Below are 57,671 nucleotides of genomic sequence, written 5' to 3' on the forward strand. Positions count from 1 at the left end.
ATTTCACCATAGCGGTGCTATGCTAAAATCTCCAAACAGTCTGATTTTCTTGCGATTGCAACACTTCCCGTAAACACGGAACAGGCTTCACCCCTGACATTGTCAGGGCGGAGAAATCCTATTACATAATCCGGGTTAAAGGATGTTGTCCCAACGATTTTGAACTTAGCACCCAATTTTAAAGCCGCTACACAAGCCCCAAGCCAAAGCTTGATTGAACCGGAAAGGGCTTCAGACAATAATATTGTTTTTATGACTTTGAAACGGTTTATTTCGGGGATTCAAAGTACCAAAGGCAATTCTGAATTTCCCACTATTAACTTCATGTGGAGAAAAATAGTTTCTATTTTTGACTGCTGTTGGGCTGAAGTTTTTTCATTCATAAATCTTATCTTTGCCTTTCGATAGAAAAATATGGCCATATCTAATCAGACAACAGAAAGGGTAAGAGAGCAGGTAGACATTGAGGAAGTGGTCAATGATTATGTCTCCTTGAAAAGAAAAGGGCAAAACCTGTGGGCATGTTGTCCATTTCATCAGGAGCGGACCCCTTCTTTTTCCGTCTCTCCAGCCAAGCAGATCTACAAATGCTTTGGTTGTGGAAAGGCCGGTGATCCCATTCAGTTCATCATGGACATTGAAGGCTTAGGCTTCACGGAGGCAATCAGGCACCTGGCTAAGAAATACGGCATAGAGGTAGAAGAAGACACTAGTGTTGACCCTGCCGATGTACAGGAATACAATGAAAAGGAAAGCCTGTACATTGCCTTGAACTATGCGAAAGATTTTTTCCATGAAAACCTTCAATCAGGCGAAGGACAATCCATAGGGCTGAGCTATTTAAAGGAGCGAGGCTTTGATGCCAGCACCATTGAAAAGTTTGAGCTTGGCTATTCTCTTGACGGTTGGGACCACCTACTCAACAAAGCGAAGGGAGCCGGTTTTGAGGAGTCAAATCTTCTTAAGGCTGGGCTTATTCTAGAGCGAGAGAATAATCCAGGGAATTATTATGACAGGTTTAGGGGTAGGGTGATGTTTCCGATTCATAACCTGAGCGGAAAAGCCATTGCTTTTGGTGCTCGGATAATGACCCAAGACAAGAAACAGCCCAAATACATCAACTCTCCTGAAACGGTCATTTATCATAAAAGTGATGTTTTATATGGCATCTATCAGGCAAAGCAAGCCATTCGACAAAAGGACAATTGCTATTTGGTAGAAGGCTATACCGACGTAATTTCCATGCATTTGGCTGGAGTGGAAAATGTAGTTGCCTCCTCAGGTACTTCCCTCACCGAAAGTCAAATCAAATTAATCAAAAGGTTTACGGATCAGGTCACAGTCCTTTATGATGGGGATGACGCTGGTATAAATGCTTCTTTGCGGGGTATTGACATGTTGCTCGAGGGAGGGCTAAATGTAAAAGCGGTGGTTTTTCCTCCGAATGAAGATCCGGATAGTTTTGCCAGAAAGTCCGGCAAGGAAGGTTTTAAGAAGTTTCTTGAAAAAGAGGAAAAGGATTTTATCCATTTTAAAATTGATCTCTTTGCCAAAGGGGCGGCAGATGATCCCATCAAAAGAGCCGAAGCCATTCGGCAAGTGGTATTAAGTATCTCCAAGGTTCCTGACCCTATTATCAGGTCTGTATACGCCAAAGAATCTGCCAGGCTACTGGCCATGGAGGAAGATATTTTACTCACAGAACTTAACAGGCAATTACTTAAAAACCAGCAAAAGAATAAGCCATCAAAATTCCAAAAGGAGCCCAATGAAACGCCCATAGAGCAGTTGCTTCCAGGCGCTCCCACAGAAGAGACCACCAAAGCCCAACCGCTTACCATTAAGGAAGAGAGGGAACTCATTCGGATTTTGATCAATTATGGCTTTGAGATGGTTTCCGAGGAAATGCATGTATGTGAATACCTCCTTGAAGAAATCAAAGACCTAAATTTCGGCACTCCAATTTATCAGGAGTTGCTTATACATTATAAGAATGCTTTGAGGCAGGGCACTATACCGAAATTCGATTATTTCTTAAAAATTCAAAACAGCAAGTTAAAAAAAGAGGTCATTGACATGATCGCTCCAACCCGGGAAGTTTCGAAAAACTGGGAAACAAAACATCAGATATTTTCCAAAAGGGAAGCCGATGACCTTCCTGAAACCACCTATAAGATATCCTTAAAGCTAAAAAGCGCCTATTTGAAACGCATGCGAAATGAACTTGAAGAAAAAATCAAAGTGGCCAAAGAGGATGAAATTGAGGAATTATTGAACATGCATATGGAACTTACTCAACTAAAATCTCAGATTGACCGAGAGTTGGGCAATGTTATCCCTTCCAGAAATTAAACTAAAATTTGGTAATAAGGGTTAGTAGAATAAATAATCGTAATTTTGTGATTACATATATTAGACTTTAAAAATTAAAATGAAAGATACTGTTTATCTGGATCCAATTGAAGACGCGATAGCGGCAATAAAAAACGGGGAGGTCGTAATCGTCGTTGATGATGATGACCGAGAAAACGAGGGTGATTTTATTTGTGCCGCAGAAAAAGTAACACCAGAAATTATCAATTTCATGGCTACACATGGCCGTGGGTTAATTTGTGCTCCTCTCGTAGAGGACAGGTGCGAAGAGCTAGGCCTTGAATTAATGGTCGGAACAAATACAGCTGCTTTTGAAACTCCATTTACCGTTTCTGTTGACCTTGTTGGCCACGGCTGTACCACAGGCATCTCTGCAAGTGATCGCTCTAAGACCATTAAAGCTTTAATTGATCCAGACATCAATCCGGATGAATTGGGTAAACCTGGTCATATATTCCCATTAAAAGCCAAAAGAGGTGGGGTTTTACGAAGATCAGGCCATACTGAGGCGGCAATTGATTTGGCACGTTTAGCCGGTCTTCAGCCTGCAGGTGTATTGGTAGAGATCATGAATGAAGATGGTACCATGGCTCGCCTACCTGATTTGGTGCACGTGGCTAAGAAGTTTGACTTAAAACTGGTTTCTATTAAAGATTTGATTGCCTATAGGCTTAAAAATGATAGTCTGATTAAAAGGGAAATTGGTGTAGAAATGCCTACCAAATTTGGTAATTTTAAGTTGATCGCCTACAAACAAACCAATACAGACGAAACGCATATGGCCTTGATCAAAGGTGAGTGGAAAGAAGGAGATACCGTTTTGGTAAGGGTTCATTCTTCCTGTATCACCGGGGATATTTTTGGCTCATGCAGATGCGATTGCGGTCCCCAATTACATGGAGCCATGAATATGGTGGAAGAAAATGGCAAAGGTATCGTTCTCTATATGAATCAGGAAGGCAGAGGCATAGGTTTAATCAACAAACTAAAAGCCTATAAACTTCAGGAAGAGGGTATGGATACAGTTCAGGCAAATCTTGCATTGGGTTTCCCTATGGACAAAAGAGATTATGGAGTGGGTGCTCAAATCTTGAGAGATTTAGGAGTTTGTAAAATTCGTCTTATCACAAACAACCCAACCAAAAGAGTGGGTTTGTCAGGCTATGGACTTGAAATTGTGGACACTGTTCCATTGGAAATTCACTCCAACCCTCACAATGAAAAATACCTCAAAACCAAAAGAGATAAAATGGGGCATCAAATAATGAAAAGTTAACCATTTGATACATTATTTAACTGTGTGTTCAACACAAAGCACTCTTTTTTCGTATTGAAGGTAGAATCAAAATTGAATCTGTCATGAAAAAATCCGTTAATATCCTAGTGCTTTTACTTCTACTTTCTAGTGTTGCATTGGCTCAGGAGTTTCCTTCTCAGGTTTGGCATCAAGGAAAAGTATTTCTAAGCTCTGGGCAGATGTATGAGGGAAAGGTAAAGTATGATTTGGATGCCAATATTGTATTGGTCCAAGGCAATACTGTAGAGACTTTTAGTTCCGCTTCTATCAAATATTTTGAAATATTCGATGAAGTGTATGGAGGAATCCGAACCTTCTATAGTCTCCCCTATGCATTGAATTCAGACTACAAAACCCCCATTTTCTTCGAACTACTTACTGAGGGCGAAGACATAACGCTTTTGTGCCGTGAATTTATAGCTACAGATAATCGAGGATACAATAGTTATGGCATGCGAAGTATGTACATGAACCCTATGTGGGGCATGCCTATGGCAGGGAGAGGTTTTAGTCGATTGGATTTCAACTTCTATTTTCTTCAAGACCAAAAAATATTCAAATACAATCAAAAGAAAAGTGTCTTACTCAAAGAGTTTATGGACGACAAATCTTCTGAAATGAAATTGTATATGAGAAAAAACAAACTTTCTCATGACAAAAGAGGAGATCTTTTGAGGATCACAGCCTATTACAATCAATTAAAAAGTAACTCTTAATGTCAAAACCATTAATCTTAGTTTCCAATGATGATGGAATAACCTCCAAAGGAATCCGCGTTCTGGTTGAAGTAATGAAGGAGTTAGGGGAAGTTATCGTAGTAGCCCCCGACAGCCCTCAATCAGGCATGGGACATGCCATCACCATTGGTAATACTTTAAGGCTATCAGAAGAAACGATTTTCCCTGAGGTTGTTGCCTATAAATCCAGTGGTACACCTGTAGATTGTGTAAAACTTGCAAAGCACTATGTTTTGAAAGACAAACAGCCTGATTTGGTGGTCAGTGGAATCAATCATGGAAGCAATACCTCCATTAGTGTGCTTTATTCCGGCACCATGTCTGCTGCCATAGAGGGAGCCATTGAAGGTATTCCTTCCATCGGTTTTAGTTTGTGCGATTACAGTTCTAATGCAGATTTCTCACATGTTAAGGAATATGTAGCACAGATTGCCCGCCAAGTCTTAGAAAATGGAATTCCTAAAGGGGTAGCTTTGAATGTAAACTTTCCACCCAAAAGGAATGAAGCCCTAAAAGGCATTAAAATTTGTCGACAAGCAAGGGCCAAATGGCAGGAGGACTTTGAGGAAAGATACGATCCCAATGGCAGGAAATACTTTTGGATGGCAGGGAATTTCGTCAATTTTGACAAAGGAGAAGACAATGATGAGTGGGCCATCGCCAACAATTATGTCTCCGTGGTCCCTTGTCAATTTGATATGACGGCCCACCATGCCATTTCTCAAATCAACAATGACTGGAATTGGGAAGACTTAAAAGCGAATCTTTAGCGACTGTTGCTAGTAAAAGCAATTGCCACAAGCCAAAGCAAATGAATATAAAAGGGGGCCGGTTTAAAAACCGGCCCCCTTTTATATTGCCCCCTATCCCCGAGAAGAATTTTATTACCCAATGAAGCCATCCATTTCCTAAGCAGAATGCTTAGTCTCCTCCTACAGTTTAATACCTGCAATTATTTATTAAAGACTTCACCAATTGAACCTAGAAAATTAACCTGACTTCCTTTGTTACTCTCACAGATAAAGTCGATCATACTTTGGCTTTTAAATTTTGAAAAATCCCCAATGATGTATAAAGCCATATTGTATTGTGTAAATTTCTGGAGAATATCACCAGCTAATTTTGTCTTTAAATCAAAGAAAGCAGGAGTTATATTTTCCTCATGGACAATCATTTTATCGTACCCTTGGTAATACAAGTTCCCCAATAAATCCAAAGCATCTTCTGTGTTGTGAATTATAATTTCTTCTGAGATGATTTCAGCGACTTGAATGCCATCCAAATTGTGTTTTTTTATTTCCATTGTTGTGGGATCAGCCCTCGTTTATTTTAGCTTGTGCTCTAATAAGCTGCTTTATTTCTGCAGTCGGGACATCTTGGTCAAACTTTATCTGAATGGTTTTCTTACCCGTCTTGTATCCTTTCTCTTCAAGTACTTTACGAATTTCTTCTGGTAATGAATCTATGCCAAAACTTACGTGTTTTTTGGCTAAGGAAAAGCCGGCAAGAATTCCGTGGTACTTGTATATAGGCACACTCCAACTGATGCCACTTTCAGTTCTGGGCACTGTAGTTTCTATTAGCTTTTTGAGCTTTATCATTACCTCTTGAGATGCTAAAGGTGAACTATCGATAAACTCATCTACTGTTTTTGGTTTTGGATTTTCCATATTTATTGTTTCTCCAACTTTCTATTTGCTGGTCTAAAATACCAAGATACTACTGTAAGCACCATCAATAAGGCAGGGCCAAAAAATGTTATCAACTCATCTCCAACCGATAAATGAGAAATTATGGCACCAATCATCACAAATAAAAAGCCTGCATAGGCCCATTCTTTCAACAAAGGAAATTTAGGAATTAAAATGGCTATTACGCCTAAAATTTTCCATGTACCTAGCATAGGCAGTAAATAGATTGGGTAACCTAATGCATTAATGCTCTGAACTTCTTCTTCCATTTTTATCAATTGTACAATTCCGGTTGAAAGCATTCCTAAGGCAAGCCAAATGGTAGCTATCCAATAAAAGACTTTGTTTCTTTTTTTCATTACAACTTATTTTAAATGGGTAATAATTTGCTCAAGCTTGTTATGCGCCATATTTATACCATAAGCAAATGGCAATTTTAACTGCTCTGAACGATGTTTTTCTGATTTGTAAATGACTTGAATGGTCAGTTTACTCGTTTCGTTTGTGATTTCCTCAAAGTTTAGAAACTCAAGCTGTACACCAATGGGCATGTTTTCCATTTCGAAAGTGCGTACGATTTCTTGATTCGGTACAACTTTGTGAATGGTTCCATGGGCCTTAAACATTACATTTCCACCATGAGACGTTTCGAACCGATAACTTCCGTGGTTAACATTTTCAAACTTAATCACTTGGGTGCCCATCCATTGTTCAATAAACTCAGCTTCAGTGTATGCTATATAAAGCAGCTCAACTGGAAGGTTAAATTCTCTTGTAATGGTAAGTTCTTGCTTGCCTTTAGGGGCATCAACCTGGGTTTTATGTTCCATAGCGTATTAGGTAATTTATTGGTGTTTTTTCATTACAGCCTCAAGTTTATTAAATCGAACGTCCCACATCTTTCTGAATGGTTCGATAAAATCTGCTATCTCCTTCATCCCTTCAGAATTGAGCTGGTAGTAAATTTCCCTTCCTTTTTGCTCTTGTTGCAATATTTCACATTCCGTAAGAATTTGAATGTGTTTTGAAATGGTTTGTCTTGAGTAATCAAAATTCTCCGCAATGGCAGTTGGAGTCATGGCACTCGCTGCGACCAAAGTGATGATAGCTCTTCTTGTTGGATCGGCTATGGCCTGAAATACGTCTCTTCTTAATTTCATTACGCAATTATTTGACTGCAAATATATACGCAGTTATTTGATTGCGCAAATGATTTGAATAATTAATTCAGATAAAGCCAAGATGGTTGATGCATCTTTTTAGGTTCTATTCTTATTTTTTCCTTTTATAATGAAGCTATATTAATCCTGTATCAAATGTCTTTACACTTAAAAATTCCAATAGTTGTTCAGGTCTTCTTTCTTTAAATAACCCGGTGCCATTCCGACTAAAACGGGCACAATTGAAATAATGAGTTCATCGATTAGGTCGTTTTTCAAAAACTGGCTGAAGAAATGTAAAAACAGGTACGAACACGCAAGTCCTGAAAACTCAAAATCCCCCTAAAGGAAGATTTAACTTATCTGCTTTTTCTGTGTCTATTTCCTATAATGTAGAAAGTTTTCAACTTTCATGAATAAATCCTGAGTTCAATTCAGGTAGTTATAGTCAAATAGCTTATCCTTGGATAGCGTAGGCCCTTCCCCTTTTGGTTTTAATTGGTATTTTTAGTTTTAATATCTACCTGCCCGTATTCATATACTTTCTCATGAATTTGAGGTGGTGCAGAACTTATTATTTGATTGTTTTTTATTTCAGCTCCTCTGGGAATGGCCGGATCATCACTGTGTATTTCTTGCAACCAGGGAAACCGTTCGCTCCAAGGGGCTTGATTGATGGGAACTGCTTTTAAGCGAGGCCACAAAGACAATTCACGATCAACAAGGTGATGTTTAAACCAATCATCATACCCCCTAGCATCATATACAATGGATGCAAGGGGGCAATTTTTAATCGTATTGTTACTAATTTGGTTATAACGGCCACCCCCAATTAATATCCCAGAAGGACTGTCTTCAATGAGATTATTAACCACACTTAATCCGGAGGCCAAATCATCTAAATAAATGGCCCAGTTGTGATGATGACTTGCTTGTCTCAGCTCACTGATGGTGTTTTCCCGAATCACGGTCCCTCCCATGGTCCAGTCTCTACCGCAATAAATGGCGCCGGCATCCGAAGTATTTAAACAAACTTTTCTGATTTCATTTTCAGCAATCAAATGATCATTTCCGGAAAAAAGAATCGCATTATGGGGCGCAAAACTAATGTGGTTGCCTCTCACAATATGTCCTACCCCAGTCAATTTAACTGCAGGAGCATAGGTTTTGACATGCCTTGAAAAATAACTAATGGAACAGTCTTCCACAAAATGGGATGCCTTTGTCAAAGTATTTTTATCTCCACCTGAAAGCAAAATACCGGCGTCTCCTAAATATTTAAGCGTACTATTGCTAACCCCACAATTAAATCCCTCAGTTATGGCTACAGCAGACCTGCCTAATCCATACATCTCAGCCTGTTCGATCACTACCGATTTAGAATTGGAAATACTTACAGCCAGATTATTATGATACTTAAAATCTATATTTTCAATTTTTATTTGATTGCAATCCTGGATCTCCAAAAGGGTAAAATCTTGATAGGCAATTTGAATGGACTCGACTTCCTCATCTGAAAAAGAATGAATAAAACGAATGGTTCCTGTCTTGGGATTGTAATAATATTCATTTTCCGTATCCACATATTCCGGTTGATTGATCGCGTAAAAGAGTCCACCCGAAGGAGCTCCCATTCCATAATTGTGGGGAGCTGCAAGTTCAATTTCACCGGACTGGGGATTGATGGAATCCACCCGAATAATTTCGTCAGCCCATTTAAAAGTCCAGTACCCATTTAGAAACAAGGGCAATTCCTTGTTGTAATTTTGTGTTAATTGAGCAGATAAGAATTTCGGAGGTTCTTGCTTGGTTTCCTTATTTTCCGGCTTCTTACCGTCCCTAATGATTGAATCAGCTTGTATAAACCCTTCATTTGGGTAACGAGATATAGACAAAGGTACTCCGGCAATATAGATTTCCGGCCAACCGGCATAGCCCTTGAATGAATCCGGCCAAGGGGGCATGATTAACCTTGGGTCAGTATACTCATACAATCCGCTGTCTTTATCCAGGCAGGTTAAGTTTTCTATTGGCAGGTCCATACTTGAAGTGATGGTTACACCATTCGGCGAACCTGCTTTGATCACCAGATTATCCACACCCGAGAGATGTAAGGGTTGCTCTATGACGTACTTTCCATCGGGAATCACCAAAACCGAATCCTTATTTTTAATGGCCAAATCAATCCTACTTTGCAAACTTTGTTGCTGATTACATGAAAAAAGGGAGCATCCGAGAATGATAATTAGGGTTAGCTGAAAGCATTGAGTTCTCTTGGTTGGCATCATTTTATAAAGGATTTTACCATTGTTTACTTGATTGTGGTAGAAAAGGCCACATCTGCAACCTGTTTGTGTGTTCTTCAAGAATCAAAATAAATGGGTAAGCCATTTCCCCAATGTAAACTTATTTCTTTAAAATTTATATTTGTATGATCAGATTGCTTCATGTTATCTTTCTTGGGCCTTAGCTATCGGATTTCAATTAGGAGAGCATAGCCATTTTTAGGGGGGCTTTATTCCTTCACTTTTCTTTCAAAGAACACCCATAATATTCAATAATCAGGTCTACCGGTAAGATCAAAATTTTGGAATATTTACACTGACTACCTATAAACATACTATCTCATGTGGTCTATTTTAATTATTCATGCAGCATTTTTTATACTTCTTTCCACTTCCACAAGGACAAGGATCGTTTCGACCTATTTTGGGTTCACTCCTAACCGGCATTATTTGAGGTTCAAATAGTTCATCATAATTAATATAATCAAGAATGTTTTCATCTTCATTATAACCTGCCCAAGTAGAAGTTACTTCAGCGTAGCGTTGTACAATGGGAAGTATTTCCAACTTACAGTCGTGTTGAATTGGATTGATTAAATCCTTAGATACATTCTCCCAACTACCACATATGCCAATTGACACTATTCCCTGTTCAAACAATTTTTCTACTTCAGGCAATAGTTCAACACCCTCAATATCAATAATATTACATATAAGAAGCCCAACTACATCGCTAGAAATTACATTGTCCTCCGGTTTGCTATTCAAGAAAAATTGTATGATTTCAGCAAACCATTGTAAGGCTTCCTCGCGTTTTTCAGGGTGATGTAAAGCCAATTGTTGTACAATATCACAAATATTAGACCGGGCATAATCATCAATACCCGGTTGAAACATGAATTGTTTGCATGCCTCAAGGTTGGTGGCAGCAATCTTATAAATAGGTTCCCAAATATCGGTCGTAAGAAAATCCCCAATATAAAGTTCAAGGTATTCACTGGACTGACTCAGTGCATTAAAAATAGCTTCTAAACTTTCTTCGGATTTCAGTTCGCCTAAGAGAAAAAATGAATGGATTACAAAATTCATCTTTTCCTCTTCCCATCCTTGGTCACTGACAAGTTTATTAAAATGTGCAAAACGATTGATACTATCTTGCAATATCAATTCAAGATCTGCTATTAATGTTTCTCTGGGCAATGCCAGAATTTTGTTTATTTTATCTTCGCCAATGAAAATTCCATTAGTATAAAGCCACTCTATTTCTTGGTGAGAAAAGCATGGCGGATTTCTATTTTCACTTACAGGCTGCGACTTTTTATTAACAAATATTTTATTTTTCCGTTCTTCCTGATAGCGCTCACTACCTGCTTTTATTTGGGCATAATAAAGCTCTTTCAATGCCATTTCTGTTTCATTGGAATCAGGATCTAAGGCTTCCATAATCTCATAGCGGATTTCTGCTTGCTCAACATCCCCAATGGCACATAAATACAAGACTGCACATTTATGGAATGAAATGACCTCATTTAAATGGAAAACATCACGATGTGGATAGAGTGCTTTAATTTCTAATTTGGGGCCCAAAATTTCCAACATTTTTTGGTATTCTTTTTTGGAATAATATTCGTTAGCCAAATTCAACTTTCCAAAAAGATAGTCAGGGTGTTCTTCTACAATCGACCTGTTGACTTCAAACATTTTTTCCGTCTCTCCTAGCTGAAGGTACAACACCGATAAATAATTTTTCAACTGGGGGTTATCAGGGTATTTTGCAATAGCCTCCTTAAATTTTTGAATACTTGATCGTTTACCTTCCAATGCCAATTTATGAAATAGGCCTATTTTCTTAGATAACTCAGGAGTAATATGATTCTGTTTATTTAAAAAGTTTGGGTCTGTAGTTATGGTATATCCAGTTTCTGATAGTTCCAAATTTTTATTTTTTTTCATACAGGAAGATTTGCTTAGGTTCAATAGTGAAATGTCTTTCCTCTTTACTCCGTAAAGTGATCCGAGAAAATTCAAATCCGAAAGATTGGGACACTTGACTTTCTATATAGGACCAATTACAAAATTAAATTACATTTATCCAACTCATTATTATCATTTGAATTGCTATTTTTTGGTAAGCAAAACCTTAATAGAGATGTTATTTCCGACCATTTGGAATTGGCAACTGAAAGTGAATTTGAGATGCTTTAAAAACCCGTTTTTTCTTACCAGTTGCATTAGGGTAACCCAAATGGTATGTTTTATAAATTTAAACCCCATTTCCAAATTTGTTACCGTCTGGGTTCTAATAGGTTTGAAATTGCGGGCTTAATCGTAAAATTCGGTTTTTTTTAATCAGGCTATATTTGATTAGCCCTCAACCAAGCTTTTGGTGTCGTCCCTTCGATTTTTTTAAAGAAGGAATTGAATACTGTTTTAGAATTAAAGCCACTTTCATAGGCTAGTGCTAGAAGGGTAAGATGGCTATTAGCAGGGTTTAGGGCATTCTCTTTAAAGTTCTCTACACGAAAACTATTGATGTATTCATTGAAGTTCTGCCCCATTCGTTCATTCAGCAACCAAGAAAGCTTGTTTCCGCTAATATTCACCTTTTCGGCCAGCTCTCGTAAAGATATAGATGGATTTTTAAACCATTTCTCTTCCTTCATCCCTTTGTCAAAAACTTTTAAAACTAGGTCGATTTCGGTAACCGACATTAGGGCTTTGGGAGCGGCAATGCGTTTTTGTTTTTCGGAATCAGTTGGTAATAAATCTAAACCGAAAACAGCTTGTACCATATCCTGAAATCGCTGATACTGGTGTAAAGGTTTAAGCAAGGGAATATTCATGAAGTTTATAATTTGACCTCTGCGCATTTTGATGTTTTCTTCCAAAAAGTCCAATGCCATTTCATGTTCCCCCAAATGGACCATCAAAAACAAGGGCCAGGCAAAAAGCGCCTCCCCAATTTCCTTTTTTATCATGAACTTCGCCCTACTGATATCTACATCGATTTTATCCTCTGGATTGACCAATTTGTACAATACCCGGCATTCTTCCGCCCTCTCTGCCAAAGGGGTTTTATCTAAAAAGACAGTTAATTTTTCGTAATCTCCTGTTAGAATTAAGCACAGTTGTTTTAGTCCAATGGGATGTGTAAAATTGGGGTTGATGCTTAATGATATTTCTATACATTCTAAAGCTTTCGTATAGTCCTCATTTAAAAAATATATATTTGCTTTAGTATAGTAGTGATTCGGAGATAAAGGGTTTATTTTTAAAATATTATCAGTATGGCGGAGTGCTTTTTCGAAATACCCTATCGCTGTATACAATTCACATAAACCCTCTTCTGCTTCTGTATAGGATGGATTCAGTACTAATGCTTGTTGAAAAACCTTTTGCCCGTTGATGAAATCCCAATGCCCCCAAAAAAGTAGTGTTGCTTTGCCAAAATAACCTCTGTAGGATTGTTTGTCCAGATTAAAACCTTTGCTAAGGTTAGCTTCTGATAACCGTAATAATTCTTTATTATTTGTCCATGATCCATACATGGCGTAACTGTACGCCAAGCCAAAGTAAGGTAAAGCAAATAAGGGGTCTATGGTTACACATTGTTCATAGATAGCTATTGAATTTACCATTCCTTGTCCATCCCACATTAAATGCTGATGACGACCTTTAAGATAAAGGTCATAGGCCTCCATATTTTTAGTTGGTGCTTCAATTAAATGTTCCTGAATGTTGAGGTGACCAAAATTTTCCCGGATCCGGTCAGCAATTTGTAAGCTTATTTCATCTTGTACTGCGAATATGTCCTCCAAATCTCGATCGAAATTTTTTGACCAGAAGTGAGTGCCATTATCTGTACTGATCAACTGCGCTGTAATACGGACCCTGTTTTTGGCTTTCCGAACGCTCCCCTCCAAAACCGTACTCACCCCTAACTGATCCCCAATAGTTCTTACATCCATATTTTTATTCTTAAATGCAAAAGAGGATGTGCGGGCGATGACTTTCAAGCCCTTTACGGTGGTCAAGGCGTTGATTATTTCTTCTGTAATGCCATCGCTAAAGTATTCGTTCGCCGGGTCGGTACTCATATTCACAAAAGGGAGAACCGCAATAGACTTATTGGATGATGACAGGGTCAGATGGTCGCTCATTTTCTACTATACTTTATGAGGGTTACTATGCACTGACATTAAATTTTTATAATATTTCTTTTAATTGGCTACACCAACAGGGTACCTATTTTTGAAGAAGACAATATAAGGGCTATTAAAGCTTGTTAAATTAACTCGACACTTAATGTTGAACGAATCCTGCCAAGACAGGAAGCCGGCAGTTTTTGCCATTTCATCCAACTTTTAATTTATGCGTTAGTTTTCAACCTTTTAAGCTATGAAAAAAAATGCAATCTTTCATCGAAAAAGCCCGTAAAAATGTACCTAATCATACTCTACGGCTAAAAAGCGCTTTAAATCGATGAGCAAATGAAGCAATGGTAATACCAGTTTCCCCGGCTGGGTGTAGAATCCTTTACACCCTTTTATTCCTAACTTACTTTGAAGTCGAAATCTTTTATATGCCATTTGCAATGGCTTCTGAAGACCCCCTTTATGTAAACAAATGGACAAAATTTTGAATACTATACTGAAATTTGAGCCCCTATCCTAATCAACAATACACTCGGGCAGCATTCATTTGCAATTCATTCAAGGATAGACTATTTTTAGTTATGGGAGAGGCTTATCAAATAAGAGATCAGGAAATCGAGCATGACAAAATTGTCAGGCCAAAAAATGATTATTGTAGCGAGATTCCACCCCGATAAACCGGGGCAAGTTCTGACCTTTGGAAAACAAATATAAACAGATGAAATTATGCTAGATTAGAAGGTTTGATAACCGTGGATCATTGGTAATTCCGTCCATTTCCAATTACAAATTGGAAAGGATAGAAGGGTGTTTTGCAAACCTACACCCAGCTCACGAAGGCATAAACTACACCTAGGGGGGGGTAAAAACTTTCAAATTTACCTGTTCAGCCGCATAACACTTATATGATTTGTAAGTCGTTAATCGTTATGGTACCCAAGCGTTTCGTTCTTGTCTCTAAGAAGACTATACAATTCAAAATAATTTCTGCTTTCAAATGCCCATTTTGTTATTAGGTTCATGATTTCCTCCATATCCTGTATATATGCCATTCGACTATCGGCCCCTCGAATTCCTTTTTCATTAAGCTTCTTTCCGCGAGTTAAGAAGATTTTCTTTTCTTCTCGAATGACCTCTCTAGCAGATTTATATTTATCTCCTACTGGTAAGAACTTCTTTAAAAGTTTTTCAACTCCCTTGTAATAAACATTGTATTTTTCTTCTGGGTCATCTGGTATATGGCCTAATGCAAATTCTTTTAGCTCGTCTTTTGATTTAATAGCACCGAGTTCATCTAGAACTAGTTGTTCACCAGTTTTGGTATTAGCTTCTGAGAGTATTTCTTCAATCTCTCTTCGCCTTTTCTCCTTTTCTAGATTCTTCTGTTTTTCAAGCTTTTTATTCTGTTCCTTACCGTTATTTTCCTTGCTCATAATTAAACTAATTCTAAATTATTTTTGATTTCTAACACAATTTCACTCACTGTTTCTTTATCAAAAGGTATAGCATTAATCTTTTGTACAGATTTGTCTAGGCCTGGATCATATTTGTTGTATCTAGGCCAATATGCAGGATTATCATGGCAATAGAAATTGTAAATCAAACAAGGATGTACATCCCATTCTTTAGCATATTTCTGGACAACATAATGATTTGATATAGATGGGATGATAAATTTATAACGTTCATTAGAAAGAAAGTACCTTCTTGCAAAATCATCCGCTTCCTCTTCATTATCAAGCCATAAATCAGCTTCCCCAGTGAGATGAAAAGATCTAGATTTAATATCCTCTAAATGATAAAGGGCGTGAAACAATTCATGCAACAGAGCAAACCATATAGTTCCATAACGTTTGTTTAAATCTGTAATAATTATGCAAGGCTTATTATTGATAATAAAAGTCGCTCCTCTAACTTGTGTTTTAGGAATATGTCTTTGAAAGATTACAGTGACTCCCGCATGATAGAGTGCTTTACAAACGGTAAAAAAGCCTTCTTTTTCATTTCTTGTAAAAGGCTTTATTCGAGAGACTAAGTGTTTTAGGCGATCACGGTCAAACTCATTAGGGTTATTTATAGCTTCAAACTGTGCATAGGCAGTGCGTATCCAAAAGGCTCTCAGTTTGTCACTGGATGATACTTTTGTTTTACTAAAAGCAACTCTAGTTAGTATTTCATCTTTATATTCAAAGATATTTTTAAGCCCAAAAAAAGAAACAATACGTTCCTCAATATCGGCTAGATTCTTTATATCTTGTATAAATCCAAGCTTTTTAAGACTTGCTAAGTCGAAATTTTCAAAAATGAACTTCGCTTTTCTAGCCCTGTTTAATTCTTTAGTTTTCTCAGCCGTATTTTGGTTTAAGAAAAACTGAATTGTTTTTTCAACATCCAGATCAAGAAATTCACCAATCTTAAGTAGCTTAATAGTGTCAACCTGTTTCGCTTCATTGTCCAAAATTGGCTCAACTGATTTTTTGTCCATTTCCAGAGCAGCGTATGCTTGAGACTTGGTTATATTCAGTTCAATAATTCTTTGCTCGAATAGCTCTCTTAAGGAAGGCGAGTCTTCACTACTGAATATATCTGCTAATATCTTATCAATATCGCTATTCATGAGGTAATTTTTCCCTTGTTTATTAGTTTTAATCCGCAATAACATAACAAATATAGGAAAATTTTCCCATGTTTAAATAATTAATAGGAAATATTGTTAGAAAGCCCTCAATGACATACACAAGAGGGTTTCTAATATTTGAAAAAGACAATATAGGGACTAGTAACGCTTATTCAAATAGCTAGATACCTACTGTTGTATTCGGTTTTTCTTTGCCTTGTAAAAACAGACTCATCTTCTCCCGCTCCTGCGGGTCAATCTAAAGAAAAACGGAGTTGGACAAATTTTACCGTTCAAATAATTATCTATCAGGGTTTTATTTTATCCTTCCAATTACGTTTTTCAATCTGTCGAACGTTGTCTACTTGCTTGAAAGACGTCAAATATTCAGTTAATCTCAAAAGTTCATTGTCGTCTTGGTCTCCCTTAAATTCCGAGATGTAAATTGCATTTCCGTAATTCTCTTGAGATTTATAGGGAGAGTCGTCAATGATTAATATTCTTTCCAAATTAAAACCAAGTTTCTTTACTTTTTTCAGTCGCTTAACGAAAAAATGATGGTCAATTGAGTCAATGTTCAAATTTCCGTCTGAGTCAAATGATGAAGGTCTTTTAAAAGTGGCTTTTGAACGAGCCCAACAAAAGATAGCTTTTTCATCAACTTCTAGTTTCTTAGTCATTTCGTCAACATAATTGTCTGTTGATGAAGACCAAATTGCTAAGTGAAAATTTCTTTCAATGTAGTTCATGAACTCGTAAAAGTGGGGTCGTTTGTAAACGAAATAGTCACCAAGTTCAAAGTCGTGTTCAATGTCTAACCGATTCTTTGTCGCATAAACCAAGGTTTCGTCAATGTCAAGAATTACTAATATTTCAGATTTTTCTTCGATCATTTTACATTAAGCAGTAGAGTAGAGCCTGATAGCCTACTTTATTAATACCTATAAAGATAAGAATCAGACTATCCGCACCCCCTTCATCAAACCGTACCCAGAAAATAAGGGGCAGGCAGTGAACTTTTCGCTCATACAGCATACCGATCGACTTCATTAGTGTGCTTTTCAGATAAATCTACCTAGAATTTGTATAATCCATCTATAACCACGCCACACCTTATAATTCCGGTAGACCATTGCACCTAACATTCCTTTTAATCCATGTAATATTCCAATAAAAATAACTTAAAATCTATTTGAAAAGGTTTAATAGCGCTACTCGATGCTGAGTACCAAACCTAGCTGCTCAGAACTACAATGAACCGAGGGCTTATTCGCATCATTGTAGCTTATTTGTTACCGTATATTTCTATTTTCAGAAAAATAATTATTAAATAGATTATAGTAGTTTGTTTAAAATTAAGACTACAAGGAAGCCAAGTAAAAGAGCTCCCATCCATTGAATAAAATGTGACTTAATACTCTTTTCGTTATAATCATTCTTTTTTGATAAGATTTGAATTAAACTTATAATTAAAACTAATGGCCAAAATATAAGGTATAAGGTAAAATAAAAAATTCTTACACTTTTAGGATTTCCACGTGAAGATAGTATTCCTTTTTTTATTCCGAAATTTATAGCTTTTATAAATGAAGTCCCGCATAAAGATCCGATGAACAGATAGTCAATAAGTATTTTTGGTAAATCGATTTTTAGGGAATTGAAAGGGAAGTATACTATAGACTTATAAGCATCAATTATTTGAGGAATAAACACTTTCCATTCAATAATCCCATCAGTTAAACTTGCAAGTCCAATTACACCCCCGATTTGAGAAATTATGTTCCAAAGAGTTAAAAATGGGTTTTTTCCTTTTTTTTCGTCCACTAGTTTTTATTGTTATCGTAACTTTCAAATGAATCAATATGGTAGTCTTATTCGGAAGAGGTATGTCACTAAAACTTACCTTTGGAAAAGCATCATTTACTGAACTATTTTTAGTTTTAAGGTTTCCAAAACAATATTTATTTTTATATCCTTCTTTTACAATCCCAATAAGTGCTAATTTTGATAGACTAGCAAAATAGTCCAAAATTCCTTAGGGGCATGCCCCTAAGGAATTTTGGTGGTGCATTCTTGTTGCCAAATATGATACATTTTTATTTACTGAAATTGGTATATTTCGATTTACCGATTACAATTTGATTAAGATTCTTTTAAAAAAAACCATTCATGGTGCTCAGTTCGCATTTTCATTTTAGCCTTTTTTCGCATTTTGTTTTTCGTAAATACTCTCAATCTCATTTCTAAGATCATGTTTCCAGTCCCCTGACATTGATATGTATACTACACCATCATAATCTGAAGGTTTCTCCACACCGTCTTCAAATAATATTATTACTCGGTCTCTTCCAATTTTTCCAATGAAATAACCTGTTTCAAATATTACGTTTTGACGAGCTCTACTTTTTAATTCTTCTTCTTTAACAGCTTTCCCTTCATCATCAGCAGTCCATAGAGCTACAGCAAAATCCACTTCAGAATTGAATTCGAACTTTTAAATTACAGTTTTACCTATATTGGGTTGTTCATATAATCTAACTGCTTCTTTTTTAATGTATTTCTCAATAAATCTAGCAACCTCTAGTTTCATTGAGTCATTATGTCCATGTATGACAAATCCCTTATTATTCATTTCTGCCACTATTGGTCGATTAATTAAAAAACTTTCATTTAATATTTTCCCTTTCATGATTTTAAAAAGAGGATATAACCTAGAAAACTGAGAGGCTAATCTAAATCCGCTTTCAGACGTGTCACAGTCAAGAAATTCAGCAAAATTCCTATCTTTCTCATTAAAGTATTCTCCAAAAAAATCTCGAGATTCAAAATACCATTCTGTAAATAGATTAATATTCTCTCTCAAATTAACTTTGGAATTCATAAAGTCCTGCTTAGTTAATTCTAAATAAGCTTCTGCTCGATTAGATAAATCTTCAAGTGTAATTTTGGAGTCATTCATTTCAGTATTATTATCATACTTAAATAATTCTAATGTGGATTTTCCTTTATTAAATATTCAAGTCCTTCTCCGCTGAGAAATATTCACACTGGCCACCTACAGTGGAGTTGTCACGTTCACATACATATTCAACATGATCATGTTTTTTCAATTTGTATTCTAGCAACTTAAACTTATGCTTATTCTCTTTGCTTGACATTTTTGTTTTAGCTCAAAAAGATTAGCCAAGGATCTTGGAAAACTGGCATCGTTGGATTCTGCCAAATAATGATCTATATGTTTTCCTTTCTCTTTTCCTGGAAAACAACGAATGCCAACGCCTGTCTATATCATCGTGGCGTATAGTGTAATTTAAAGCTTCAGATACAAAGTAGGAAAGATCTCCGATTTTTCATCATACCTTTTTCATCCAATGTGAAAAATCGGAGATTTTTCCGGTGCTGACATAAAGCAGAGAGCTTTCCTTTACAGGTGAGCCTCCATGGGATATCAGACCACGTTATGAGCTTTTTTCGTTGAGCATTATTTCCTATCCCTTCCATTTTAGAGCATGCATATTACCCATATCGACCTTCATTATGTATTCGTCTTCACCTATGTAATCTTTCAAAAATCTTTCAGAAAAGCCAGCCCCTCCAGAATTTTGTGCGTTAATTAAGACGTTGACCAGAGGAAAAAATGTATGTTTATAGGTACCAACTTTGTAGAAATCTTCTTCTACCATAAGGGTTTGTTCAGTATCACAAATTATCAATGATCCTTTGCCTTTACTGAATTTATTTGCACATTCAAACCGTCCCGTGAAACTTGCGATTTTACCATTTTTACTGATTCTATCGCAAGATCGATATAGAACAGGTCTTGTAGTTGGTAGATAGTTTTTTAGAACGATATTCCACACATCGAAAAAGGCTTTTCTCTTTCCTTCATGACCAGTTAAAATCCAATTCGAGATAAAATTCCTGGTTTGCTCAGTTAACTTTTCATCTTTCTGAAGTACGTCAATCAGATTTTGGGCTATTCCAATTTTCTGATTTTCCGATAATCTATAGTGAGGTTCATTAGACATATTTTATTTCTTGCTCATAACGTACGGCTAAAGTGCAAAGTGCACTTTATTCGCCTTCCAACTACCACTAAAACTAAGGAATAAATACTAAATAAGAAACCCTTTAAACATGTTTTTTTGGAATAATGATAGATTTAATACCTATTTTGCACTAAGCGTTTGTTAAACGTTTACCACCGATTGTATATGGATAATACTGGAAACCTATATGTTCTCCTATACCCCCTCTAGTCCAAGTTTAGCGAAGTGTAACTTGGATCTATAATGCTGAAAGTTTTCAACTTTATTAAATATCAATCCAGATAGAATTAGTCGGTAGGTTTCTGGCGTTTTTCTATTCCTACGACTTCGACAGGCTCAGCCTCCGGTGAAGGTGGGACAAAAAAAATAAGCGTGAATCCTATCCACGCTTATTTTAATTTTATTGGCCTTTTCGGCTATTGAAGTTTATTTCTTGCTAATGGTAAAATCCATATTGCCGGCTTTTACATCGCCGTTGCTTGTCAGGTTGATTCGGTACATGTCTTGTCCCCACTTGCTTTCTACGCCTTCATCTTCCGGTAAATCAAAAGGCATTTTCTCTACTTCTACTTCCATTTCATTTGGATTGTATTGGATTTCAAAGGGGGATACTTTTCCGTCTTTGCCTTGGTAAGCAATGGAAATCAAACCGGGTTTAACCACCTCTACCGGATAAACGGTCATCAGGTGCTGGATAATCTCTCCGGCCTGGGATAGCTTGTAGGTATCTTTTACCGTTACCCTTTTTCCACGGTTTAGCGCGAGGTCTCGCTGCCAGGAAACCAGACCTGCTGACTCGGGATAGGATGCGCTTATATCCAAAGTCATGGATGAACTTCTTCTATTGGTTTCATAAGCAACCTTCGTGGCCTGGTAGGCCCTTCCGGCTGTTTGCGTTTGCCCATTTACAGTAGGCAGGTTGTGGTAGTCCGAACGGTTGAACCAAATGGAATACCGCTCCCCACTGAAAGTCCTTCGGGTATAAGTTCCACTTCCCACATCTATTAACACAGGAAGTCCATCGTAAAATACCACATAGTTTCCGATGTCATTGTGGTTATGGCTTTCATCATTGTGTCCACCTTTGGCAGCAAGGAAAAACCCATCTGTGCTTCCTTCCTGGTCTCGGGCGACCATTACCTGGATGTCTTTCAGCCAAACATCTTTAGGCAAGGGAAGTCCCTTTTCAGCCGCTGCCAATTCATCCTGCATAAACACTTCAAAGAAATGCCTGAAGTAATGAAACCTTGGCAAGGCTTTTTCATTTTGCTCTATATAGTAAGCCCCAAATTTCATCATGTCCGGATCCTCAATGGCCTTTCCATACCTGTAAATCATGGCTGCCGCCATGGTAGGTTTGGGGCTGGCATCTGCGAAATTTAGAAAGTAGTCTTTACTAATTTGCGCCCTATAAATAAACCGTCCCATATTCTTTACCTTTTCATCCTCATAGGCAAACTGAAAAGCTCCATTTGAAGCCTCATTCAACAAGCTAAGGTTGTCAAATAAAGAGGCTGCTGCGGCACCCCAATAGCCCGGTCCCTCATCACATCCCCCATCTTCGGGATAAGGTGTCAAAAATTCGTCCAGCACTTGCATGGCCTTGTTTACATGTGCTACCCTTTTGGCCTCATTGTCTTCTAATAATAGGGCCGTATTGATCCAGTTGGAGCAGATCCATGGATTCCAGTTGTTAGGGGGTCTTCCATTTTCGTTGGCAGACATCCAACCGTGATGTTTGTTCATCAGAGGTTCAAAAATCCTATAGTTGGTTTCATACCGGATTCTTTTTCTTATCTGTGGCGAAATCTCATCAAATTTTTCTCCCAAAAAGTAATCTGCCCAAGCCAAATAAGTGGCCGTTTCGGCTGCAAATAAATCTACGAATGGCTTGGATACATCCATCAATCCTGAATATTCATCTGTTTTGGGAAGGTGAGCGGGCACTCCCCAAAAAGATTCCTCACAAATGGACCAGACCCCATTGACAATAGGGTCAATAAATCTGCCTTTGTTTTCATATAACTCCGCCAATATCATGGCTCCTAAAATCCTCCTCTTCTCAAAGGTGATGTCCTGATATTCAGTCCTGTTTCCATTCCTGTGAATCAACAAGGATTTGGTGGCGGGAATATAAGGCCAGGAGTAATCGATATGCGCATTGGCATAATCAAGGAAAAACTCCATTTGCTCTTTGTCCGCCTTGTTCCAGGCTTCTCTATTTTCTAAAGCCGGAAAAGGTTGCCAATCTTTTAAGGGAATCAGCACTTCGGCAAGCTCTTGCTCACTGTATCGGCTACTGATTAGATCCTGACTGAATGCGTTTAGGGATAATATAACCCCCGAAATAAGCAGGAATAAGTGTTTGGTTTTGATCATTGTGATATGGGTTTAGGCAGTTACTTAAAGTATAACTTGTGAGTACCCTTTGGCAAAGGAATTTTCATCCATTCATCCTCAGTCTCCGGGTTTTCTATTATTTTATCGTTAATGTATAAGCTTCTTGAAGTTTTGCTTTTTAAATATAGGACTGTATTTTCTTTTGCGAGTACACTTATAAATCGATGCTTCATCCATAGGGTAAGCTTATGCTCTGCCTTAAATTCGAGCTCACCATCAGAAAAATCTGTAGCATTTTTTGCGAATATAAAATTGCTCGCTCCAGCTATTTCTCTATGGATAAAGAAATCTCCCGAAAAGTGAAACTTATCATAGGAAATGGTACGATCCGGTGTATGGCTGTTAAAAACAAGGTCCTCTGCCCCATCCTTATGTTGAATTAAATGGGCATCATGGGTAGCCTGCACACTTGGCTGAAGCTGCATGCCTTTGTCCGGTTCAGCCAGGGGGTTTAATAAAGTCACAATGTTTTTCTTGCCTGATTCCTCTGGGGAATAAATGGCTTCCAATCTGGAATGCTTGGGGTAATCGGGATATCTGGAAGGTATGGCAGAGGCCACAGGGCTTTGGTTGACTTGCTCAGGTTTTGTCAGGTAATGAATGCCCAATGCAGTTCCTGGTACCGTAGGAAAATGATCTATTGCAGCCCGGTAGGATTCGTTTACCACTAGGGTATCAATTTGACTTTCATTGGCAGGATGCAGATAGGAGGTGATTTTTTTCCCTTCCACAGCTTCCACCTCATCCAAGAGCAGTACATAGGCTTTTGAATGCCGAGTTTTGTGCAACAAAATCATGCTTCGGTTGTGAAAAGCTGTAGAAAGAGCCGGTCCGGCATCCCCCATGGCATAGTCAAAATCCTCCCGACTAATGTGTTCCACAATTCCATTGCCCAATCGGGAATCATGGTCTTTACCATCAATGGTGAGGGTATTGTTTAAAGCTGCTGCCCGGGTGGGTTCACCAAGTCTCCCTCCATTGACCAAAAGCCTGTTCCCCATTCCAGATAATGCCAAGCCGTTGGTTTCTTGGTGGGTATGCCATTCATCTTGACTCTTAATATTGTAAAGCACTGTATGGATGCCCTCAGGGTTCTTCGCACTTTCTCTTAAGAAGGCACCGCCATCTTCATATACACTGCTTTTAGGATATTGCGGGTAAGGCAATTTACTGTGAGGGAGCAGGTAACTGATAATATGGCCGCGTTTCTTGTCCTCTTCATGAAACCAGGCTGTATAGGCAGCAGCTTGCTCATCAAAATTCCCCACCCTGGCATGTAACAAATCATTTTTCAAGCCTTGGGAAGGAAGCATGTCCCCTATAATCGCCATTTCCTTGCTATTGTTCACACTCGCACTGAATAACCAGCGGTGGAACTTTTTAAGCTTTTCATTGCTGTAGTACCTCTTGTCTATGCCGGTAAATTCTAAAACATCCATGTATCCGGCTTTGGAAATACGGCTGTCTCCTCCCCCTACTCTTTCCCAAGCGTAATGAATCGTTACGGGGGAAACTCCATCAGTTGTAATTTGATGCATAATCCCGTTGTAATAAGCATCGTCCGGACCGGTCCGATCGCCTTTGTAGATGTCCCAAACACCATGGGTACCCAGTCTTACATCGGTCCAACTTCCTTTACGGTTTATTTTAAAAATTTGGGATTCAATCAGCTTTTCACAAGCCAGAATCTCCTCTTTGGTCAAATCATTGTAAACAATGTCAAGTGCCAGGATGGCCACAAAGAATGAACTCATGGGCGGAACAACACCACCCCAATCTCTTTTTTCAGTAAGTTCTAATTTTGAATAATTGTTTAAAATAAGGTCTTTGACTTTTTGGGCATATCTGTCTTTGTCTTCGGGATATAAAATATAGGACAAAGCAACAGCTCCCATATAATCCTGAAGTTCATAAGCTCCCATAATTGGTTCACTGAACCCCTTTTCAGTGATCTCTAGGGCATCCTCAGCCATGGATTTCCAGGGTTCATAAAATGCCTTTTGTCTGTGCTGTTCAAATTGATCTGCTTTTACGATCAAAAAAGGATGAGAAACTTGCTGCGAAAAGACACTTAAAGAATGAAGAAGCAAAAGACTTAAGGTCAAGACATTCAACCCAAGCACCTTAATAGCATTTAATGAAATTTTGGACATATTTATTTTGATAGCAACCACATTTATTTCTTTTCCTAGCTAAGGCCTTATATCAACTATTGAAAGTAAAAGAAACCATCAATTAAGACATTAATGGTTTCTTTTTTAGCCCCCTATTCCAATTCGTACAAGTAAAGTACAGATGGATTTGGCCAAGGTTCAGGATAGGCCCTGTCTCTGTTTGGTGGTAGGGTTTCCCATTTCAAACGATAGGTTTTTCCATTTTCTGACCCTCCTAAGTCATTGGTAGTCCTTATTTCCAGCCCCTCAAAGTCTCCCTCAAGTTTAAGGTCAGCACCAAAATTATCCGGTTTCAACACCTCCCCTATGGTGTTTAAATCTTTATCTAATAGCAAGACCCCTTCACCATATTTTATATGTTGGTAGCCCAGTTCATAATTCCCATCTTCTCTTCGGTTAAAATCCCCTAACCGAACTTCAGAAGGTATACTTCCCCGACCGGAAAACTCCCAACGATAATCCCAGTCGGTTACTTGTTTGGCCTTCCAAGCGCCTTCTTCGATCCTGCTTACATAAAATTGTAAGTTGCCATTTTCATCATACTTATGAAAAGCCATCAATGGCGCATTGTTTTCATCCAAGCATAACTTGGCAGCAAGATTGATTATGCCCCCTTTTGGTGGAACCGGATCGACAACCACATTTTTCTGATCGATGGTAACTGGAAGCAACACTTGGTTGCCAAATGCATCGTACCAATTTTTCATGTCCGGACTTTTGATATAGGACAGGTCGTGATTGGTTTCACAATCCGGTGTATCCCTCCATACCCAATACATATGGTACCAATTGTCTTCTCTCAAGGAAGGTTGAGAAGCATAGGCATTCATCTCTCCCTGTCCATCTGTCAAGGGACTGTCTAGCAAACGTGTCCATTCCTTAGAAGCTACATCGTAAATATTGTAAATCTCATTGCCATTGCCACTTCCACCATCACGGTAATGAAACAATAAACGGCCTTCCCTGTCTTTCATAAAGTTAGGGTAAGTACAGCGCTTTTCGTTTTCGCCAACCATTTCCATTTCTTGCTTCAAGCTGCTGATATCATTGGGTTTTCTACCTCTGAAATAAGTGATAGGATGCACATGCATGTTGCCCGCCAGGTGTAAATACCCTTCTGAATCAATACCTATGGTAACCGAATTGTGGCTGTCCCAGCCAAGTAGGGTACTGGTCCCCTGCCCTTCTTCCCTATCAAACACAGGCAGTTGATACAGTTCAAATTGATCCTCATCAAGATTTCTTTGCCCCACCGTCATGTGCCTGTCTTTGTTGTAATAGGCAATGTATTGACGATTTTTGTGGGTAAGCATGGAAAAGCCTACCCTATGGCCTGCCCATACACTATCTATAGGTATGATTTTATTTACACTAAGTTTTTGGTCGCGCTCATCAATTACAATGGGCTCTTCTGAAGTTTCATGACTTTTTTGATTGCATGAAATCAAAGCCAAAAATACAAGCCACACAAGACTTAAATTGACATTCAAAATTCTATTCATAGGTTTATTATCTTAAAATTAAGCAACATCAAAAGTAGCTTGACCCAATCAATTGATACCTCAAATGGGACTCCTTAATCCCCCAATATTACACTACTTCCGGCAAACTCACCTTCCGGAAGCTTTACGGTTAAATCACTCACCCAACTTTCAGCGTTCCAATTGGTATGCAGATGTGGGGATTTAATCGCTACTTTTCCATTAACTTGCAGGTGAATTTTGCTCAATTTTCTACTTGGGTCAGCTACTGCCATTTTAACAATTTTATTACCATCAAGGTGAATCAAAAGCAAGCCTGGCCCATCCATAGTTATTTCCAATCCATTGCCAATTTTCAATTTACCAGCCTGGTAGAAATTGGCTTGTACCTGTAACAATTGCTTGTGTCTGACGGCCTGAATGGCTTCTGTATTGGACAAAATTTCAATTTGATCATTGCTGCGATAGGCCTTTGTTTCCTCCAAAGTAACATTGGGCAATACCAAATAGGCATAATTGCCTTCTCTCACATTATTGCCGTGATTTATCCAAAGGCTGAAAACATCCATTGATACATCCTCCTGAGGAGCCCTTGTTTGTTTATTGATAGTCGTCCAGCTTCCTGTAACTTCACCAAAAGACATTCCCAGGGCTTCAGGCTGCAACAAAAAATAGCCAACATTGTCATGATGCACCCAATTAATATCCTTTAGCGCATACTCTCCCTGAGTTAAAGCTTTCACTTTATTGCCCTCCTGTACATGAACCTGACCAGATAGCAGCAATTGACTTAAGGTAGTAAATACCTCTTGCTTGCCTTTAGCATTTATACCTGCTCCCAGACAAACATATTCCTTGTCAAAGAAAAACCAGCTTTTTCTGGCTTTTAGGGGATCATGGGGGCTGATAAAGTCAAAAGCCACACTTCCATATAAATCATCTGTGACCGCGCCTACAAAATCTGTATAGCCGGATTTTTGAATTTGATCCGGATCCGGAAGCTTTTCTTTTTGCAGAATGGTGGCCCCGGGAATTTTCTGAAAATCCATAACCGGAAAAATATCCAAGTATTCTTCCCCGGTTAAAGAAAGGTGATTGGTCCCATCTCCCCGGTGATGGTTCATTAATCCTTCACTGTTATAGGGCACCTCCATATTGTCATTCCTTATGGAGTACATTCTTACAGAAGTAAAAAAGCCCGGCCTCTGAAAGGTGAAGAATTCCGTTTGCCAAAAGTACTTACCATAGGACAAGGAAACCTTATGGATCCCTTCTTCTCTAATTTTTACAATTTCTTCCAAATCACTTTTCCGATAATCAGTAGCCTGAACTAGTTTTCTTGGCGTCTTGGCATCCAAAGCATGAAGAGCGCCCGGTCGGGCAATGCTTCTGTTTTTTGCTCCGGCCTCTAAATATTTTCCAAAAGCCAGGTTTTTACTAATGCCATCTAAATAATAGTCCACCAAAATTTCTACCTTATCTCTGGAAAAGGCATATTGGGTAGCTGCGGTATATACCAGCCATTCTACGAAAGCATCTGCATAGCCTAATCCATAGGAACTTGTATTGTTTACCCGATCTACTCGATGATGAAAGCTAAAGTCTCTCTGAAGGCCACGGCTACCTGTGGAAAATTTTATTTCTCCTTCGATCACTTTCAAAACAGTTTCAAATTTTTCCTTCTCGCCTAGAAACAGTAGGTTTTTTGCCAAAATACCGGCAATTTTTATTCTATCCCCACTAGGTCTTGCCCCTGAGGCATTGAGATGGGCCCTTCCGATAATGGGTTGGGCGGCTTGCACCAATTCTTCCGGCAATTCATCTCCTAACAATAACATCACTGCCACCAGATTATTTGGTGTGCCTATTTGATTGTACCACCAATTGTCGCAGAAATAATCGTTTTGTACCCAATGGTCCAGCGCATTGGAAATTGCTTGCTTTACTTTTGGACTACCTTTATACTTTGAATTTGGCTGTCTGTAAGCTTTGGCCAAGTCAACCATGTTTGTGGTATGGACAATATGTTCAAAGCCTGTTCTTGACACATCTTGGTAATTGATTCCGGGCCAGGTTCCGTCCTGCTTTTGTGTAGCAAGCAGCTCTGCTATGTCTTCATCATCCACCTCCGCAAGCAGGTATTCTGCCACTACCCTTTGCTTCACCATTTTAAAATCAGAGGCAAGTACCGGTAAAGCGAAGGCGCACAATAGGCAGCATAACAGCAGCACAAACGTAAAGCGACTGCCAAAGGAAGATGCACCTCCTTTGGCAGTTGAATTATAAGTTATCACAATGCTTTTAATTTAACCTTGATTACATCCGTATTGTCTTCAATCAGGTAAGCGGGAATCCTAATCTCCAATCTTTTTAGCCCTTCAATCTGTCTGTCAAGTTTCAAAGGGGCCGGGTCAAGTGAAATTACAGATACCATAATGTCCGGGTGAGAAAGATTTTCTAACATTATCTTTTTCCCATCTTGGGTAAGTACAGCACCTCCGTCCACAATACTTACATCTGCCTGGGTCATCATCTGCCAGGTGATCATTTTGGTGTGCACATTGGTTTCTATATGGTCTTCAATAACAAGAGATTTATTGTCCGGTTTGATAAATTTCCTGGTAGCTTTTTTTAGGTTATTTCCAAAGACAGGGGTCAAATCAAATTCTGCTTCAGGCTGATCCCCTTTGGTTACACTCAACATTTTGGCAAAACCATCATTTACATGAAGTTCACCATTGACAGTCAAAGTGCTGTGACCATAATTGTTTTTGGTCAGTAAGGTCCAGCGTTCACAATCCTGACAAGAACTCCAAAGGTCAAAGCCTTCTTGTTCCAAGGCATTGTATCCTTGATTCCCTGGATCAATGCTCCATCTCACACCATTAAGTTCCCAGATGAATGAGCCAGCATCCAAATTTCCATGGGACACGGTGCCTTTACCACCTTTACCTCCAAAATAATAACCCTCACCATCACGCATGATCACGATTGGGTTTTTGCCATCGCCTTTATAAACAAGAGGCAATTCCGCTTCAGCAGTTTTTTCAAATTGTGCCAACCACACCAAGCCAGCGCCTGCAATTCTATGAAGCTTGCCAAAATCAGCAACCGGTTGGCTAAATTTATCATCTTCTATGTACAGGGAATTCCCACTTTGGGTAGCAAACCAGGCCAAAATGATGTCTCCCGAATCACTGTGACGGTCACCACAGTCTGCATAATTGTAATAATTTCCCGAAGGAGCAATTGTTAATTTTCTAAAATCTGCACTTTCTTTAAAGGCAGGGTAATCGCCTATACCGAAGTCAGTTTTAAAAGCTGTTTTTAGCATGGCAGAGGTAAGTACAGTAAAGGCAGTACCATAACCCCAATAGGTAGAACCTTCAGGATAAGCCCCATCAGGCCCATATTGCATAAGCCCATTCGGAATTCCATCGAGTGAACGATGAATGGTTTTGGCTGCCAATTCAATGTCCTGATCTGCAATCACAAGAGAGGCAGCAATCATCCCTGCATTACAAACCTGATTCCAGTTATTGGTACCATACATTCTACCTTTGTTTCCATTCCAGCTTGGCTCAATACCTTTCTGTATCAATGCCTCCTTCGCAAGCTTCAAAGTAGCAGCTGGCAAATCATCGCCTACCCAGTCAATGGCCAAAGCGACAGCCGTCGCCATCTCGGCCACATCAAGGAAATGAGAAGGGTTCCAGTCAGAAAAATTACTTACAGCAATAACTTCCTCATTAATCTTATCTAGGTATTTCTTGTCCTTTTCGATGATATAAGCAATTCCCAATACATTGACACGGTGCAGCATGTCTCGTGAGGTACCTAATAGTCTTCGCCCGATAACATTTCGAGTAAGCACAGGCATTGTGATTACATCATCCGCATTGGCTTTTAGCGCATTATAATAGTTCCTCACCAAAGGGTCACTTTTTATCTTACGCTTCAAATTTCTTTCAAGTGCTGGCGTAAGTGCCAGTTTTGGACCCGACTTTTTCAGGTGCCGTTTCAGATAGTTTACTGTTATCGGATTCTCCAATTTCACAGTATCCATGCTTAGAAACTCTGCTTCGACTGCAAATAATGGGTTCCATAGCATGGCTATGATGATCAACAATGGTAGAATGGGTTTTGCTATTTTCATGTGACTAAAAGTTATTATAAAGTATATTTTTAAGTTATCCGAAAATGAATAAAATTCAAAATTTAGTTTACTTGGCCTAGTTCTCGCGGTTAATTTTTACTTACCTAATATTGCCCCCAACTTGATCAATTGCCTTTTTTCTGCTGATTAGCATCATCCTTTGAAGCAAGGCCAGTATGGTTTTTGTCAAGGAGTATTTGCAATGTTTTAACTTGGAAAGGCTTGGAAGTTCATATAAACATTGATCCTATTCTAAGAGAAAAATAGAATACCTATAAGAATACAATTCTTGTTTGGAGATGGGGTACATTTTGGGTTAAGTAATTAAAGGAACAATTTAAAATATCCTCATTAAATATCCTTTCCGCTTGTAAAAAAAGGCATAAAAAAACCTGCCGAAAATGGTGTTTAAATTTAAACAATCCGTTTCGGCAGGCCTTTCTGTATTAAAAATTCTGAATAATCTTCAATTAATTGTATCCAGGATTTTGTACTAATTGTGGGTTTTGAGCCAAATCATCCAATGGTAAAGGCCATAAATAATGCTTGGCTTCATCAAATACAGGATTTGCCCAATCTGTGCCTTTGTAAACATCGATATAAGTTTTACCTGATTCCGGATCTACACTAGTCTGTACTGTTGCACCTTCAAATCTTGCCTGGTTTTCAGGGCTCCACTGAACTCCCATGTCTGGGATTTCCAGTTTTTTACCTTGTTTCCATCTTTTAAGATCATTGTACCTGAAACCTTCCAAGAACAATTCCACTCTTCTTTCCCTTCTGATTTCAACGATTAGGGGAGAAACTCCATCATTTGCATACCTTGGATCCATCGGTGGATCCATCATTAGATGCGGCATGTTAACACGGTCTCTTAATTGGTTGATACTCAAATCCAGATCACCTTGAGTAATTTCACCAAGCTCAGCTTTTGCTTCTGCATAGTTTAACAATACTTCTGCATACCTAAGAATTATCGCAGGCGATTCAGCAGTATTATATGCTTTACCAATCATATCATCTGCATTGTAGTGTTTGATAATATGATATCCAGTAGTAGTGGTAAATCCACCTGACATTCCAACAACTCTAGGGTAATCCCTTCCATCACCTCTATCATAATTGTACTTTTCAGTATCATCAGGATGCAAAATGGTTTGTCTTAATCGAGGATCACGGTTTGCAAATACATCTTCAATGGTATCATCTCCTTGATAAAGGGTAGATATCGAAATAGGTTTACCATCAGTTGCTAGAAAATCTTCAACAAAACTTTTAGTAGCACCTCCTGAATAACTGAAGTAACTTTGTACATGATTCGTATAGATACCTAACTGATACCTTCTCCAAACCATTACTTCAGGGTTTCCACTGATATCAATTTTTCTCATAAATGAATTAAAATCATTTTCTGGATCACCTGTATTGTAAATAGCATAAGGGCTATTGTCAATTACTTCTTTGGCGGCTTCAGCTGCTTCTCTTATCCACATTTCAGCATTGGAACCTCCATGATATTTTCTATAGGTTCCCTCATATAAACATAATCTGGATTTAATGGCTAATGCTGCCCATCTGTTTAAACGACCAGGTTCGTTGCCATCACCCCAATCATCCGGAATATTTTCAGTAGCAAAATTCAAATCTTCCAAAACTTTATCCATAGCCTCTTCTCTCGGAGTTCTGGCTGCAAATAACTCATCAGAATCAATGTTCAACTCTCTGTCCACCCATGGAACATCTCCAAATTTCTGAACCTTTTCTGCATAAAACCAACCTCTTAATAAACGGGCTTCTCCTACATATTTATTTCTGACTTCCTCAGAAATATCCGCTTTACCGTAATTTTCCAGTCCTACATTGATGGCTCTTACGAAATTCCAACCTTTATAACCAAAACGCTGAGGGCCATTTGGCACAATTTGTTTTCCGGCACGGACTTGTTGAAAAAACGCATGTCGGTCATGTCTTGGAGCAAGGTTATCAGAAAATTCATCTAAAAACCAATAACTTCCCCAGTGACTATTAAAACCATCGAAATGACCATGAAGAATAGGTACATTGTCATCATTCAATGCCAAATGGTAAAGGCTATTATTATAAACCATTAAGTCATTTTCTGTATTCCAGAAGGTCTCATTACTAACCTCATCAAGTGGGTAGCGCTCCAAGAAATCATCGTTGCATGATAATAGCAATAATGGTGTCAGGCAAACGGCAGCCCATATAAATTTATATATTTTCATACTTTTTTCGATTTAAATAATTAAAAGGTAATCCTTGCACCTAAAGTATATACCCTTTGCATAGGATACTCGATAGCTCCTGCATAAATTGATTCAGGATCCAAAGGCTTGCGAATCGGAGAATATTCCCAAAGATTCATGCCTGAAAAATAGATATTGGCATTTTGGAAACCAATGGTCTCCATCCAGTTTTGAGGAAGATTGTAACCTAAATTGGCATTCTTCAAACGGATGTAACCGGCATTTTGCAAGAACCTGCTTTGTGTTTGGATGTTTTTCTTGTCATTGGTAGAAATATGAGGCGCTGCAAAATAGGCATCTCTGTTATCCTCAGACCAAGAATCGGTGATGAAATATTTCTCCACATGTCCGGCATTGAAAGGGAAAAACCAGGTCCAGTTTCCAGAAGTAGGCCAGTGGTCTCTTTTCCAAATACCTTGGAAGAAAAGATTCAAAGTGAAATTCTTCCATTGTAAATTATTATTCAATCCAAAAGACAATCTAGGTGTATCGTTTCCTATGATTTTCCTATCTCCAGGATCACTTAAAGTACCATTACCAGTAGAAATTATTCCATCTCCATTTAAATCTGCATACTGAATATCACCAGCTCTCCAATTGGCACCTAATCTTGATTGATCAGGAGCATTGTCTACCTCCTCTTGTGATTGAAAAATACCTACGGTCTCGTAACCCCAGATTTCCCCTAGTTTTTGACCTACATAGTACTGATTGATTACCCCTTCAGGGTTTTCAAATTTAGTAATTTCAGCAGTCCAATCGGAAAGGGCCAATGTAACATCATAAAAGAGCTCATCTTTAACTCTATCTTTCCATGTTACTGCCAACTCCCAACCAGTAGTTTTCAAATCAGCTGCATTAGACTGTGGTGCACCTGTACCCAAAATAGAAGGATAATCTCTACGCATCAACATGTCTTTGGTTTCTCTAGAGTACACATCAAAGGAAGCATCGATTTTACCTCCAAATAGCGTGAAATCAACTCCTATATTTTGAGAAACAACCGTTTCCCATGTCAAGGTTGGACTTACTAGTCCCGCAGCAGATACATATGGGGTACGCTGTCCAGCGCTAAGCATAAAGCCTGATTGACCTGTACCCAAGGTTGGTATATATGGGTAATAATTGCTACCCAATAATTGGTTACCTAAAGTACCGTAAGAACCTCTTATTTTCAATTCATCCATCCAGCTTTTAGTACTGGCCATCCAATTTTCATTGGAAATTCTATACCCAGCTGAGAAAGATGGGAAGAAACCAAACCTACTGTCAGAAGGGAATCTAGAAGTACCATCATATCGACCATTGGCTTCCAATAGAAAACGCTCATCAAAGATATAATTCACTCGGTAGAATGCGCCTCTTAAAGAAACATGACTACTGCTACCAAAGGTTTGTTGCAAGCCTGTTGTTGCATTCAAATCCGTAATCAATGGTGTAAGCAAAGTATTGGCTTGTGCCCTAATAAATTTATTTTGACCCCATTCCTGGTTGAATCCAACCATAGCAGTTAAGCTATGAACTTCAGGTAATTGAAATTTGTAATCAGCAAATGCGTTGAAAACATAATATTGGTTGTACCGACTTTCTTCATTGATGAAGTCGTTACCACTAAATCCATTACTGATAAGACCTGCAGCCAAAAGATTTGTGTCAACAATTTCGATTTTACTTGCAACATCTTGCTCAGACCTGTGAAAGAAATTATAAGAGAAATTCGACTTAATTGTCAATCCTTCAACCGGGTTTAAAGTTACTCCTTGAGTTAACCAAATATCATTGTTGGTCCAGGTAGAACGTCCACCATCTTCCAAATAAGGGAAGAAGTTGGTTCCTCCAAAATACTTACCTATATAAGGTGCATAAGTATCTCTATCTCCTTCGGTAACATAGTAAGGCAAATCTGGGAAAGTTATTGGCATAATAGGGTTTACCCTTGCCAAAGTATTAATGTTTACATCCCAGTTGTAGAAATAAGGCTTGTCACTTTGCTGAGAGTTTACAACTATTTTCTCATCCAATGTCAACCAATCTGTTACTTTAAATTCGGCTTTCATTAAGATATTGTAACGCTTAAAATTTTCGTTACGATCTGAATTAAGGTAGCCGTCTTTATTTAAATGACCTATGGAAACAAAATATTTCGAATTCTCTGATCCACCAGAGATAGACAGATCATGTTGCTGAGATGGCGCAAAATCAGTCATTATCTTTTCGGTGTAATTATTAAAGCCATAAAACCTCAAGTTACCATTTGCAACTCCCCATTCGTTTTCCGGAATTGGATTTTCTGACCAACGTTTGGTACCATCGATCATGTCCTGATCGTAACTTGGTACACCATTTGTACGAATGTTAGCTAAATTTCTGGCTTGAACAAATTCATACGGATCTGTAACAGGATCCATATTGAATATTGGCTTACCTAATGAATACTGACTGTTTAAGGATACACGTACTTTACCTTCTTTACCACTTTTTGTAGTTACCAATACCACACCAAAAGCTGCTCTAGCACCGTATACTGCAGCTGCAGCTGCATCTTTAAGTACAGAAATACTTTCGATATCATTTGGGTTGATTCTATTGATATCCATAGGAACGTTATCTACCAAAATAAGTGGCGAGCCACCATTAATAGATTGATATCCCCTAATATTAAAACTCGGGCTTTGGGAAGGATCACCATTCCTAGGAGCGATATTTAAATTTGGTATCACACCTTGAAGACCTTCACCCACGTTTGCAATTGGTCTATTTTGAAGCCTTTCGCTTGTGGCCACACCTACTGCACCAGTAAGGTTCACTTTTTCCTGTGTACCATAACCTACTACCACTACTTCGTCTAGAGATTGGGTATCTTCTTTCAAAGTAATGTTTATTGTGCTTCTGTTGGCAACATTTACCGTTTGGCTTTCAAAACCTATAAATGAAAATATAACACTTGCATTTTCTGCAACAGTAAGTGTGTACTTTCCATCTAAATCAGTTGCTGTACCAATAGATGTTCCAGGAACGGATACGGTTACACCAGGAATTGGCATACCATTCTCGTCCGTCACAACACCAGTTATCGTAACATCAAATTCGGCATTGGCATTTTTTAATTTGGCACTGGCCAAAACCGTTTGATCTTTGTTAATGTTTTCCAAATTTTTATTTAAGCCTTCAGATTGAGCCATTAGGCCTCCTGAAAACAAACAAAAAAGGATTGCCGGGAGCCATGACATCGGTTGCATGTCCCGGTAAAAATGTAAACTTTTTTTCATAGTGGATTATTTGTTAATTGATTTAATTCTTAGGATTTCATTCCTAATTCAAACACTGCTTAATGGATTAAAATATTATGTTCATAGGCTTATGTATTTATGGTTATTTTGCAATATCACACAATTTATTTCGAAATAATGATCTGCTTTTAGATCGGTTACGAATAAATATCTAATTTTTAATAAAAATTTTCAAAGAAAACCATATATACTGAATGTTTGAAAGGTTATTTTAGGGTTCTCCAAAATTTTATAACATCGAAGTTTAAATATATTTTTATGAAGAAAAAAGTAAATAATGTAAAAATGTAAAAATTCAAGAAAAAATAATATATTAATAATTTAGTTTAAACATAGGGAGGCTACTTTTATTTTTTCCTGTGAGCAGAATATAATATCAATGGCAAAAACATTGTTTTAACGGGTTAAACTAAATTTAAAGTCATAAAACTATCAAACGAGGTCAAATGTTTAAAAAGTACATTTTCACCATCTATAATTAATATTCCTTGGTCACTACATAACTTTAGGTACATTTTTAAAAAACATTGATAAAATTTAATCAAGACCCAAAATTTTAACCTGATGTTTACAATAAAAAATCTATTTCATGCTAAAATCGCTTCAAAATAGTTCTTGAAAGGTTCTTTAAGCAATTAAGTAAGCCCTGCTTTGTATTGGCATTGTTGCAAAAAAATGCAACCGAACAGCCAAAATCATTTAGCTTCTAACCATCTTATCTATGAGAACACAACAAGGCAACAGCTCTTTCAAACGATAAATAATATTCATTTGTCTAAACTTCACACCTTCGAAAGCATAGTTGGGTTTTTGAGAAAGAGCTTGACAAATTTTAAAAAGTAGGAAAAAAAGCATCAACTACTAAGGCTGTTTTCGATTTTAATTCAAGACCCTGATAAAAACCTCAAAAACAGTGGGTATTGACTAATCATATAGGGCTTTAACACTTCTAAGCTATCGTGATACATGCCTTGGGTTTAAATTAAGTGTATTTTTAACCTATTTTAAAAAATCATAAATTCTTTATTTTTACTTGTAGACCAAATTCAATGAAGCTTTGGCACAAAATCCTCTTGTAAAAAACCACAAATTGAATATTTTTTGAAAAAAATTAATTTGGAAATATTACAGTAAAATCACAAGTCTGCCTAGGGGTCAATACAAGCAACTTTCTTAATTTTAATTGATTTAGTAAATATTTTCAGAATAAAATTTAACCCATTATTAAATATATTACGTCATTTTTTAAATTTTTGGTTAAATAAACAAGCACATTTTGAAAAAAATTGTCGAAATTTGAAATTCTAATTGATTAGAGAAGAAGGTAGCCGTAAAAATATTTTAAAACAAAATCGCCATCGGGTACGTAACTCATGCAATAAAAGAGTTAAATTCAACTTTCAAATAAATTAGTGTTAATAACACAATATTAAAGAATCAAAAATGTTTAAATATTCAAGTCAAACTAGAGTTCTGGTAGCTGTTGATTGTATAATCTTTGGGTTTGATGGTGTCGATTACAAACTATTAATGGTCAATCGGGGATTTTCTCCTGAGAAAGAAAAATGGAGTCTTATGGGAGGGTTTCTTAAACCTAACGAATCCCTAGATGAGTCTGCCAATCGAATACTCAAAGAACTCACCGGTCTTGAAAATGTATTTATGGAACAAATGCATGCCTTTAGTAATCCAAAAAGAGATCCTGTTGAACGAGTGGTAGGGGTAGTTTATATGGCCTTAATTGATATTAAAAAATACCAAAAACAAACCAATGATGAATTTCAAGCACGTTGGTTCCAAATGGATCAAATACCCAAATTGATATTTGACCACCAGGAAATGGTGGAAATGGCTTTTAGCAGGTTAAGAAGTAAGGCCGCATTTCACCCAATCCTTTTTGAATTATTGCCAGAAAAATTCACTTTACCAAAACTTCAGACCTTGTACGAAAAATTGTTTGCTACTAAAATTGACAAACGAAACTTTACAAGAAAGCTACTTTCAAGCAAGATCATTCAAAAGATAGAAGAAAAGGACAAAACCGCTTCAAAGAAGGGTGCATTTTATTACACACTGAATGCTTCTAATTATAAGGAGAACTTTCAAAGAACGCTAAACTTAATCCCTAGAAGCGAAATACCTTCTCTTATAGAATAGTAATCATTACTTAAACTGCCTTTTTTCCATATATTTATACTTGCTAACCTCTAAGTATATATGGAATCTTCCTTGAGTTTAAAGTCATCTTTATTTTATTTAATTTCTGGTCTATTTTTTTTGACTACATCCATAAGCCATGCCCAGACTATCTCTGGTTCTTGGGTAGGAAAGTTGGACTTGGGCCTACAACAACTCCCTTTAATTTTTAATTTTGAACCTGAATCCGAAGGTTGGAAAGGAACCTTGGACAGCCCTCAGCAGAATGCTTATGGTATCCCTTTGACAAGTGTATTGTTTGACGGGACACTTCTCTCCATACAGATTACCACTTTGAGCGCAACCTTCGAAGGCACCCTTGTTGACAACAGCATTACAGGGCAATTTAAACAATCGGGTCTTTCCCTGTCTCTAACCTTGTCCCCATCTAAGAAGAAAGCCGATAACCAAATAAAGCATCCACAAACTCCACAAGGCCCCTTTCCCTATGAAATTATCAACACTTCCTTTGTCCAAAAAGAAGATGATCTATTACTTAAGGGGACAGTGACTAAACCTCAGGGTGAAGGACCTTTTGCCTCTGTAGTACTTATTAGCGGTTCTGGTCCCCAAGACAGAAATAGTGAAATTTTCGGACATGTACCTTTCTGGGTAATTGCTGATCACCTTACCCGACAAGGAATAGTTGTCTTGCGATACGATGACCGCGGAGTAGGTGAGTCAGAAGGAACCATGGAAGGTGCTACAACACATGACTTTGTAAAAGATGCTTGGTCGGCAGTGGAAAAATTAAAAAGCTTCTCTTTTGTAGACAAAGATAAAATAGGAGTTATAGGCCATAGCGAAGGAGGCCTAATTTCCTGGATGATGGCTGCGAATAACACAGGAAACATTGCTTTTATTACTGCCCTAGCTCCTCCAGTTATCTCTATTGATAGCCTAATGAGTGAACAGACTTACGATATAATAATGGCTTCAGGTGCTGAAGAAAACCTGGCCAAGGAGCAGCAAAGCTATAATTTCAAGTTGTACCAATTGGTAAAAGAAAGCCAAAGTCCTGTAGAGGCTAAAGAAAAGTTAAGAAGATTCATCGCTGAAGACGAGCGATTGGTTCACTTGGATAGTTTGGAAAAAGCGGTCCAAATTGATCAGCGACTAGAGCAGTATGCCAAATTAACAGCTCCCTGGTTTTATAATTTTATAAAAACTGAACCAAAAGATTTTATCCATCAGGTAAGCATACCCTCATGGGTAGCATTTGGCAGTAAAGACAAACAGGTGAATGCCATCTCAAATAAGGAGGCCCTTATAAAAATGGGCCTTCCAAATATCAATGTAAATGTATACGATGGGCTAAATCATCTGTTCCAAACAGCAGAAACCGGAGCAATTTCCGAATATGGGACCAATACTGAAACATTTAACCCGAAAGTACTGGAAGATATGAGCAACTGGATTAAAAGCATAAAACCTGAATAAGACAATTTGCCATACAGAAAAAATGGTTTTGAGTATTATTAGCTTATTGAACTTGAGTTAAACCCGAAATAAGAGGCTAAGCCTATAGTATATAAAAACACCCCAATTTGGACCCTATTATAGCTTTATCATTGCAACAATATCGCCCATATTGGGATGTCAATAGATCAGTTAACAGGAGGTATTATTCGACCAAGGTCTTTAACAATTCCCTTACCTCTAATGGGTTTTTGATGTTATAATTGGCCTGTGTATAGGTATACCCAACTCTAATGGTGTACGCATTTTTAGGCATGGCCTTAAAGGTATCCTCATCTGTCCAATCGTCTCCAAGTGCCATGATAAAATCATAGTCTTCTCCCTTCATCATTGCAGTAGCTGCTCTACCTTTATTAATATCAGGACGTTTAATCTCAAGCACCTTATTGCCTTCTAATACTTGAAGATTGTGGCCCCTGGCCATGTATTTAAGGTGGCTGAACAACTCTCTCATCCTAAGGTCTCCCAAGCCACTCTCAACTTTCCTATAATGCCAAACAAGCGAATGGTGTTTTTCCTCAATCAGGGCTCCTGGTGTACGAAGTACATAATACTCCATTACTTTCCGGATATCTTCTTTCCAGCTATCATCTACCTCCGCATATAAGATCCAATCTTCTTTTTGATCCTTTCTCTTCAGCCAAACACCATGCTCAGCAATCATATCCACCTTCTGTCCTTTAAACCATTCTCCTAATGTTTCCTTATCTCTACCACTTATTATGACAGTTTGGCATTGTTCTGCAAGGGCCGCCACCAATACTTTCAATTCTTCATCTGGAAATGCATCCTGAGGTCTGCCTTTAAACCCTACAAGAGTTCCATCATAATCCAAAAGCAATAAAGGCTTTTTGGCCGTTTTAAAAGCCACCTTCATTTGGTTGATGATTTTCTTGTCCAAAGCTTTGGATTCAAGATCCGCTTGTTTTTCCTTAACAAACTTCAACCTATCCATGAATACTTTAACCCATTGGAAAATATCATACTTTTTCAAACTGGATTGCATGGAAATCATTCGCACCTCCTGCTCCTCTTCATCCATTGATAGCGCCTCCACAATAGCACTTGTCACCCCTTCCTGATCATTAGGATTGACCAAAATGGAATCAACCAGTTCCTTGCTGGCCCCTGCCATTTCTGAAAGTATCAGCACACCTCTTTGGTTGGTTTTACTTGCTACAAACTCCTTACATACCAAGTTCATACCATCCCTAAGGGGAGTTACCAAAGCTATGTCTGACATACTGTAAAAAGCACTCAATTCATTAAATGGGAAACTCCTATAGAAATAGTGAATAGGCACCCAATTCAGCGTAGAAAACTTACTATTGATATGCCCGACCAAAGTATCAATTTCTTCCTTTAAGGCTTGATAGGACTTCACTTGGTCCCTAGATGGTACCACCACCATTATCATTGACACCTTCCCTCGGTACTCTGGATGCTCGTCAAGAAGTCTTTCAAACACTTTGATCCGGTTTGGAATACCTTTTGAATAATCCAAGCGATCGATGGTTATCAATAATTTCTGATCGCCAAGGGTCTTTTTAAATTTCTTTACATACTCTTTGGTTTTAGGGCTTAAAGCTGCTTGTTCGAACTTGTCGTAATCAATGCCCATAGGAAAGGCATCCACATTTATCAAGCGGTTGTCAGCTTGGATAAAACCACTTTCATTGGATAGTCCGAGAATTCTGCCCACCGCACTCAAAAAGTGACGCATGTCATCATAAGTGTGAAAGCCTATCAGATCAGCACCCACCATGCCCTCAAGCATTTGTTTCCTCCATGGAAGCATTCGAATAATCTCATAAGAAGGAAAAGGAATATGTTGAAAAAAGGCAATAGTAGCATTGGGCAATGCCTTTCTGAGCATCATTGGTAACAATAATAATTGATAATCATGTACCCAAATGGTGTCATCTTCATTTGCTTTGGCAAGTATGGCATCACAGAATTTCTTATTTACCTGCCAATAAGCATCCCAATACTCATCTTCATAATTGATATGCTGAGTGAAATAGTGAAAAGCCGGCCATATTGTTTCATTGCTAAAGCCCTCATAATACAATTCCACGTCTTTTTTTGTCAAAAAGACTGGGGCCATTTTTAATTTCTTCAACTCATCTACTACTTCAAGTCGCTGACCTTCATCTTCAACATCGTTCCCTGGCCAACCTATCCATATATTTTCTCCTTCCTTATATATTGAACCCAAACCCGTAGCAAGACCTCCTGCACTGGGTTTAAATTCAAACTTTCCATTTTTATGCTGTAAACTAATTGGTAGTCTATTTGAAACAATAATCGTTTTTGACATTTTTTTTATGTTGGTTTTATAGAAAAATTATTTTTACAAAAGCTAATTATAACTTTCAACCCGAAATGGACAAGGACAAGTCAGTTAAGCTCCGGTATCTTCCCAAAATCTAATTGTTCATCTGATTTTGATTTCACCAATACTAGGCTTTGCTGCATTCCAATGTCCTTAATTAATCATTGACATTTATAACAAATACTATACAAATTTAATAATCCGGGAAAATTATTATTCTGGGTTTTATTGTTTACTCCAATATAATCAAATTGACAGGAATAAAAAACATTGACTGAATTCGAAGTCACAAAAAAAAGGCCAAAAATTTCTAGTAGTTACTGTCTCTCTCCATAAACAGTTTACCAAAAAAATTGCCAGTCAATGAACTTGATCCTCCGATCAAAAAACCCAAAAGACCTGTAATTCCTACCAATATTGTTCCATTCGAAAAACCCATGATTTGGGAGAACTTATCTGGGAGATCAGAACCAGAAACAGACCATATAATTAAGGGGGCCAATATCCATACTATGGCTACGCCCAATGCCCCTGCAATAAAGGCTAAAAAGGCAGATCCTCTAAACCAAGCCGAAACCCCACCTATCAAAATCATCAACACATAATAAGGCACAAAGGAACCTAAAAGGTAGGCCAATAAAGCTATAATCAATACATGTACTATAAACTTCATGTTAATTAGGGGTATATTTGGTTTGAAACAACATTTCTGAAGAATTGCCCCTATTCCTCAACTCAATTTTTAAATATTCTCCAGAAGCCCAGGCATCCACAAAATTGTCATAATATTTACTTCCTGGATTACCGGATTGTCCACCGGGGTATATGCCTAAAGCTTTAATTTCGGGACCCATTTCTACAATCATTCTCCATCCTGGCCCCCAATCTGAGGCCGATGCATTGACAATTCCTTTGCCTCCACCAATTGGGATTTCAAACCTTCCAAAAGGAGTTAAATTTGGAATCAAATGACTTAAATGGGTGTTTTTATATGCCGACCAGGAAATAGAATCGGAATTTTCGGTCAGGCTTTTCATCTCATCTACCATCCCTAAATACCCTTCATTTATCCAATAAGAAGCGGTCTCTTTTGCTGCTGTATTGGATTTATCAAACCAATCCGCATCTGGTTCATTCTTAAGAAGGTTGGACAAGGTGAATTTATTCGGGTAAGTAATGGGCAATCCTTTGGTATCCCAAGAACCAAACAATGCGCTTTCCATATGATCCCACCAAGATTTAAATAGCGCAGGGGCAAATTTTTCAGCAGAAGCATTATAGTCCCAATCTTTCAATTCAGCCAACCAAAACGCCTCCTTTTCAGTCCCTCCCCCCCTAACACTGTCAAGCATTAATGGAAGAATTTCCGAGGCATGTAGGTTAAAGTTATCCAATTGGAGATTTTTCAAGTCCTCCACAGTAATCCCCGATTTTCCTGTAAGTTGATCGGTTATTCTTCTATTTCTAAAATATTCATAGTTATTATTATAGACAAAATAGGGGTAATTATAGGAAACAGGATGCTGATTTGCTGAAGTTAAAAAGCCTTGTTCAGGATTCTTAATTTGAGCATTGTGCTCTGTAGGAATAAACCCTTGCCATTCATACATTGGCTTGCTCCCATCCATAAGGAATTTTCCTTGGCCTTCCCATTTTAATGGAAACCTACCTTGGATTTTCAAGGCTATGTCTCCCGAACCGGAGGCAAAAACAAAATTTTGAGCGGGAGCTACGTAATGAGTGAGTGCCTCTATAAAATCCCCATAGTCTTTGCCTTTATTTAACCCAATAAAAGTTTTACTCTCATTGGATTCTCCATGGGCTGTCCATTTCAAGGCAAAGTCCAATGGTTTTCCTTCAAATTTAAAGTTTCTATCATAGACTACCGGCCCGTAATGGGTATATACAACCGTATCTACAAATTCATTTTGGCCTTTCACAAGGAAGGTTTCCAACTGAGTGGTACTTTGTATCCATTGCCCATTGTACAAATACTCTTCTCTGGATTGGTCTTTAAAGGTGATTCTATACCAATCTTTCACATCCCTGTCTGCATTTGTACTCCCCCAGGCCATGTGCTCGTTAAAGCCTAAGATTACCCCTAGGGTTCCAGGTAAAGTTGCTCCTTTTACTGTATATTCTGGAGTGCTCAATTGCATGGCAAACCATAATGAGGGTAAATTTAAAGCCAAATGCGGATCATTGGCTAAAATGGGATAGCCTGAAGCTGTTTTTTCTCCAGCCACAACCCAATTGTTTGACCCTAATCCTGGCTCTTTCTCTGGTAATAATTCAGTTATTTTTGTGGAATCTAGAAATTCAATGCCCGGTTTTATTACCTCCAAAGGTTCAAAACCCCAATCCTCTTTGGTAATTACTGGCACTACCCCTTCAGGTTTATCTGGAAAAAGTTTATCCTGCCATTTATCACCAAAAATATTCCGAAAATTAGTATAAGCCAGGTCACTGTCTCCTGACAATGTTTCTGACATATTCATCAGAAATAGAAGTGTTTTATAAGGGGTCCAGGCTTCGGGATAATAATCTAAAAGCTTGTATTCTAGTGGTAAGTCTCTTGGGGAAAGTTGATCTATATAGGCATTCACGCCATCCGCATAGGCCAACATTAATTTCAAATTTTCAGGGTCTTCTTTTTGAAGGTATTTAAGCTTATTCTTCGCTCCAAAGCCTAGCCCCTTTCTTCGCATCTCCCTGTCACGGTTTAGTGCTATGGGCCCAACAATCTCAGAAAGTCGGCCTTCAGCTGCCATTACCTGAAATTCCATCTGCCACAACCTGTGCATTGCAGTGACATAACCTTGAACCCTATAAAGATCCATATCGTTTTCCGCGAAAATATGAGGGATTAGGTTTTCATCGTAATCCACCATCACTTCCGACTGAAGACCATCTATAGCCACCTCAGTTTCCGGATCATAATCTTCACTGTAAGCATTTTGCCAGAAGCCTTTAAAAGGATCAAAAACTTTGGCCAAAGGTGGGAGCTTTGCCAAATTAATGGACAAGCCTACAGCAACCAACAATGAAAACAGCAATGAAAAGAAGAACCCTATGTATTTCATTCAATATTTACCAATACTTTCGCTTTTTCCCATTTAATTTCTAAACCTTCACTTACCACTTCTATAGTAAGGGATTCTTGGTTGCTTGATCCAAAAGTAGGATTAACAGCTACCCTCAAGACATCATTTTCTTCGTTGTATTGAAAATGTCCGTGTTCCAAATCCCAGTCAGCGTTTAATATCACTGTCCAAGGTTCGTTTTCTCTTGGGATGGTAAACAAAGAATATTTCCCTGCTTTTACTATTTCCCCTTCAACCAGAACATCTGAAGCAAAGTTGACATTTGTAGCTTCATTGGCACCTGTTCTCCACACCTCACCATAGGGCACCAAATCTCCCCAAATAACTCTCCCCTTAACAGATGGAGCTCCGTATTGCACTGTTATCTCTTTTCCCTTTACTAGTCCGGAGGAAGATTTTAAAGGACTTGCACGCTCTTTAACTTCCTTAACTGCTTCCTCTTCCACTGACTCAGCACTTTTTGAAGATGGGTTTGAACAGGAAATAATCCCTAAGCAAATCGCAAAAACAAATACACTGAAAAATGGGATTGTAAGGTTTTTCATAAAGTTTAAGATTAAATTTTACACTAATCTATGTATTTTTTCCTTAATCTTCCATGGATTATAGGTTAAATATCGTATTCCTAATACTCGTGGTAAATCTATTGTTTAAATGATTCAAAGGCTCATGCCAAAGACAAATGTCTCCATGGAGTTTCCATTCTCTTTCCAAAAAGTCCTTGCATTCCCTCTAACATTGTACCAAGAACAACGAGGTAAAACAATCCTAAAAGCCAAAACTTGAGCTAAATGAAGAGGTGCTAAGTAGTAAAAAATTTAAATATATTGGTGGAGTACAAAATTATTGCCAATTTGGGGCTTGTTTAAAACAGCAATATGCGATTTATTATCATTACCATCTTTTTAGCATCCTTGGCACTCTTCTTAAGTGTGCATATTTCCCCTGAGACATGGGATTATACGGGTTTATTGCCCCTACTCATACCAGTATTCCTGTTATTGAATCTATTTCTTGTCGTATTGTTGCTTTTCGGAAGATTTCGCTTAATCATTTATCCGATCCTAGTCTTAATAATTGGCTGGAAATTTTTGGTAGTCACCTTCCAATGGAACAGTCCTGACACCGTTACTGAAGGATTCTCCTTTCTAAGTTACAATACCATGTTGTTTAATAACAGCTGGGGGAATGACAGTGAAAGCAAAATAACAAACTCAATAAAATGGGCTCAAGAGAATCCTTCCGACATCAAGTGTTTTCAGGAATTCTATCAGGATTTTACTACCCCATCTAGAAATGCATTGAAGATGATTGCCAACAACGGTGATTATGAGTATGCCTACTATTCTGCAAATGGCAATGAGAAAAAGAAATCGTACGGGATAGCCATTTTTAGTAAATTTCCAATTATCAATAGCGGTAAAGTTTTTGACAACAAAAGGAATAATGGAGCCATGTTCGCTGATATTAAAATCAATCAGGACACCATCAGGGTTTACAATACCCACCTTGAATCGATGAATATTAAGGCGGCTGACCTTGACAATTTAGAGGGCATAAAAAACCAGTACCGATCCACAATTAAAAAATTGAAAGCTGGAATAAAACTGAGGACCTCACAAATGCAAATTCTAAAAAAACACCTATTGAGCAGCCCTTATCCAGTGATTTTGGCTGGAGACTTCAATGATTTACCCTACAGTTACACCTACTTTAGTCTTCGGGAAAATTTAGAGAATGCCTTTGAAAGCAAAGGAAGAGGCTTTGGCTTTACCTACAATAAGGTATTGTTCTTTTTAAGAATTGACAATGTGTTTTTCGACAAAGCCCTGGAAGTTTTGCAATTCAAAACTTTAAGAGAAGTAGATTATTCCGATCATTATCCTATTTCTGCAGTGTTTGCTTATCCTGATCTGGTGAAAGCCGACGATTAATTTTCTCCTTTATTACCTCCTTAAATGGCAATAACAAAACTGGTAACCATAGTAAATCTGCCAAAACAGCAAACAACAAAGACAGGCTTACCAACACCCCCGTGAACCAAGGTATTTCCAGACTACTAAATGTCAACATTACAAATCCTGAAACTAGAATTAGCGTAGTCAGAATTATGGCTTTGCCTGTGGTAAGATAAGTAAGGTAAAGTGCTTTCAATAAGCCTTGTTGCTTTCTCATTTGCATCTGAAGATTGGTCATAAAATGGATACTGTCATCCACAGCAATGCCAAAAGCTATGGCAAAAACAATGGAGGTTGAAAGTTTGAACTCAATTCCAAACCAATACATAACACAGCCTATCCAAAGCAAAGGCACAATATTAGGCAGGATAACAATTAGAGAAATCCTCCATGACCTAAACAGAAAACCAATAATGATCCCTACCAATAAAAAGGCAAAGCCAAGACCACTAAACACCTTATAGGTAACCAGTTCATGACTTTTATCAATTAGAAAAGAAGTGCCTGTTAGTCTTACTTCTAGCAAAGAAGCATCTATTTTATTGGCCACAAATTCCTCCAATTTTTGGTGCTGTTTTTTACCCAAAAGACTACCACCATCTGCCATCTTTGTGGATAGCCTACCTTCCGTTTTATCTGCTGTCCATAACTTTATGTTTTGAGAATCACCAATCCTATTTGCCATTGGCTGCATTCTTTCATAGGCAAGTGGTGAAGGCAATACAAAAGCCTTTGGATTGCCTTGGTTTTTGGCTTTGTTCACTGCCTTTACCGCTGTAAGGGGAGACATAATAAAACCTGACCCAAAATTTCCCCGAACAAAACCTTCAAGCTTATCTATTTCTTTCAGGACCTTGTAATCAAAAAGAGTCAAATCTTTACTCCCTGCCTGAAGGTATATTTCCAATGGTTTTGATCCTCCATACTGTTGGTCAAAAAATCGAAAATCTTCCAACAATGAATGTCCTTCTGGTAAATTATCAAGAATATAGCCATTGGTCTTCACCTGAGACATAAAGTAGCCAGCTAATAAAGTGAAAACGATAAATGTGAGGGAAATGGTTTTACGGTAATTGGTGATTTTTTGAAAAAGAAATCTCAATCCACGGTTCCATCGCTTTGCCCACACTTCTTGATTGGTTAAAGGCAATGGGGGCAAGTGATACAAGGCAAAGGGCAAAATGGAAAACAAGGATAAAAACATAAACATAACCCCACAACCAGTATACAAGCCAAACCACATCAAACTAGGCACATTGGTAAAATACAAGGAGACAAATCCAAGAGAAGTTGTCAATGCGGTAAGAAAAACAGCTAGCCCTAAAGACTTAAATGCACCGAAAATGGCTTTTTCTTTTGATTCAGAGGCTATCAATGCTGCTTGATAATGATTGACCACATGAATCATCCCACTGAGACCAATTACCATCAAAATAGGCGGTTGCATCACCGACATTACATCCAACTCCCCTCCCGTTAAAAGCAAAAAAGACACACTCCAAAAAATACCTGTTACAATAATTACAAATGGAAGAACGACTCCCCACCAAGACCGGTACATTAACCAAAGCAAAAACAATACACCCAGAATGGCAAAGTTCAAGAAAAATGCAAACTCTTGTTGGAGTAAGTTCACAAAGGCACCCTGTGCTTTGATTTTACCAGCTGTTCGAAACCCATCAAAGTCATACTCATGGAGCTTGCCTGCTATCTTATCATACACCACATCGCCATTTTCCTTGCTTATCATCTGCTCATTTTGCACCAACAGCAACAGGCTACTGCTATCCTCAGCGATGAGATTACCCATCCATTGCTTGTCTGCTTTAATCTTTTGAGAACTTTTGGAAAGGGATTGGCTATTAGACCAGTTTAACAATGGTCTAAAATTGACACCAAACGGGCTTATTAAAGGCTCCTTTTGATTTAAAACAGAAACCACCTCCACTACCCCATTGATATGCAGCAACTCATTTTCAAAAGCCAGGCACTTTACTAAAAAAGCACTGTCAAAAACACCTGTTTTATTTTCAAGGGCTATAAGCAGGTAATCGTTGTCATTTTGAAAAAGCTCCCTGTATTCCTGATAAAAGTCCAATTCGGAATCATCATGTTGGAAAAAATTTTCAAAATCATAATTAAAGCTTACCCCATGCCAGGTAAGAATAAAAAACAAGGAAACCACTCCTGCAAAACCTAATGCCCACCTGGAATTACTTCTATCCATTCTGTACTTTTTTACCGCTTAACAACCACAAAAACAATCCAAATACATTATCCCCAATAAATAAAAACCAATAGCAATCTAATAAAACCTGCATTTGCAGACCTCTTTATCATTATTTCTTTCGCAAGAAAACTCTCAAGCCAACTAAAGGTTTTGGCTGCTTGCATAATTTACCATATTTTAGCACCCAAAATTACGCACACATGAAAAAAATTACGGTACTTTTTATTGGGTTTATTTGTATCCTTATCTTATTTGACCCACAAGTATTTGCACAATCTGGAAGATGGCAACAATCGGTAAGTTACAAAATGGATGTTGAAATGGACGTAAAGACCAATCAATACCAAGGTCATCAGGTCATTGCCTACAGCAATAATAGCCCGGATACGCTAAACCAATTGTTTTTTCATCTTTATTACAATGCGTTTCAGCCCAATAGCATGATGGACGTCCGATCACGCTCCATTGCGGACCCTGACAGGCGAGTTGGAGACAGGATTTCCAAATTATCACCTGAGGAAATTGGATACATGCACATTGAATCTTTGCTTTTAAATGGTCAGCCCGTGATCATGGAAGAAGTAGGGACAATATTGGAAGTAAAATTACCTGAACCCATTTTACCCCATTCTACAGTACTCTTAGAGAGTAAGTTTAAAGCCCAGGTACCTTTACAAATTCGAAGAGCAGGGAGAGACAATGCTGAAGGCATTAAGTTCTCTATGTCTCAGTGGTACCCAAAATTGGCCAACTATGACGAACAAGGCTGGCATGCCAATCCATATATAGGTAGAGAGTTTTATGGTATTTGGGGAGATTTTGATGTTAGAATCACCATTGACAAGTCTTATATATTAGGGGGAACAGGCTATCTCCAAAATAAGAATGAAATAGGCTATGGCTATGAAGAGGAGGGTGTATCCGTCAAAAAGCCTTCAGGGCCTACTTTAACATGGCATTTTTATGCCCCGAATGTACATGATTTTATGTGGGCTGCAGACCCCAACTACACCCATGACAAACTGGTCATGGAGAATGGTATTACTTTGCACCACCTCTATGTAAAGAGCAAGGAAACTAAAAATACCTGGCCTAAGCTGAAGGAATACACTGAAAAAGCCATGAAATATTTCAGTGAAAACTACGGAGCTTACCCTTACAAACAATATTCTGTTATTCAGGGAGGCGATGGAGGAATGGAATACCCTATGTCTACCTTAATTACTGGTCACCGACCAATGGGAAGCCTGGTAGGTGTTATGATGCATGAATTGGCACATAGCTGGTTCCAAGGAGTTCTGGGATCTAATGAATCCCTATATTCATGGATGGATGAAGGCTTTACTACCTATGCAAGCAACCAGAACATGGCCGTTAACTATTTAAAAACTTCAACTGAGTCTCCCTTAAAAGGTTCCTATACCAGCTATGAAAGGCTAGTCAAATCTGGACTTGAAGAGCCACTGTCCACCCATGCGGATCATTTCCATACCAACACTGCCTATGGTGCTGCTGCTTACTCCAAAGGATCACTGTTTTTAGCTCAATTGGACTATATTATTGGCGAAGAAGTTAAAAATAAAGGCATGTTGAGGTATTGGGAAGAATGGAAATTCAAACATCCTAATGTCAATGATTTTATCAGAGTGATGGAAAAAGAGAGTGGATTAGAACTTGATTGGTACAAAGAATACTGGGTCAACTCTACTAAAACCATAGATTACGCCATTTCCTCAGTCAACGAAAACAACAAATCATTGGATGTGGTCTTGGAAAGGAAAGGCTTAATGCCAATGCCTATAGATTTGGTGGTTACCTACGAAAATGGAAAAAAGGAAACCTTATATTTCCCATTGACCATAATGAGAGGAAACAAAAAAGCAGAAAGTCACCTGCCTGAAAGAACCATGACCCAAAGGTGGCCTTGGACGAACAATACCATTGAAATCAAAATTGATCAGTCCTCCTCTCCTGTTAAATCACTGCAAATTGATGCTTCAGAGAGAATGGCAGACATAGACAAATCCAATAACAGCTGGACAGCGCCATAGTAAAGTATAAAACCTGTATTAAAATGCCCCCAAATAGCAATTCGCTTATTGGGGGCATTTTTTTTATGAGCAAACAAATAAGCTCCCAAAAATAAAATACATCCTATATTAAACGGCAAACCCTGTCTGTTACCAATCACTTTATTGTTTAATTCAACCTAGACAGAAGACATCACCCCAAGAACCCAAATGGATTAACACCAATGACCTGGCACCTATTTAGTTAATAATCATAAGGTTACAGACAAAACACCTTGCCTACAAATGCCTATTGTTTACTTTTAAGTAATAATAAGTATACCATATCGCTCACCACACCACTCTTCACAGGGAACCATTCCTTTTATCAGTAATTATCCTCCTTTAACACCTTATTACACCGATCACATAAATAAAATTTGTAATTTTTTCTTTTAAATACTGGGAATTCCATCAATATATCTTTACCTTATGAAAGGTTTAATTCTAAAAATTATCTAAACATGAGGACAGCTACCATTTTCTTTTTTTGCTCTTTACTAATTTCATTTGGTGTAAACGCGCAAGATCTTCCTGAGATTGAAAGACAGACGAGGGATCAAACCTACCATTTTCAGGAATTTGAAGCCATGCAACTTGATGCTATTGATCCGGATAGAGTATCTGTTACTACTGCCAATGCTGGAAATATGGCTTTTGAAAGATCTCCAAATATGGTTGCGCCAATGGGAAACTATAAAGACTTTAAAATCATTAAAATCACTCTGCCTGCAAAACCATCAATTGTACCAGAGAAAAACATTCAATTTATCCAACCCAAGCAATATTTGGTAAAGAGAGCCATAAAGAAAAAAGAAAATTAACACTTACAATCCTCGGTTTTTATTTTTTTTGATGAGGGTTATTTGGTCTACATTTACTGTAATCCATATAACCCTATTTTTTCTTCTTCGACACCCTATTAATACAAATCGATTTTAAGTTAAGCATAGGCCTTATAACTCAAAGACATTTTTAGCCTAATGATTAAACCCGGATTAGGTAATAGAATGTCTATTGCATATTTCGGGTTAAATTGTATACTTAAAATCGAAACTGGTAACTACAGTGGTATTGATCGATTTGATCTTTTTAGCGCTAAGCTCACAGCTTAGCCGATATACTTTTTAAGAAGAAAATTAACACCTTTTTTATTCTGACAAATAATGTCGAATTTGAAGTCTCCAAACAATTTATTCTATGGCCAATGAAAATTTAGGATTGGATGTTACAGGTAGGATCATTAGTTGTTCATTTACTGAATCTGAAGTCTATGGAAGGACCGAAAATTGCGTTTTCCGGCTAACCATTTATGCGGAAACCAGCATCAGAATTCAGGTAAGCCGACAAAAAGATTTCTCTCCAAACCCGTACAGTGTTGTTTCCTCTACTCTAAAATGCAATTATTCTTGGGAAGAAAACGATGATTTTTACCTACTAAAAACTAGCCAATTACAAATTCACCTAGATAAGAATAATTTTCGTCTTTTATTTAAGAATTCCTCGGGTCTAACCTTGAGTGAAGACGACCCAACATTTGGAATAAATTGGCAAGGCACAGCTGTTAGTTGTTATAAGAAGCTCCAACAATGGGAAAAATTCATTGGACTGGGTGAAAAGACAGGAGGACTTAATAGGTACGGGCAAACTTACACCAATTGGAATACAGATCATTTTGGTTACGGCACCAATGCTGACCCATTGTATTTATCTATCCCTTTTTATATTGGGCTTCATCATATGAATTGCTATGGAGTGTTTTTTGACAACACCCACAAAAGCACTTTTAACTTTGGAGCTGGGAACAACCGATTTTCTTATTTCACAGCTGAAGATGGTGACCTAGATTATTATTTCATTCATGATGAATCGGTAAGTGGGATTATTACCGCATATACTGATTTAACAGGTAAAACACCTATGCCCCCAAGATGGGCTTTAGGCTACCAACAATGTCGCTACTCCTATTATCCAGAAAAAGAGGTGCTCAGACTGGCAGATACCTTTAGAGAAAAACGCATTCCTGCTGATGTAATCTATCTTGATATCCATCATATGGAGGAATTTAAAGTATTTTCCTTTGATAAAAAGGCCTTTCCAAACCCCGCCAAACTTATAAAACATCTAAAGCAAAAGGGTTTCAAAGTTGTGGTTATTCTTGACCCGGGAATTAAGGTAGATTCAAATTACCGGCCCTTTATAGATGGCCGTAATAAAGATTTGTTTCTCAAATACCCGGATGGAGAAAATTACGAAGGAAAAGTATGGCCAGGATGGTGTGTATTTCCTGACTTCACCAATCCAGAAGTCAGGGATTGGTGGGAGCAAAAATTACAGTTTTACATTGATGCTGAAGTAGATGGTTTCTGGACCGACATGAATGAACCTGCTACATGGGGCCAAACTGTTCCTGATTTGGTTCAATTCCATTATGAAGGACAAAATGCCAATCATAAGAAAGCCAGAAATGTTTATGGATTTCAAATGGCCAGGAGCACAAAAAACGGTCAACTTAGACACCAAGAAACCTTAAGACCTTTCGTATTGTCCCGATCGGGCTTTGCAGGAATACAGCGTTATGCTGCTGTAGGGACGGGAGACAATGTGGCCAGCGATGAACACATGATGGCAGGGGTAAGACTTGTAAATAGTCTGGGCTTGAGTGGCGTTTCTTTTTCAGGATATGACATAGGTGGTTTTGTGGGCAATACTAACCCACAATTATTTGCCAGATGGATAACCATAGCCACTTTTTGCCCTCTATTTAGGGCACATACCATGATTAACAGCAATGCTTCCGAGCCTTGGGCCTTTGGAGAGGAAGTGGAAGAAATAGCCAAAAATTATATTCGTTTGCGGTATAAGTTGATGCCACTTATTTATAGTGCTTTCTACAACAGTTCGAAGTCAGGAATTCCGGTCGTAAAAAGTCTATCTATAGATTATTCCTTTGATGACATTGTTTACCATGGGGCCTTTGAAAATCAATTTCTTTTCTGCGACAATCTACTGGTAATGCCTGTGGAAAGTCACAAACAAATAACAAAAATCTATCTTCCCCAGGGCGACTGGTATCATCTGTTCACTGGAGAGCGATATGAAGGGAATCAGGAAATGCTTTGGGAATGCCCTTTGGAATACCTTCCCGTATTTGTAAAATCAGGGGCTATTCTGCCAATGCAATCAGCTACAAACCATGCGGAAGACCCACATGATGGGCAATTGAATGTCCACATTTACAGAGGTCAAGGCAGGTCCAGACAATTGGTATATGAAGATGATGGAAAAAGCATGGCTTATCAAAAGGGGGAGTTTTCAAAAATACTCTTTATCATGGATTTTGGTAGCAATACCTTAAGTATTGATGAGTTTTCATCAGGTTTTGCCAGCAAATTTCATACTGCCAATATCTATTTCCATGGATTCAATATTTATAGCGCAGAACTAAGCAACAACCAATTAAAAATAACAAAAACCAATATTGCCTTTCTGGATGAAATTTCTCCCTTCGACCCTTTGCCCGACGGCAACCATTCCTTTCAAATATGTCAGGAAGTTCCAGGGATATCAATTTCCTTGCAAAAAAATGAGGTTCAGAAAATCACTTTAACCCGGATTTTGTAATAGGATTTCTCCGCCCTGACAAGGTCAGGGGTGATGCCTGTCCCGTGTTTACGGAAGTGTTGCAATCGCAAGAAAATCAGGCTGTTTGGAGATTTTAGCATAGCACCGCTATGGTGAAATTGAAAACAGCAACGAAGTGGCTGATTTTATAGTGATTTCAGCACGTAATAGATTGTCTATTGCCTATTTCGGGTTTAAACACGGCTATATAAAAAAATCCCCTCTATAATTTATAGAGGGGATTCGAATTTTATTTTTCCTTGTTGTAATACTTCAAGGCTTCATTCATTTGCTTGTTTAACTGCTCTATTCGCCTTTCTGGTCCAGGGTGTGTAGATAAAAATTCCGGTGGACGTGAAGAACCTTCCGATTGGGCATTCATTCTTTCCCAAAAACCAGGAGCCTCTCTTGGGTCATATCCTGCTATAGACATAAATATTAAACCCAACTGATCTGCTTCAAGTTCTTGGTCTCTACCGAATTTCAACATGCCTACTTGCCCTCCTATTCCCACAGCTTGCAAAAATATGGTTTCTGTTAAACTTGGATCCTCACCCAAGGCTACTTGTAAGCCACCAATCAGCCCATTTGCGACCATCCCTTGAGACATACGCTCTCTAGCATGGCTTGCAATGGCATGAGCAACTTCATGCCCCATAACTACAGCTATTCCTGTTTCATCCTCACATATAGGCAAAATACCAGTATAAAAGGCGACTTTTCCTCCAGGCATACACCAAGCATTCACCTGATCACTTTCCAATAAATTAAAATCCCATTTAAACCCATCCGTGATGGAAGAATAACCATTGTCCTTCAAATAGGTGTCTACAGCCTCAGCAATGCGGTTTCCAACCTTGACAACCTGCTGTCCTTCCTTGGTACTGGTAAGCACTTTACTTTCCTTTAAAACCTGACCATATTGATCATAGGCCAAAGGTAAAACTTCAGAATTACTTACAATACTCAACTGCCTTCTACCACTTAAGGGAACTGTAGCACAACTGTAAACAATTAACCCTATAGAGAGTAATGTTAATATTTTTTTCATGTTCTTTTAATTTCAAACTGACGAATCAAATGCAAACCTCCAAAAAAGATGCCAGATAAATAAGAAAAGCTAAAAATTAATAGTTTAAACCAGCACCAACCAATCTCTACTTTCTCTTTCAATAGAACATCTGACCTAGATTCCATGAATATTATTCCCACCAATTTAACTTGAAATAAGGAATTGTTATCGAAAAAATCAAAAAATTCAACCTATGCAGCTTGTAACTAGATGAATAGGCCTACTCATTGTTGTACAGGTATAATAGCTGAAAACCAAACTACAATGCTTTTGTTACAGCGATAGTTTCATTATCAGCGAATAATTTGACTTTAAACTGGCTTTCCTATTTTACCACATAAGGTTAAGATAAAATTCACGGGCACATGTGAATTCTATTGTACTATTTGGGCTGAAGTGAAAATAATATCCTTTAGTTTTATTAGAGACCAACAAATAGTATTAATTTCAATACCATATCCTTTTGACTATGAACAAGAATCAACAACGTTTTATCAATTACATGTCCCGATTTGTAACCTATACTTGGTACATGCTTGGCAACCTTCCATCAGTTGTTTTTTGGGGTGTTAGGATAAAGAAAATCAATATGGATGCATGTCAAACCACTATTCCATACAACTGGCGAACTAAAAACCCCTTTAAATCCATTTACTTCGCCACTTTATGTGGAGGCGCAGAATTGGCTTCAGGATCGCTCTGTTTGCTGCATTTGACTGGCAGTGAAAAATTCTCAATGCTTGTCGTTGACTTCAATGCTCAATTTGTTAAGAAAGCAGATGCTGAAATAACCATGAAGTGCGAGGACGGACATTTGATAAAACAAACGCTATCAGGACTTGCGCAACCTGGAGACACATCAACTTTAAAAACTACAATAATTGGACACAATCCAAACAATGAGATAGTGGCCAAATTTGAGGTAACTTGGTCATTTAAAAGAAAATGAGCTAAGCTAAGCTACCCCTGTTTTGCCATAGCCTGTTTATTGATCACCTCTACCAATTGTTTGGCGGGAACCACTCCTGATTGTCTCCAAACTATTTTTCCATTTTGAAACAGTACTAGTGTAGGCACACTTTTGACTTGAAACCTACTAGCAGCAATTGGGTTTTTATCGATATCAATCTTTATTATTTTGGCTTTATCCCCCACTTTCCCGGCAGTTTCTGTCAGAATAGGTTGCATCATTTTACATGGTCCACACCAGGTAGCATAAAAATCAACCAGAACGGGCCGATCTCCTTTTATTATTTCCGAAAAACTTTTTCCTTTTGCCATAACGTTAATATTAAAATCTTTAACAAAAATAGGGTTTTCTACTATAGGAATCAGTGATATATCTCACAAAGGAAAAGCCTATCCAATCAATGGAAGGTAATCCTTTTTAATTATCTGAATATGATGCTCCATATGCCCAAAAATAATGAAAATAAGTGCGGATAAAGACATAGGACCCGAACTAACCGAACC

Annotated in this window: 42 protein-coding genes (1 of these 42 running past the window's edge); 11 read left to right on the plus strand and 31 right to left on the minus strand. The window is 38.0% G+C overall.

Annotated features, from left to right (window positions below):
* Window positions 1-17 precede the first annotated feature (17 nt).
* Window positions 18-239: a hypothetical protein gene (locus tag AC13EX_RS05160; RefSeq protein ID WP_482891826.1), complete on the minus strand. Its 222-nt coding sequence runs from the start codon at window positions 237-239 to the stop codon at window positions 18-20.
* A gap of 175 nt (window positions 240-414) precedes the next feature.
* On the opposite strand from AC13EX_RS05160, the gene dnaG reads away from it, so the two are divergent.
* The 4 genes from dnaG (at window position 415) to surE (ending at window position 5,177) form a co-directional block, all read left to right on the plus strand.
* A complete protein-coding gene (gene dnaG / locus AC13EX_RS05165; protein ID WP_482891827.1) occupies window positions 415-2,352 on the plus strand; it encodes a DNA primase in 1,938 nt (645 codons plus the stop codon).
* Window positions 2,353-2,431: 79 nt separating this feature from the next.
* Window positions 2,432-3,649 (plus strand): bifunctional 3,4-dihydroxy-2-butanone-4-phosphate synthase/GTP cyclohydrolase II, encoded by a 1,218-nt coding sequence (locus AC13EX_RS05170; RefSeq protein ID WP_482891828.1) that lies wholly within the window; start codon window positions 2,432-2,434, stop codon window positions 3,647-3,649.
* 83 nt (window positions 3,650-3,732) lie between these two features.
* Window positions 3,733-4,386 (plus strand): hypothetical protein, encoded by a 654-nt coding sequence (locus AC13EX_RS05175; RefSeq protein WP_048642904.1) that lies wholly within the window; start codon window positions 3,733-3,735, stop codon window positions 4,384-4,386.
* Window positions 4,386-5,177: a 5'/3'-nucleotidase SurE gene (gene surE, locus AC13EX_RS05180; RefSeq protein ID WP_482891830.1), complete on the plus strand. Its 792-nt coding sequence runs from the start codon at window positions 4,386-4,388 to the stop codon at window positions 5,175-5,177. The genes AC13EX_RS05175 and surE overlap by 1 nt, the downstream gene beginning before the upstream one ends.
* Before the next feature lie 182 nt (window positions 5,178-5,359).
* Here surE and AC13EX_RS05185 read toward each other — a convergent pair whose 3' ends face one another.
* The 22 genes from AC13EX_RS05185 to AC13EX_RS05290 form a co-directional block, all read right to left on the minus strand.
* Window positions 5,360-5,710, minus strand: coding sequence for a DUF4180 domain-containing protein (locus tag AC13EX_RS05185; RefSeq protein WP_482891831.1), 351 nt, complete (start codon window positions 5,708-5,710; stop codon window positions 5,360-5,362).
* 10 nt (window positions 5,711-5,720) lie between these two features.
* Window positions 5,721-6,077 carry an iron chaperone gene (locus AC13EX_RS05190; RefSeq protein WP_048642901.1) on the minus strand — a complete coding sequence of 119 codons (357 nt, stop codon included), beginning with the start codon at window positions 6,075-6,077 and terminating at the stop codon, window positions 5,721-5,723.
* A gap of 2 nt (window positions 6,078-6,079) precedes the next feature.
* Window positions 6,080-6,457, minus strand: a complete 378-nt coding sequence (locus tag AC13EX_RS05195; protein WP_482891833.1) for a DoxX family protein — start codon at window positions 6,455-6,457, stop codon at window positions 6,080-6,082.
* 6 nt (window positions 6,458-6,463) lie between these two features.
* The gene (locus tag AC13EX_RS05200; RefSeq protein WP_482891834.1) at window positions 6,464-6,928 is read right to left on the minus strand and encodes an SRPBCC domain-containing protein; all 465 of its coding nucleotides are present in this window, start codon (window positions 6,926-6,928) and stop codon (window positions 6,464-6,466) included.
* 15 nt (window positions 6,929-6,943) lie between these two features.
* Complete coding sequence (locus tag AC13EX_RS05205) at window positions 6,944-7,258, minus strand: ArsR/SmtB family transcription factor (RefSeq protein ID WP_048642898.1); 315 nt, start codon at window positions 7,256-7,258, stop codon at window positions 6,944-6,946.
* A 494-nt stretch (window positions 7,259-7,752) separates the two neighbouring features.
* A complete protein-coding gene (locus AC13EX_RS05210) occupies window positions 7,753-9,546 on the minus strand; it encodes a right-handed parallel beta-helix repeat-containing protein (protein WP_482891835.1) in 1,794 nt (597 codons plus the stop codon).
* A 351-nt stretch (window positions 9,547-9,897) separates the two neighbouring features.
* Window positions 9,898-11,496 carry a DUF1186 domain-containing protein gene (locus AC13EX_RS05215; RefSeq protein WP_482891836.1) on the minus strand — a complete coding sequence of 533 codons (1,599 nt, stop codon included), beginning with the start codon at window positions 11,494-11,496 and terminating at the stop codon, window positions 9,898-9,900.
* A 401-nt stretch (window positions 11,497-11,897) separates the two neighbouring features.
* A complete protein-coding gene (locus tag AC13EX_RS05220; protein WP_482891837.1) occupies window positions 11,898-13,703 on the minus strand; it encodes a helix-turn-helix domain-containing protein in 1,806 nt (601 codons plus the stop codon).
* 914 nt (window positions 13,704-14,617) lie between these two features.
* Complete coding sequence (locus AC13EX_RS05225) at window positions 14,618-15,130, minus strand: hypothetical protein (RefSeq protein ID WP_482891838.1); 513 nt, start codon at window positions 15,128-15,130, stop codon at window positions 14,618-14,620.
* 2 nt (window positions 15,131-15,132) lie between these two features.
* Window positions 15,133-16,314, minus strand: coding sequence for an ImmA/IrrE family metallo-endopeptidase (locus AC13EX_RS05230; protein WP_482891839.1), 1,182 nt, complete (start codon window positions 16,312-16,314; stop codon window positions 15,133-15,135).
* A gap of 308 nt (window positions 16,315-16,622) precedes the next feature.
* The gene (locus AC13EX_RS05235) at window positions 16,623-17,207 is read right to left on the minus strand and encodes an NIF family HAD-type phosphatase (RefSeq protein WP_482891840.1); all 585 of its coding nucleotides are present in this window, start codon (window positions 17,205-17,207) and stop codon (window positions 16,623-16,625) included.
* A 442-nt stretch (window positions 17,208-17,649) separates the two neighbouring features.
* A complete protein-coding gene (locus tag AC13EX_RS05240; RefSeq protein WP_482891841.1) occupies window positions 17,650-18,138 on the minus strand; it encodes a hypothetical protein in 489 nt (162 codons plus the stop codon).
* Window positions 18,139-18,508: 370 nt separating this feature from the next.
* Window positions 18,509-18,787, minus strand: a complete 279-nt coding sequence (locus AC13EX_RS05245) for a TIR domain-containing protein (RefSeq protein ID WP_482891842.1) — start codon at window positions 18,785-18,787, stop codon at window positions 18,509-18,511.
* Window positions 18,788-18,808: 21 nt separating this feature from the next.
* The gene (locus AC13EX_RS05250) at window positions 18,809-19,273 is read right to left on the minus strand and encodes a hypothetical protein (protein WP_482891843.1); all 465 of its coding nucleotides are present in this window, start codon (window positions 19,271-19,273) and stop codon (window positions 18,809-18,811) included.
* A 529-nt stretch (window positions 19,274-19,802) separates the two neighbouring features.
* Window positions 19,803-20,342 (minus strand): hypothetical protein, encoded by a 540-nt coding sequence (locus AC13EX_RS05255; RefSeq protein ID WP_482891844.1) that lies wholly within the window; start codon window positions 20,340-20,342, stop codon window positions 19,803-19,805.
* Between the two features lie 447 nt (window positions 20,343-20,789).
* Entirely contained in the window at window positions 20,790-22,742 is a 1,953-nt protein-coding gene (locus AC13EX_RS05260) for a heparinase II/III domain-containing protein (RefSeq protein ID WP_482891846.1), read from the minus strand.
* Window positions 22,743-22,762: 20 nt separating this feature from the next.
* Window positions 22,763-24,916 (minus strand): heparinase II/III family protein, encoded by a 2,154-nt coding sequence (locus AC13EX_RS05265; RefSeq protein ID WP_482891847.1) that lies wholly within the window; start codon window positions 24,914-24,916, stop codon window positions 22,763-22,765.
* A gap of 113 nt (window positions 24,917-25,029) precedes the next feature.
* Window positions 25,030-26,439, minus strand: coding sequence for a BNR repeat-containing protein (locus tag AC13EX_RS05270; protein WP_482891849.1), 1,410 nt, complete (start codon window positions 26,437-26,439; stop codon window positions 25,030-25,032).
* Window positions 26,440-26,513: 74 nt separating this feature from the next.
* Window positions 26,514-28,712 carry a polysaccharide lyase family 8 super-sandwich domain-containing protein gene (locus AC13EX_RS05275; RefSeq protein WP_482891850.1) on the minus strand — a complete coding sequence of 733 codons (2,199 nt, stop codon included), beginning with the start codon at window positions 28,710-28,712 and terminating at the stop codon, window positions 26,514-26,516.
* Window positions 28,709-30,574 carry a heparinase II/III domain-containing protein gene (locus AC13EX_RS05280; RefSeq protein ID WP_482891851.1) on the minus strand — a complete coding sequence of 622 codons (1,866 nt, stop codon included), beginning with the start codon at window positions 30,572-30,574 and terminating at the stop codon, window positions 28,709-28,711. The genes AC13EX_RS05275 and AC13EX_RS05280 overlap by 4 nt, the downstream gene beginning before the upstream one ends.
* Window positions 30,575-31,044: 470 nt before the next feature.
* Window positions 31,045-32,820, minus strand: a complete 1,776-nt coding sequence (locus tag AC13EX_RS05285) for a RagB/SusD family nutrient uptake outer membrane protein (RefSeq protein ID WP_482891852.1) — start codon at window positions 32,818-32,820, stop codon at window positions 31,045-31,047.
* 20 nt (window positions 32,821-32,840) lie between these two features.
* Window positions 32,841-36,110, minus strand: coding sequence for a SusC/RagA family TonB-linked outer membrane protein (locus AC13EX_RS05290; protein WP_482891853.1), 3,270 nt, complete (start codon window positions 36,108-36,110; stop codon window positions 32,841-32,843).
* Window positions 36,111-37,574: 1,464 nt separating this feature from the next.
* On the opposite strand from AC13EX_RS05290, the gene AC13EX_RS05295 reads away from it, so the two are divergent.
* Both AC13EX_RS05295 and AC13EX_RS05300 read left to right on the plus strand, forming a co-directional pair.
* Window positions 37,575-38,288 carry an NUDIX hydrolase gene (locus tag AC13EX_RS05295; protein ID WP_482891854.1) on the plus strand — a complete coding sequence of 238 codons (714 nt, stop codon included), beginning with the start codon at window positions 37,575-37,577 and terminating at the stop codon, window positions 38,286-38,288.
* Window positions 38,289-38,348: 60 nt separating this feature from the next.
* Window positions 38,349-39,767 carry an alpha/beta hydrolase gene (locus AC13EX_RS05300; RefSeq protein ID WP_482891855.1) on the plus strand — a complete coding sequence of 473 codons (1,419 nt, stop codon included), beginning with the start codon at window positions 38,349-38,351 and terminating at the stop codon, window positions 39,765-39,767.
* A gap of 184 nt (window positions 39,768-39,951) precedes the next feature.
* On the opposite strand, the gene AC13EX_RS05305 is transcribed toward AC13EX_RS05300, so the two are convergent.
* From AC13EX_RS05305 to AC13EX_RS05320, 4 genes are all read right to left on the minus strand, one after another.
* Window positions 39,952-42,126 (minus strand): bifunctional alpha,alpha-trehalose-phosphate synthase (UDP-forming)/trehalose-phosphatase, encoded by a 2,175-nt coding sequence (locus AC13EX_RS05305; protein ID WP_048642871.1) that lies wholly within the window; start codon window positions 42,124-42,126, stop codon window positions 39,952-39,954.
* A gap of 325 nt (window positions 42,127-42,451) precedes the next feature.
* A complete protein-coding gene (locus tag AC13EX_RS05310) occupies window positions 42,452-42,814 on the minus strand; it encodes a hypothetical protein (protein ID WP_482891856.1) in 363 nt (120 codons plus the stop codon).
* Between the two features lies 1 nt (window position 42,815).
* A complete protein-coding gene (locus tag AC13EX_RS05315) occupies window positions 42,816-45,224 on the minus strand; it encodes a penicillin acylase family protein (protein WP_482891857.1) in 2,409 nt (802 codons plus the stop codon).
* Window positions 45,221-45,790 (minus strand): DUF2911 domain-containing protein, encoded by a 570-nt coding sequence (locus AC13EX_RS05320; protein ID WP_482891858.1) that lies wholly within the window; start codon window positions 45,788-45,790, stop codon window positions 45,221-45,223. Before AC13EX_RS05320 ends, AC13EX_RS05315 begins: the two co-directional genes overlap by 4 nt.
* Before the next feature lie 333 nt (window positions 45,791-46,123).
* On the opposite strand from AC13EX_RS05320, the gene AC13EX_RS05325 reads away from it, so the two are divergent.
* A complete protein-coding gene (locus AC13EX_RS05325; RefSeq protein WP_482891859.1) occupies window positions 46,124-47,179 on the plus strand; it encodes an endonuclease/exonuclease/phosphatase family protein in 1,056 nt (351 codons plus the stop codon).
* Here the strand turns inward: AC13EX_RS05325 and AC13EX_RS05330 are convergent.
* Window positions 47,130-49,430 carry an efflux RND transporter permease subunit gene (locus tag AC13EX_RS05330; protein ID WP_482891860.1) on the minus strand — a complete coding sequence of 767 codons (2,301 nt, stop codon included), beginning with the start codon at window positions 49,428-49,430 and terminating at the stop codon, window positions 47,130-47,132. The two genes, AC13EX_RS05325 and AC13EX_RS05330, sit on opposite strands and share 50 nt — an antisense overlap.
* 203 nt (window positions 49,431-49,633) lie before the next feature.
* Here AC13EX_RS05330 and AC13EX_RS05335 point away from each other — a divergent pair, with 203 nt between their 5' ends.
* The 3 genes from AC13EX_RS05335 to AC13EX_RS05345 all read left to right on the plus strand — a co-directional run bounded on the left by AC13EX_RS05335 (window position 49,634) and on the right by AC13EX_RS05345 (window position 55,126).
* Window positions 49,634-51,484, plus strand: a complete 1,851-nt coding sequence (locus AC13EX_RS05335; protein WP_482891862.1) for a M1 family metallopeptidase — start codon at window positions 49,634-49,636, stop codon at window positions 51,482-51,484.
* Window positions 51,485-51,966: 482 nt separating this feature from the next.
* The gene (locus AC13EX_RS05340; RefSeq protein ID WP_048642865.1) at window positions 51,967-52,326 is read left to right on the plus strand and encodes a hypothetical protein; all 360 of its coding nucleotides are present in this window, start codon (window positions 51,967-51,969) and stop codon (window positions 52,324-52,326) included.
* 376 nt (window positions 52,327-52,702) lie between these two features.
* Entirely contained in the window at window positions 52,703-55,126 is a 2,424-nt protein-coding gene (locus tag AC13EX_RS05345) for a glycoside hydrolase family 31 protein (protein WP_482891863.1), read from the plus strand.
* Window positions 55,127-55,376: 250 nt separating this feature from the next.
* On the opposite strand, the gene AC13EX_RS05350 is transcribed toward AC13EX_RS05345, so the two are convergent.
* Window positions 55,377-56,177, minus strand: a complete 801-nt coding sequence (locus AC13EX_RS05350; protein ID WP_482891864.1) for a M48 family metallopeptidase — start codon at window positions 56,175-56,177, stop codon at window positions 55,377-55,379.
* Window positions 56,178-56,667: 490 nt separating this feature from the next.
* On the opposite strand from AC13EX_RS05350, the gene AC13EX_RS05355 reads away from it, so the two are divergent.
* On the plus strand, window positions 56,668-57,147 hold the full coding sequence (locus tag AC13EX_RS05355; protein ID WP_482891865.1) for a DUF4442 domain-containing protein: 480 nt from the start codon (window positions 56,668-56,670) through the stop codon (window positions 57,145-57,147).
* Between the two features lie 11 nt (window positions 57,148-57,158).
* On the opposite strand, the gene trxA is transcribed toward AC13EX_RS05355, so the two are convergent.
* Entirely contained in the window at window positions 57,159-57,479 is a 321-nt protein-coding gene (trxA, locus tag AC13EX_RS05360; protein ID WP_482891867.1) for a thioredoxin, read from the minus strand.
* A gap of 78 nt (window positions 57,480-57,557) precedes the next feature.
* Window positions 57,558-57,671 carry the 3' end of a DinB family protein gene (locus tag AC13EX_RS05365; RefSeq protein ID WP_482891869.1) on the minus strand. Its footprint extends 426 nt past the window's final position, so 114 of the gene's 540 nt are visible here — the last part of the coding sequence; the start codon falls outside the window, past its right edge; it ends in the stop codon at window positions 57,558-57,560.

Source organism: Cyclobacterium sp. L-R (genome assembly GCF_056859355.1).

Excerpts from the sequence above, each read along its gene's own strand:
- dnaG (WP_482891827.1), top strand. The coding sequence starts at position 415 with ATGGCCATATCTAATCAGACAACAGAAAGGGTAAGAGAGCAGGTAGAC.
- AC13EX_RS05170 (WP_482891828.1), top strand. The coding sequence starts at position 2,432 with ATGAAAGATACTGTTTATCTGGATCCAATTGAAGACGCGATAGCGGCA.
- AC13EX_RS05175 (WP_048642904.1), top strand. The coding sequence starts at position 3,733 with ATGAAAAAATCCGTTAATATCCTAGTGCTTTTACTTCTACTTTCTAGT.
- surE (WP_482891830.1), top strand. The coding sequence starts at position 4,386 with ATGTCAAAACCATTAATCTTAGTTTCCAATGATGATGGAATAACCTCC.
- AC13EX_RS05185 (WP_482891831.1), bottom strand. The coding sequence starts at position 5,710 with ATGGAAATAAAAAAACACAATTTGGATGGCATTCAAGTCGCTGAAATC.
- AC13EX_RS05190 (WP_048642901.1), bottom strand. The coding sequence starts at position 6,077 with ATGGAAAATCCAAAACCAAAAACAGTAGATGAGTTTATCGATAGTTCA.
- AC13EX_RS05195 (WP_482891833.1), bottom strand. The coding sequence starts at position 6,457 with ATGAAAAAAAGAAACAAAGTCTTTTATTGGATAGCTACCATTTGGCTT.
- AC13EX_RS05200 (WP_482891834.1), bottom strand. The coding sequence starts at position 6,928 with ATGGAACATAAAACCCAGGTTGATGCCCCTAAAGGCAAGCAAGAACTT.
- AC13EX_RS05205 (WP_048642898.1), bottom strand. The coding sequence starts at position 7,258 with ATGAAATTAAGAAGAGACGTATTTCAGGCCATAGCCGATCCAACAAGA.
- AC13EX_RS05210 (WP_482891835.1), bottom strand. The coding sequence starts at position 9,546 with ATGATGCCAACCAAGAGAACTCAATGCTTTCAGCTAACCCTAATTATC.
- AC13EX_RS05215 (WP_482891836.1), bottom strand. The coding sequence starts at position 11,496 with ATGAAAAAAAATAAAAATTTGGAACTATCAGAAACTGGATATACCATA.
- AC13EX_RS05220 (WP_482891837.1), bottom strand. The coding sequence starts at position 13,703 with ATGAGCGACCATCTGACCCTGTCATCATCCAATAAGTCTATTGCGGTT.
- AC13EX_RS05225 (WP_482891838.1), bottom strand. The coding sequence starts at position 15,130 with ATGAGCAAGGAAAATAACGGTAAGGAACAGAATAAAAAGCTTGAAAAA.
- AC13EX_RS05230 (WP_482891839.1), bottom strand. The coding sequence starts at position 16,314 with ATGAATAGCGATATTGATAAGATATTAGCAGATATATTCAGTAGTGAA.
- AC13EX_RS05235 (WP_482891840.1), bottom strand. The coding sequence starts at position 17,207 with ATGATCGAAGAAAAATCTGAAATATTAGTAATTCTTGACATTGACGAA.
- AC13EX_RS05250 (WP_482891843.1), bottom strand. The coding sequence starts at position 19,273 with ATGAATGACTCCAAAATTACACTTGAAGATTTATCTAATCGAGCAGAA.
- AC13EX_RS05255 (WP_482891844.1), bottom strand. The coding sequence starts at position 20,342 with ATGTCTAATGAACCTCACTATAGATTATCGGAAAATCAGAAAATTGGA.
- AC13EX_RS05260 (WP_482891846.1), bottom strand. The coding sequence starts at position 22,742 with ATGATCAAAACCAAACACTTATTCCTGCTTATTTCGGGGGTTATATTA.
- AC13EX_RS05265 (WP_482891847.1), bottom strand. The coding sequence starts at position 24,916 with ATGTCCAAAATTTCATTAAATGCTATTAAGGTGCTTGGGTTGAATGTC.
- AC13EX_RS05270 (WP_482891849.1), bottom strand. The coding sequence starts at position 26,439 with ATGAATAGAATTTTGAATGTCAATTTAAGTCTTGTGTGGCTTGTATTT.
- AC13EX_RS05280 (WP_482891851.1), bottom strand. The coding sequence starts at position 30,574 with ATGAAAATAGCAAAACCCATTCTACCATTGTTGATCATCATAGCCATG.
- AC13EX_RS05285 (WP_482891852.1), bottom strand. The coding sequence starts at position 32,820 with ATGAAAATATATAAATTTATATGGGCTGCCGTTTGCCTGACACCATTA.
- AC13EX_RS05290 (WP_482891853.1), bottom strand. The coding sequence starts at position 36,110 with ATGAAAAAAAGTTTACATTTTTACCGGGACATGCAACCGATGTCATGG.
- AC13EX_RS05295 (WP_482891854.1), top strand. The coding sequence starts at position 37,575 with ATGTTTAAATATTCAAGTCAAACTAGAGTTCTGGTAGCTGTTGATTGT.
- AC13EX_RS05300 (WP_482891855.1), top strand. The coding sequence starts at position 38,349 with ATGGAATCTTCCTTGAGTTTAAAGTCATCTTTATTTTATTTAATTTCT.
- AC13EX_RS05305 (WP_048642871.1), bottom strand. The coding sequence starts at position 42,126 with ATGTCAAAAACGATTATTGTTTCAAATAGACTACCAATTAGTTTACAG.
- AC13EX_RS05310 (WP_482891856.1), bottom strand. The coding sequence starts at position 42,814 with ATGAAGTTTATAGTACATGTATTGATTATAGCTTTATTGGCCTACCTT.
- AC13EX_RS05315 (WP_482891857.1), bottom strand. The coding sequence starts at position 45,224 with ATGAAATACATAGGGTTCTTCTTTTCATTGCTGTTTTCATTGTTGGTT.
- AC13EX_RS05320 (WP_482891858.1), bottom strand. The coding sequence starts at position 45,790 with ATGAAAAACCTTACAATCCCATTTTTCAGTGTATTTGTTTTTGCGATT.
- AC13EX_RS05325 (WP_482891859.1), top strand. The coding sequence starts at position 46,124 with ATGCGATTTATTATCATTACCATCTTTTTAGCATCCTTGGCACTCTTC.
- AC13EX_RS05330 (WP_482891860.1), bottom strand. The coding sequence starts at position 49,430 with ATGGATAGAAGTAATTCCAGGTGGGCATTAGGTTTTGCAGGAGTGGTT.
- AC13EX_RS05335 (WP_482891862.1), top strand. The coding sequence starts at position 49,634 with ATGAAAAAAATTACGGTACTTTTTATTGGGTTTATTTGTATCCTTATC.
- AC13EX_RS05340 (WP_048642865.1), top strand. The coding sequence starts at position 51,967 with ATGAGGACAGCTACCATTTTCTTTTTTTGCTCTTTACTAATTTCATTT.
- AC13EX_RS05345 (WP_482891863.1), top strand. The coding sequence starts at position 52,703 with ATGGCCAATGAAAATTTAGGATTGGATGTTACAGGTAGGATCATTAGT.
- AC13EX_RS05350 (WP_482891864.1), bottom strand. The coding sequence starts at position 56,177 with ATGAAAAAAATATTAACATTACTCTCTATAGGGTTAATTGTTTACAGT.
- AC13EX_RS05355 (WP_482891865.1), top strand. The coding sequence starts at position 56,668 with ATGAACAAGAATCAACAACGTTTTATCAATTACATGTCCCGATTTGTA.
- trxA (WP_482891867.1), bottom strand. The coding sequence starts at position 57,479 with ATGGCAAAAGGAAAAAGTTTTTCGGAAATAATAAAAGGAGATCGGCCC.